Source organism: Kribbella ginsengisoli, assembly GCF_039537185.1.
Taxonomy (GTDB): domain Bacteria; phylum Actinomycetota; class Actinomycetes; order Propionibacteriales; family Kribbellaceae; genus Kribbella; species Kribbella koreensis.
The window spans coordinates 1-57,671 of record NZ_BAABAA010000023.1 but is presented as its reverse complement, the minus strand read 5'-3'; the positions used below and the strand labels follow the sequence as shown (position 1 = coordinate 57,671).

Genomic DNA, 57,671 nt, shown 5'->3' with positions numbered 1-57,671 from the left:
TCGTGCCCGGTGCCCGGTAGAAGGTCGCCAGGTCGGAACCCAGCACCAGCGCGCCGTTGGGCAGCTGCTTGACCGAGCTGGTCGGGATGTCCGGCAGGTTCGCCGAGATGTCCGCCCAGGTCGCGCCGCCGTCCTTGGTCTCGTACAGATGTCCGACCCCGGCCCCCGGCCCCTCGGTGAAGCGGCGGGAGAATCCGTTGACGGCCACGTAGGCGTGCTGACCCGAGGCCGGGTCGATCCCCACGCCGGCCAGGAACCGGTTCGGGAAACTGGCAGGCAGGGTCACCTGGTGCCACGAGCCACCGGCGTTGGTCGCCAGGCCGCGAGTGAAGCCGGCGTTGTTGCAGGGACCACACCAGCTCACCCAGCCAACGCCGTCACGCATCGCCGCGGCGGTGGCGGAGTGGCCCGCGCCCAGGTCGAACGCCTTGGTCCACTCGCTCGCACTGCGCATGCCCCACCCCTTGGTCGAGGTGTAGACGTACTGCCCACCCGTGATGAACCCACTCGAGTTGGCCGAGTCCAGCGCGATCGGGGCGATGAACCGCGGTGACGGGTCGTTCGGGTCGAGACTCCACGACGACGCGTCGGCCTCGCTGAGCGCTCCGGGGTTCAGTGCGCAGTTGTTGGTGATCTTGATGGCCAGCGACGTGTACTCCTGCAGTTGGTTGCAGCCGTTCTGCGGATCGGCCGCACCGTCACCGCCGTCACCGCCGAAGTTCGAGCCCATCTCGGTGTCGCCGTTGCTACCGTCGGGCCGGACCGCGAAGAGGTTCGACACGCCGTTGTCCTGAAGGCCTCCGGACACCACCGTGCCGCCGTTCTTGGTGTCCTTGCCGACCGACACCGAGTAGTACTGCAGCGCGTCCATCGTCCCGTCGTCGGTGAGCGAGGACCAGTCGGTGCCGTTCTTGTTGGCGTTCACCTGCCCGTTCACCGGGCGCCGGTAGACACCGCCGTCGTTGCCGACGAACACGACCGGCTTTCCACCGGCCGTGCCGACCGCGACCGAGTGCTGGTCTGAGTGCGGAGCCATCGGACAGGTGTTCTTCGAGTCCGCGATGTTCCAGCAGGCGAAGCCGAAGTTCCAGTACGGCCCGACGGTGGCCCAGTGCGAGCCGGCGTCGGTGGTCTCGAACACTTCCTCCAGGCCGGCCCAGACATGGTCGGCGTTGGTCGGATCGACGGTGAGGAACTGGTTGTACCAGGCCTGGACGCCGACCGCGTACCCCTTGCGATCCAGCGCGGAACCACTGTTGTGGAGGATCTGCGGGTCCGCGATCTTGTTCCACGGACCGGCCGGGCTGCCGGTCTTCGACACGAAGATCCCGGCCAGGCTGGTACTGCCGTTGATCTTGCTCGGCTGCTGTACCAGCGCGTAGAGCCGGTCACCGGTCTTGCTGAAGGCGAAGGTGGTGTAGCCGACGTCCGTGCTGTTCTTGATGCCGCCCAGGACCACGTCCAGCCGCTTCCAGCTCGCCGGGCCGGCCGTGTAGTCGGACGTCTCGTAGAACCCGTTGTAGGTGTCACCCGACCGCCAGCCGATCGCCGCGATCAGGTGCTTGGGGTTCTTCGGGTCGATCGCGATGTCGTTGACGATGTTCTTGTACGCCGCGTTGGTGGCGCCGCCGGTCTGCGAACCGCCCGGCACCAAGATGTTGCCGGCATCATCCTTGATCTCCGGCATGAAGTCCGGATTCGGGTAGAACGCCACCTTCCAGGCGCCGGCCTTCGTCGACGCGTCGTGGTACCAGACGCCGCGGTTGGTCGCCGCGAACACCTGGCCACCGCCCCACCGCAGGCGGCCGACCGTGGTCGACTCGAGCTCCTTGCCGCCCACCCGGTCGGCCGGCGCGAACACGCCACTGACCGGGTTCGCCAGCCGGTAGACACCCGAGCCCACGTACGACGTACCGCCGGTGTTCGCCTCACCGGTCGCGTACCAGAGCGAGCCGTCGCCGGCCAATTGCAGATCGCCGCCGCTCAGTGAGGGCAACGCGTCGGAAAGCGGTGTCCAGTTCCCGCCACCGGTGCTCGAGCGCCAGACCCCGCCGTTGGCGCCGGCGGCGTACACATGGTTGGCCCCGTCGGCTGCCAGGCCGGTCACCCGGCCCGTCACGTGGCCCGCGCCACCGGACGAGTTCGAGTACCAGTCGCGGTACCGGGTGTCGTCGGCGTTGTAGGGCACCTTGGTGACATCACGCCAGGTGCCGGTGGTGTGCTGCATCGCGGTGAGCTGACTGAAAGCAGCCGAGTAGGCACCGGGTGCAACGATTCCACCAGGAGCGGTCCGGGCCTGCTCGAACTCGTCGGCGATGGTGAAGGCTTCCTTCGACTCGCTCTGCATCTCCGACGGGTTCCCGCCGGCGATCATCAGCGCCTTCTCCATCACGGCCGCGTTGTAGTGCTTGTCGGCCCACTGGTGTTTGAGCCACTCCTCCTTGAGTTCGTACCGGCCGGCATAGCCGCCCACTCCGGCGGCGACCAGGCCGATGCCCAGAACTCCGGAGACGATTTTCCGACTGCGTTTGGTCAGCGAGAAGCGCATGACAGTTCTCCGACAACTTGGCGGGGTGCCGTCGATCGCCGGGCACTCCCGTAGCACAAGGCCGACGAAACCGTACGCCCGGCCTCCCCCGTCAGGAAGCGCCCGGGACCCGCCAGGCCTGGCCCCGGCGGGGTGGGCCGAAGGGTCAAGGGAAATCCTGCACGATCTTCCGCTGGGTGACCGGTCGGTCGCGCGACCCCGCTCAGGCGGCAGATCGTTACCTGTGTGGAACCGGCTGCGCGTGCGGGTCACCCTCCGGTCGCGCTAGGTTGCTCGCCATGAGCGATTCCTCCGCCGTCGGCACCGTGACGACCACAGGTCTTGTCGCCCTGACGAACGTGAACAAGCACTTCGGTGACCTGCACGTGCTGAAGGACATCAACCTGTCCATCAACCGTGGCGAGGTGGTGGTGGTGATCGGCCCGTCCGGGTCGGGCAAGTCCACCCTGTGCCGGGCGATCAACCGGCTGGAGCCGATCGACTCGGGCACCATCACCCTGGACGGCCAGCCGCTGCCCAGCGAGGGCAAGGCGCTGGCCAGGCTGCGCGCCGACGTCGGCATGGTGTTCCAGTCCTTCAACCTGTTCGCCCACAAGACGATCCTGCAGAACGTCACCCTCGGCCCGCTGAAGGTCCGCAAGAACGACCCGAAGGCCGCCGAGAAGCGCGCGATGGAGTTGCTCGAGCGGGTCGGCGTCGCGAACCAGGCGGCGAAGTACCCGGCCCAGCTGTCCGGCGGCCAGCAGCAGCGGGTCGCGATCGCCCGGGCGCTGGCGATGGATCCGAAGGTCATCCTGTTCGACGAGCCGACCTCGGCGCTCGACCCGGAGATGATCCAGGAGGTCCTCGAGGTGATGATCGACCTGGCCAAGCAGTCCATGACGATGGTCGTGGTCACCCACGAGATGGGTTTCGCGCGCAGCGCGGCCAACCGGGTCGTCTTCATGGCCGACGGCGAGATCGTCGAAGAGGCCAGCCCCGAGTCCTTCTTCACCAACCCGACCTCACGCCGTGCCCAGGACTTCCTCGGGAAGATCCTCAAGCACTGACGAGACGCCCGGCGGGCCTTCGGGCCGGCCGCAACTGCAGTAAAAACACACGAAGGGGATCCCATGAGAATGCGCAACGTGGTCGCCACTCTCGGCGTCGCTGCGCTCGCGCTGAGCGTCGGCGCCTGTGGCAAGGACGACACCGCCGCGGGTGGCGGTGGCAGCGCCGCCGCTAGCTGTGGCGAGCCGCACAAGTTCACCGTGGCTCCGGCCGCGGACGTGGCCGGCAGCCCGACCTACGCCAAGATCAAGACCCGCGGGCACGCGGTTGTCGGGGTCAAGGCCGACCAGCCGAACCTCGGCTACAAGGATGCCAGCGGCAAGCGCTGCGGCTTCGACATCGAGATCGCCCAGATGGTGTCGGCCCAGCTCGGCTTCGACCCGGCGCAGATCGAGTACAAGGAGATCCCGTCCGCGAACCGCGAGACGGCGATCGCCGGTGGCGAGATCGACTACTACGTCGGCACCTACTCGATCACCGACAAGCGCAAGAAGCTGGTCGGCTTCGCCGGCCCGTACTTCATCGCCGGCCAGGACCTGCTGGTCCGCAAGTCCGACACCTCGATGGACGGCGGCAAGGACTCGATCAAGGGCAAGAAGGTCTGCTCGGTGACCGGCTCGACGCCGATCCAGAAGGTCAAGGACGAGAACCTGACCGAGGCGAGCAACATCTCGGAGTTCAAGACCTACTCCGAGTGCGTCTCCCAGCTGCTGGACAAGAAGGTCGACGCGGTCACCACCGACGACGCGATCCTCAAGGGCTACGCGGCGAACGCGCCCGACGAGCTGCGGGTGGTCGGCAAGCCGTTCAGCCAGGAGAAGTACGGCATCGGCGTGCCGCTGGCCGACAAGGCGCTGCGCGACAAGATCAACGCGGGTCTCGAGACCGCCGGCACCGACGGCACCTGGAAGTCGATCTACGACGAGACGCTGGGCAAGTCCGGTTCGGCCGGCACCCAGCCCCCGGTCGAGAAGTACTGATCCACCCTCAGCTCAGGGCGACCCCGCGCGTCGCGGGGTCGCCCTGACTGTCTCCAACCCTTGGAAGGTCGCGATGCTCTCGGTCCTCACCGACAACTGGGAACTGTTCAGAGACGGCTTCTGGACCACGATCAAGCTGTTCGTGGTGGCGGGCCTGCTGAGCCTGGTCCTCGGGACCGTGCTGGCCGGGTTCCGGGTCTCCCCGGTACCCGTGCTGCGGGCCATCGGCACCGGCTACGTGAACATCCTGCGGAACACGCCGCTGACCCTGGTCTTCGCCTTCCTCGTCTTCGGCGCGCCGAAGATGGGGATCGAGCTGCCGTCGTACTTCTGGTCGGCGATCGTCGCGCTGACCGTCTACACCTCCGCGTTCGTCTGCGAGGTGGTCCGGTCGGGCATCAACACCGTCTCACCCGGCCAGTCCGAGGCCGCCCGCGCGGTCGGCATGTCCTTCCTGCAGGTGCTCGGCATCGTCGTGCTGCCGCAGGCCTTCCGGGCGATCCAGCCGCCGCTGATGAGCGTGATGATCGCCCTGCTGAAGAACACCACCATCGCGGCCGGATTCTCGGTGCTCGAAGCGGGCGCCATCCCGGCGGCGATCGCCGAACGCGGTGAGAACCAGATGCTGACCCTGGTCTGGATCACCATCGGCTTCCTGATCCTGATCATCCCCCTGGTCTTCCTGCAGCGGTGGGCCGAGCGACGGACGGCGGTGTCGGCATGAGTGCCGTGTTGTACGACGTACCCGGCCCCCGGGCGCGGGCACGGAACATGATCCTCAACGTCGTCGTGGCGCTGGTCGTGCTGGGCGTGATCGCCTGGGTGGTCTACCGGCTCAACGACACCGGTCAGTTCCAGAGCCGGCGCTGGGCGCAGTTCCAGTACAAGTCGATCCAGGAGCAGTTGCTCACCGGCCTGCTGAACACGCTGAAGGCGGCCGGCCTGGCCGCGGTACTGGCCTTCCTGTTCGCCGCGGTCTTCGCGGCCGCCCGGATCAGCGACCACAAGTGGGTCCGGGTCCCGGCGACCTTCGTGGTCGAGCTGTTCCGCGCGATCCCGGTGCTGATCCTGATGTTCTTCTTCTACTACGGCAACCTCGAGTTCCATCTGGGCCTGGGCCCGTTCTGGGCGGTCGTCTTCGGTCTGACGCTGTACAACGGCTCGGTCCTGGCGGAGATCTTCCGGGCCGGCATCAGCGCGGTCCCGAAGGGCCAGCGTGAGGCGGCGTACGCGACCGGCCTGCGCAAGAACCAGGTCGTCCGGCTGATCCTGCTCCCGCAGGCGATCCGGGCGATGCTGCCGGCCATCGTCAGCCAGCTCGTCGTCCTGCTGAAGGACACCGCGCTCGGCTTCATCATCACGTACAACGAACTCCTGTACGTCGCCAAGCAGATGGGCGGCCGGCTCGAGTTCGGCTTCCCGTACATCCCGACGTACATGGTGGTAGCGGTCATCTACATCGGCATCTGCTCCCTCCTCTCGGTCCTCGCCCGCTACCTCGAAGGCCGCACCCGCCGAAACCGCAAGATCGCCACCGGCACCGCACTGCCACCGGCCGCCGGCCCCTCGGACGGCTTCTCCCGCCAAGGCAACCTCTTCCCCTCCGGCGGCACCGGCGAAGCCTGACCCCAGCACTCCCCGAAAGAGCCCTGCACAACGCGTGCAGGGCTCTTTCAGGTTGTGAAGGTGTTCAGGAGTTGGCGGCACTGGTGCGCGCTGCGGGTGTCCTCGACGGACAGCGCCTCGTCGATCGTTGCCAGCAGCAACTCACGGGCGGCTGCGGGCTGTTGCCTGGCCAGCAGGAGTTCGGCCTCGGCGATCCGGACCTCGCACAGCGACGAGACGTCGTCGATCGCCAGGAACTGCTGGGCCGCGCTGTCGAGCAGCCTGCGGGTTCTGTCCCAGTCCTGACGGCGGAGGGCGTGCCGGGCGTCGACGATCTCGACGTACGCACGGCCGAAGCTGTCTCCCAGCTCGGCGAAGATCGCCTCGGCCTCCCGGATCACCGGCTCCGCCTCGGTCAGCCGGCCTCCCTCGACCAGGGCTGTCGCCAGGTCGTACAAGGTCACCGCACGCCAGCGGGTGCGGCCTGGGTCGAGGCTCGCCGCTTCGGCCAGGATGACTGCCGCGCGCTCGAGGTCACCGTTCAGCCGAGCGGCGTCCCCGGCGCCGGACAGCGCCTTGGCCCGGTGGTGGCCGAGGGCGGGATCCTTCTCGATCAGTACGAGCGCCGACTCGTAGGCCATCGCCGCCGCCTCGAAATCGCAGGCCTCGATCATGGAGTAGCCGAACTGCCAGTACGCCGACATCTCCAGCAACGTCGAATCGTCCAGCCGAGCCAGTCGCAACGAGCGGTCGGCCAGCGCGATCAGCTCGCCGACCGGCCGGTGGTGTTGCGCGACGGTGGTGAAGTACGCCTGCAGCAGCCGCCCCTCCAGACCGGGATGGCTGCCGTCGTTCAGCTTCCCGAGCGCTGTTTCGAGGGCTGATCCGGCCTGTTCGCTCTCGTCCTGCAAGGTGAGATAGCCGCGGACCCGCAATGCGAGCAGGGCCGCTTGCTCCGGCGGAGCCTTGGCGATCAGGGTGCAGATGGCGGGCGCTTCGAGTCCGAACCACTCCCCTGGCATCGACCGCGCGGACGCCTCGACGCCAGGCAGGGACGGCGGTTCCGGTGTGGACAGGCCCTCGGTCTGCACGAAGCCGTGGTCGAGTTCCTCATCGGCGATGGTGGCCAGCCGGACCAGCGCGCCCACGTACCGCCGGGTCGCGGCCTCGATCGCACCGGCGTCCGACGATCGTTCGAGCGTATAGGCGCGAACCAGGCCGTGTACGCCGAATCGCCGGGGACTCTCGGTGCGCAGATGGACCAGGCCCAGGTCGTACAGACGCTCGACCTCCCGGTCCGCGACAGACTCGTCGACGTCGAGCAGCGGCGCTGCCACCCAGGCAGAGAACTCGTCGATTCCGAGCTGAACGACTCGCTCTAGCAACGCGCAGGTCAATGGTTCGACCGCAGCGAGCGACAGCTCGAGGCTGGCTCGAACGGCCAGGTCTCCGATCTCGAGGACGTCGAGCCGCTGGGCGGCGTCCTCCAGCGCGGCGACCATGGCCGGGACCGTCTGGCCGGCGACCGGGCTGAGCCGTGATCCGACCACTCGAAGGGCCAGCGGCAGACCCGCGCAACGCTCGACGATCGTGACGAGGTCACCCATCTCTCCACCGTCGAACTCCGCCTGGGCAACATGGCGCAGGAGTTGCAGGCTCGCGTCATCGCCCAGCGGCCGTACCTGGTGGTGCTCGGCGTGTTCCAGCCCGCTCAGCGCTTGGCGTGAGGTGATGATCACGCTGCATCGGGGGCCGAGCCGCAGGAGCGGTGAGACTTGAGCGAGGTCCTGGGCATCGTCCAGGACGAGGAGGAACTCTCGGTCGGCGGCTTTCTCGGTGAGGACGGCGATCCTGGCTTCGAGCGATTCGGGGATCTCGCTCGGCGGAACACCGATCGCACGCAGCAACCGCGCGAGCGCCGTCCTCGACGGGAGCGCCGTACCGTCGGGCTCGAGCAGGCGCAGGAACAGCTGTCCGTCGGTGAAATCGGCGGCGACGCGATGGCCGAGCCTGACTGCTGCTGCCGATTTCCCGACGCCCGCGCCGCCGTGGAGGCAGAAGGCAGCCGGCCTGCGCGTGGTGAGATGCAGCTGTCCATGGGCCAGCAGCAGGTCGCGATCCACCAGGAACCTGACGTCGGCAGGTAGTTGCCGTGGGCCCGTTCGGGCCGGCTCGGGCGGCTGCGGAATCGGAGTGGGTGAGCCGAGTGCGTTCTGCCGGATCGAGTCGGCCAGGGCACGGAGTTCTGGGCCGGGTTCGAGGCCGAGCCGCTCGCGCAACCGAGCGGTCAGCTCTTCGTAGACGGTCAGCGCCTCAGCCGGGCGTGCATCGTGATGGAGCGCTCGCATCAGCGCGGCGACCGGCCGTTCGGCGACGGGGTAGCGCCCGATCAGTACCGGTACTTCGGCGCGCAGGTCGTCGTACAGCCCGGCCTCGAGGGCGGCGTCGATCCGCAGTTCGAGTGCTGTCCGGTAGGCCTCGTCGAACGGGCCGCCGAGCTGGCGTAGTACCGACTGAGATGCGAGGCTTTCGAGCGGCTCACCTCGGTACAGGTCCAGGGCTGAGCGCAGGGCGGCGGCCCGAGCTGCTGGGTCGGCGATCGTTCTCGCCGCGCGGATCTGCTGGGTGAAGCAGTGCACGTCGATGGACTCCGCGGGTGTCCGGACCAGATAGCCGTCGTCCTGGCGGAGGAGCACCGGGCCGTCGTCCTCGCCCGCCTTCGCCAGGACCCGCCGGAGCCGGGAGAAGTACACCTGGATCGCTCGTCGTGGGTTGGCGGGCTGGTCGGCGGGCCAGAGCAGTTCGATCAGGCGATCGACGGAAACGGGGCGATTCGGCTCCAGCAACAAGATCCCGAGCAGCAACCGCTCCTGCCGCCGGCCCAGCGCGAGCGGCTGATCGTGGCTGAGCGCCACCACCTCACCGAGCAGCCTGAATTCCACTCCTCCGAGCTTACGGTAGCGGTTTGGTAGGCAGCGGGTAACGGTGACGCCGGATGATCGGCCCATCGCACACCGACGCTGTCTCCGAAGGAGTGAGAACGATGCGAAAGATGATCCGGGTCAAGTCAGTGCTCGCGGTGATGGCGCTGGCGGCCACCACTGTCCTGATCTCTCCCAGCACGGCCTCGGCGGCGACCTGGGCCGGTGCGGGCGGCTGCATCTCGCGCAACGGGGATGTGGTCCAGAAGGTCTACCTCCACAATCAGTGCGGACGGAAGTACTGGGTCCGGGCAACCTTCACCTGTCCGAGCAGCTGGCTGGAGTACGCCTGGTCGTACAGCGGAGCGTCGAGCACGATCGTCGCCTCGCCGTACGTCAGTTGCTGGTATCTCAAGCTCGAGTGGTGCGCCGCCTGCACAGGCAAGAACGCCGCCGCCGAGATGGCAGACAGCTCCCTGTGGAAGCCCCTCCCCCAGGACCCCGCGGCAACTCTCGCCGGCGCGCGCTAACCCTCCACGAAAGGCGGCAACCTATGCGTAGGCCCCTCACACTTCTCAGTCTTCCTGCCCTTGTCCTGGCAACGATGGTGGTCCCCACCAGTCAGGCATCAGCCACCACAAGCGGCTGGCCCGAGAACTGCAGCTACAGCCGAACCGGCGCTACCACAGCCAGCGCAAGCTGCTGGGCAGGTAGCGGCTTCTACCGAGTAGTCCTCATCTGCCGCTCGATCGGCCAGCCCCCCAAATGGTTCTACGGCAACTGGCAAACCCCTTCCCCCCTCCACAACTCCAAAGGCTCCTGCCAAGGCGGCCGCACAGTCTCCCCCGACGACGTAGGCATAGAAGAAAAAGCCGACTGACCTGACCAGTTGGTTCGCCGCCGTCATACTGGCGATCACCGACCCGGCGAACGCCACAGAACCTGATCACTGCCCACCCCACGAACTAGAGCCCCGGCACAGCACTGAACCACAGCGGCAGCCGGGATCCTCCTTTGCTCTTGCCCCTTGCTTGTCCTTTGCTCTTGCCCTTTGCCCTTTCAGCCCTTTGGGGTGGGCACTCCGCCGCGACACGGGTGCCCGCCCCCGGGAGGGGCGGGGGCGGGCGGGCCAGTTGGAGTAGTTGCATCTAGTAGATGTTGGAGGGGCGGACCATGCCTTCGGCGAGGTCGCCGAAGCCGGGGGCCATGATGGCGCCTGGGTTGCCGAGGACTTCTTCGACGATGGCGGTTTCGGTGGTGATCAGGAGGGCGGCGATGGAGGCGGCGCTCTCCAATGCCGAGCGGGTGATCTTGACGGGGTCCATGACGCCGAAGTCGAACATGTCGCCGTACTGGCCGGTGAGGGCGTTGAAGCCTTGGCCTACGGGGAGTTCGGAGACGGTTTTGACTACCTCGTCGCCGTCGTAGCCGGCGTTGATGGCTATCCAGCGGAGGGGTTCGGCGAGGGACTGGCGGACGATTTCCCGGCCGATGAGGGCGTCGCCGGTCAGTTCCAGGCGGTCCAGGGCGTCTCGGGCTTGGGTCAGGGCTGAGCCGCCGCCGGCGATGACACCTTCCTCCAGGGCGGCTCGGGTTGCTGACAGCGAGTCCTCTACTCGGTGCTGCTTTTCCTTGAGTTCTACGCCGGTTGCGGCGCCTACGTGGATGACGGCGACACGGCCGGCCAGGCGGGCGATGCGGAGTTTGAGGTTGTCTTCGTCGTGGTCGTTGGTGGCACGCTCCAGCTCCTTCTCGAGCTGGTGCAGACGGGCTTCCACCGACGCGGGATCGCCCGCGCCGCCGACCATCGTCGTACCGTTCTCCGTGATCGTGATCCGGTGACACGACCCCAGGTCGTCGGCCGTCAGCGAGTGCAGGTTGACGCCCGAGTCCTCGCTGACCACGCGACCACCCAGTACCGCCGCCAGGTCCTCCAGCTCCGCCACCCGCCGATGCCCGAACCCAGGCGCCCGCACCACGACCGACCTGAACGTGTCGTGCACGTTGTTGCTCACCAGCATCTGCAGCGCCGGACCGTCGACGTTCTCGGCCAGGATCACCAGGGGCCGGCCCGAGCGCGTCACCAGCTCCAAAGTAGGCATCAGCTCCTGTAGCTGGCTGATCTTCTTGTTCGTCAACAAAATGAAGGGATCGTCGAAGACCGTCTCCATCCGGTCCTTGTCGGTCACCATGTACGGCGAGATGAACCCGTGGTCGAACTCGATCCCGTCCACCACGTTCAACGACAGCCCGTACGCCGGTGACTCCTCGACCGTGACGACACCGGTCTTCCCGACCCGCGCCATCGCCTCCGAGATCACCGACCCGATCTCCGGATCGTCATTCGCCGACAACGTCGCCACGAACAGCAGATCCGTCTGCCCACCGACCTCGGCCGTCCGCTCGTGCAGCGTCTTCACGATCACCGCGACCGCTTCCTCGATCCCCCGCCGCAACTGCATCGGGTTCGCGCCTTCATCAACCGCCCGCAACCCCTCCCGCACCAGCGCCTGCGCGAGCACGGTCGCGGTGGTCGTACCGTCACCCGCCACCCCGTTCGTCTTCATCGCGACTTCCTTGACCAGCTGCGCGCCCATGTTGGCGAACGGGTTGCGCAGCTGGATCTCGCGCGCGATCGTGACGCCGTCGTTGGTGATGGTCGGCGGCCCGGTCAGCTTCTCCAGTACCGCGTTGCGCCCCTTGGGTCCCAGCGTCACTTTGACCGCATCAGCGAGCGCGTTCACACCTTGCTCGAGCAGTTGCCGGGCGTCGTTGCTGAAACGAAGATCTTTGGCCATCTGTCTATTCCCTTCGAATCAGAGGATCAGGAGACCTGGACCGGCGCGGAGCCGATCGGCTTGTCGGAGACCTCGCCGGAGATCCGCAGCTCGGCCGGTACGTCGAGGCCGTACAGCTTGGCCGCGTTGAGGCCGAGGATCTTGCGCTTGATGTCCGGCGTCAGTACGCCGTACTCCGACTGCATGTCCTCGGGGATCTGGAAGTCGACGAACTTCTCGACCAGCCACTTCGGCTGCCAGATCGCGTAGTCGCTGGCGAAGGTGATCCGGTCCTCGCCGATCCAGTACAGGAGCTCGCCGATGATCTGGGCGAAGTACCGGGGCCGGCTGTGGATGAACGGCATCGCGACCGCCAACCCGCCGTACACGTTCGGCTCCTGGGTGGCGATCCAGCAGAAGTCCTCCAGCCGCGGCAGCCCGACATGCTCGACGATGAAGTTGAGTTCGGGGAACATCGAGGCCGCGTAGTCGATGTCCTGGACGTCGAAGGCGTCCCGGTTCAGCGGGTAGATCGTGGGGCCCTTGTGCACGTGGATGTTCCTGATGCCGAGCTCGACGCACTTGCGCAGGTACGGCTCGGCCTCCGGGTCGGACAGCTTCCAGCCCTTCGAGTCGCCCTTCCACTCGGCCGTGTAGAGCTTGACGCCCTGCAGGTTCCAGCGCGCGTGCAGCTCCTCGAGCTTGTCCAGACCGGCGGCGCCGTCACGGGGGTCCCAGGCGCCGTTGGTGATGAACTTGCCCGGGTTGTTCTCCATCACGGCGCCGTCGCGCTCGGTGGTGTTGAAGCCGTCGACGTAGAAGTCGGTCAGGTACGTCGGCTGGAAGATCGCCTTGTCGACGTAGCCGATCTCGAACAGGTCGTGCAGCAGGTCGGCCTCGGAGTACGCGCCGAACTTCTCCGGCGTCCAGACGTACTCGGCCGGCGACAGGTTGCGGTGGTAGTCGTAGAAGCAGTTGGTGAAGCCCTCGCCGTACCGGTTCCGGTTGTTCTCCGGCCGGCCGTTCCAGAAGTGCACATGACTGTCGACGATGAAGTACTTCTCGCCGTTGCTCTCGTACATATCGGTTTGCCTCCCTGGCAGGCAGTGCCCGGGGCCGGTCAGGGCCCCGGGCGACGAATTCAGCTCGGGACCTCGACGAGGTCGAAGTCGATGTACTCCGCGGCCTCCTCCGGACTGGAGAAGAGCATCGTCTTGTCGTCGAAATGGACCATCCGCCCGTAGTGGGTGGACATGATCTCCTCGAAGTCGGACTGGTCGAAGTCCGCGCCGAGCGCGTCGGAGATCTCGGCGAAGTCGAAGGTGAGCCTGCCGACCCCGTCGACCCGGATCATCGACGGGTACTCGGTGATCTCCACGTTGTCCTTGGCGCCCATGATCTGGGCCACCACATGACCGTTCTGGTTGTTCATCAACGTCACGCCGCACATGTTCGAGAAGGTGCGGTCGGCCGCGCCGAACTCCTTCGCTTCAGTCACTGGTCCAGCTCCTTCGGTACGTCGAGGTCGAGGTCGGCCAGGGCACTGCGCAGACCGTCCTTGGCGGCGGCCAACGAGTCGGCGAAGGTGACGACCTTCTCGTTCGGCTGCGACCAGATCGGCTGCAGCTCGTGAGCTGCCCGCAGACTGACCGGCACCCAGGTCGCGAGCCACTCACCCAGTACGGCCTTGTTCTCCGTACCGTGCTCGGAGTCCCGGGTGAGCAGCGAGAACAGCGCCCGGGTGTAGCCGAGGTCGCGGCTGTAGTCGTTCTCGCCGGCCCCGACGATGGTCGGGGTGATGTAGTCGCCGTTGCGGGCCGAGACCTGCATCAGCAGATCGGACCGGAACAGCACGCCGACCAGCGACTCGAAGACGATGTTCGTCGCGAACAGCGCCTCGGCCCAGTCGCCGATCGCGGTCAGCCGCTCGACGTTCTCCCGGACGCCCTGCCAGACCGGGTCGGACTGCCAGACCTCCCGGTGCACCTGGCCGTCGAAGTCGATGTCGGACTCGGCCAGGTCGAGGTTGAACAGCGCCAGGTCCTGGGCGAACCGCAGTTTGTGCGCGGCGTTGACGCAGATCGCGTTGTTGATCATGTTCGTCGGCGCCGACCGCTGGGCGGCGGTGAAGACGTGCATGCCCAGCCCGTTCTCGGCATGCATCCAGGCGCCGAGGTTGCGCTGGATGAACTTGGTCCAGGCCGGGTTCCAGTGCGAGTACGCCTTGGCCCGCTTGGCGTTCTCCAGGCTCAGCCCGATCTGCCGGACGACCGCCGCGTTGTTGCGGTAGATCGTCTTCTCCCACTCCTCGTTCGGGTCGCGGAACCGGTGCCAGTCCGACGACACCAGCCGGGTCCAGTCCTTCGGGTAGCCGCCGGGCGAGTTCGCGAACCCGTAGATCCAGCCCTGCGACAGGTGCCGGTCGGGGTCGGGCTGGACGTCGAAGGTGACGTCCTCGTACGTCGTCGCCCGGGCCTTGGCCGGCTTGTAGTAGTTGTAGCTGCGACTCGTGGAGCTCGGGAACGTGAGCGCGCCGGCCTCGGAGTCGGTGAACTCCGGGTGCGGGAAACTCCGTTCTTTCGTGTCTGCCATCTCGATCTCCTATTCCGCCACCGAAGTGGTGAACTTGTCGTAGTGGATGTGCTCACGCGGTACGCCGGCCGTCTCCAGCAGGTCGATCGCCGCGTCGACCATCGGCGGGGGCCCGCACAGGTAGGCGTCGGCCCCGGCCAGTCCTGGCTCCAGCCGTTGCACCACCTCCGTCACGAACCCGGTGTGCTCCCAGTCGTCCGGCCAGCTCTCGGACAGCACGCCGACGAACTTGAAGTCGGGCAGTTCCGCGCCCAGCTCCTCGATCTGGTCGAGGTAGAACAGGTCCTCGTGGGTCCGGGCGCCGTAGTAGAACCGCACCGGCCGGTCGATGCCGTCGGCAACGACATGGCGCAGCAGGCTGAGGATCGGGGCCAGCCCCGCTCCCCCGCCGATGCACAGGATCGGCCGGTCCGACGCCTTCTTCAGCGTGAAGGTGCCGTACGGTCCGTCCAGCTCGAGCTCGTCGCCGACCTCGAGGCCGCCGTCGAGCAGGCCGGAGAAGTGCCCGCCGGGGTACTTCTTGATCAGGAACTCGAGTGGGTCGCCGGGCAGCGTCGCCATCGAGAAGGACCGGTGCGCGTCGTGGCCCGGGATCGCGATGTCGGCGTACTGGCCGGGTTTGAAGGTGAACTTGTCCGGCTCGACCAGGTCCAGCCGCAGCGACACGATGTCGCGGGTGACCGGCTCGATCGCGGCGACCCTGGTCCGCAGGTGCTGCAGCGGGACAGCATTGCGGAGTTCCTCCTCGTCGTAGTTCATCAGCTCGACGGTCAGATCGGAGTACGCGTGCGACTTGCAGAGCAGGATGTAGCCCTCGTCGCTCTCGTACTCGGCCAGCGCGAACGTCGAGTACCGGTCCATCTGCACGTCGCCGTCCAGCAGGAACGACTTGCAGGCGGCGCACTGGCCCTCCTTGCAGCCGTGCATCAGCGCGATGCCCTGCCGGAAGGCGGCGTTCAGCACGGTCTCGTCCTCGTCGACCTCCATCTCGAGATCGACGGGTTCGAACCGCACGACGTGTTTGTCACCCATCAACCTGCTCCTCAAGGGCTGTGTGGTTCTGGCTGGGGAGCGACCGGTGGCGGCGGGGTGTCGCCAGGGTCCGCCGCCACCGATCTGCTTGCTGGGTCAGGCGACGGCCGGCGCCGGCCGGCCACCAGGGCCACCCGCCTTGTACGCCGCGAGGTGCGCCTCGCGGTCGGCGTCGGACATCTCGTTGAGCAGGATGTTCGGGCTGGCGAAGTTGATGCCGCGCACGTCGTCGAGGGTCCAGAGCTTCTTCTGGTCGTCCAGGTCCAGGTGCGGCTGCGGGATCAGCGTCTTGCCGTCGTCACGGACGTAGCCGAGGTCCTTGATGATGTCGGCCAGATCGCGGTTGTGGTGCAGCGTCTCCCACTCGCGATGCCCGGTCAGCCGGCCCATGTTCGGCGTCGGCCGGCCCTCGTACTCGGGCCGGAACGCCTTGATGTCGGTCCAGGCGCAGGTCTCGGAGCAGTACGTACGCCACTGGCCGTCGACCTTCTCGGTGACCATGTCCTCGCGGATCAGGGCCGGCACCATGCAGGTCCAGCAGCGGTGCGGGTACTGGTAGTCGACGTCCTCGAACGCGATCGGCTTGTTCTTGCCCGGGTACCGCAGGCGGTTGTAGTTCTCCCACCACTTGCCGTACTTGTTGTACCAGCCCGGGTACTTGAACTCGAACCACTCGAAGTCCTCGTCCGTCATCGGGTCGATCCGCCAGTAGTTGACCGGCCAGCCGGTGGCGAAGAACTGCGCCACCTCGTGCACGTAGCCCTTGTTGTAGATCCGGTTCCAGGCCTCTTCGACCAGGTCGTGCGGGATCTTCAGGCCGTACTTCTCCAGCGGGATCAGGTAGCTGCGGTAGTAGTCGTCGTAGATCCAGCGGCGCCACATCTCGGCGTACGAGTCGCGGTCCTTGCGGCGGTCTTTCGTCCCGTACTCGATGAACGTGCCGATCGCGGCGTCGACCACGCAGTGGTTGTTCCACCAGGCGTAGCGCAGGTCGCGCTCGAGCAGCTGGCGGTTGTCCTCGTCGGCCAGCGCCATCAGCAGGATGCTGTACCCGTTGCTGATGTGCCGCGACTCGTCGGACTGGACCGAGTGGAACACGGTCGGCAGCAGGTAGTCGCCGTTGGCGGCGGCCTCGTCGGGCATCGCGACGAACAGCGTGTTGGTGAACGCGGTCTCGGCCACCACCGTGAGGTAGATGTTGGCCGCGGTGATCGCGTCGCCGGTGATGAACCCCTCGCCGAACTGCCGGCCGATGGTGCCCGCGTAGTTGTTCGCGAACGCCTTCTCGGTGATGTCGAACCCGGCCGGGTCGATGTAGTGGTTCATGTACAGCTTCTTCAGGTTCATCTGGATCGTCGAGTGCCGGACCTCGTCGATCATCTGTACCGCCAGCCCGTTGTGGATCTCCGGGTTCGGCACCGCGTCGATGGCCATCGGCATCGCCCGGGCGGCGGAGATCTCCGGGAACGGGATGATGGACAGGAACAGCTTCTGCCACTCCATCCAGCGCTGCTGGACCTGGCGGAACATGTTGCCGCGGATCGCGCCGTCCATCGCGCCGAAGACGCGGTTGTCCTTCTCCTCCTCCATCGGGAAGTAGGACCGCATGATCTGCTTCAGCGGGTCCTTCTTCGGGGCCTTGTCGAAGGTGTAGTCGGTTCCGAAGCGTGTCGCGGGAGTCGCGAAGGTCGGCTCCCAGGACAGTTCGGTGATCTTGGCGTGGGCCTTGCTCAGACTCTGCCTGCTCACGGTCTGCCTCCTCGGGGTTTCAAGTGGACCGATCTCACCCCGGCTGGCCCCTTGCGCTTGTCTCAATCTGAGACACAGTGGGAAGGCGGACCCACCTAGAGTGATGGCAGGGAGGCCTCTGTGGAACGAGCGCACTGGATCGAGACACCTCGTACCGGCCGGCTGTTGCAGCAGGCCAGGGACACCTTCCTGACGTCCGGCGACCTCGATCCCGGACTGGTGCGCGAGTCGATCCAGGCGTCGTGGCTACGGTCGTCCCGGCTGCGGGTGGACACCGACAACGTCGATCCCAGCTACCTGGGGCTGGAGGGCCCGACGCCGCTCGCGCTGTCGGCCGCGCCGGTGCTGAGCGCCCTGGCCGACGAGCTGGCGAACGAGTCGGTGAGCATCATCCTGACCGACCAGCACGGCCTGGTCCTGCAGCGGACCTGCCCTGACCCGTCGCTGATCAGGCAGCTCGACAAGGCGTCCCTCTCCCCCGGCTTCAGCTACGCGGAGGAGCAGGTCGGTACGAACGGCATCGGGACCACCTTGGAGGCCGGAGTCCCCACGATGGTCACGGGGAGCGAGCACTTCACCGGGCCGCTCGGTGGCTTCGCCTGCGCGGGTGCGCCGATCCACCATCCGGTGACGGGCTCGCTGCTCGGCGTCCTGGACCTGACCTCGTCGGTGTCTCATTCGAACGCTTTACTGATGTTCTGCGCGCGATCGACGGCGCAGAAGATCGAGCAGCAACTGCTGACGCGGTCGGGGGCCAAGGAGCTGGCGCTCTTCCGCGACTACCTGGCCGCGTGCCAGCACTCCAGCAGTGGGGTGATCGCGCTCAGCGGAGACCTGGTCATGATGAACAGCCAGGCGCAACAGCGGTTCGATCCAGTTGACCAGACTGCGCTCCTGGCACGATCACGCGACGCTGCTGGCTCCTCGGAGCAGGTGACGCTGGTTGCTGATCTACCGAGCGGGCTGGTGGCCCGGTTGGACTATCGGCCGGTGTTCGCTGGTTCGGAGTTCGCTGGTGGGGTGTTGAAGATCCAGGTGCAATCTGGGCTGGACTCGACTACTGGGACGGTGCGCAGCGTAGTACCGGTCATGCCTGGGCTTGCTGGGACCAGCGCTACTTGGCAGCGGGTGTGTCAGGCGGTGGACACCAGCCGGCGCAACGGCTCGTGGATGGTGCTCGAGGGCGAGGCCGGTGTCGGCAAGATCGCGTTGCTGCGGTCGGTGAACCAGCTACGCAACGGCAGCGGGCACTTCCGGATCATGGATGCCTCTGAGTGCGGCCCTGGCTGGCTGGACACGGTTGCTGAGGAGTTGTCGGCCGGGGTCGGATCACTGGTCATCCGCCGGGCGCATCTGCTCGACAGTGATTCGGTGAGTGCACTGTCGGGACTACTGCTCGAGCATGACCAGAGCAGCGGGGTCTGGGTCGCACTGACGATGCGGAGCGAGCCGCGCAACCCCGAGGTGGATGCGCAGCTGCTGCCGCACTTCTCGCACACCGTGGAGGTGCCGCCGCTGCGGCATCACCTGGAGGACATGCACAAGCTGGTACCTCACCTGCTGGGCCGCCTCAACCGGGGCAACAACCTCAGCATCTCCCCCAGCGCACTGGCCCAGCTGATGCGCCTCCCCTGGCTCGGCAATGTCGAGCAGCTCCGCCGCGTCCTCCTGCGCATCGCCCAGCAACGCCGCTCCGGAACCATCGACCTCGACGACCTCCCCGGCGAGTGCCGGGCCACTACCCGGCGGCGACTCACCCAGCTGGAGTCCCTCGAGCGCGACGCAGTCGTCAAGGCGCTGGTCATCCATCGCGGCAACAAGGACAAAGCCGCCAGCGACCTGGGCATGTCCCGGGCGACCATCTACCGCAAGATCCGCGACTACGGCATCAACCTGACGATCTGAAAACGCTTTGCCTCGCATCCCGGCCGCACAGGAGACTTGGCCGGGATGACTGACAACAGCGCTTCAGACGGTCGTGCCGGAATCGACGCAGGCCTGGTCCGGCGGTTGATCAAGGCCCAGTTCCCGCAGTGGAGCGAGCTGCCGATCACGCCGGTGAAGGTCGACGGGTGGGACAACCGGACCTATCGGCTCGGTGATGCCCTGACTGTGCGGCTTCCGACGGCTGCCGGCTATGCGCCGGCCGTCGACAAGGAGGACGAGTGGCTGCCTCGGCTGGCGCCACAGTTGCCGGTGGCGGTGCCGGAGCCTCTGGGCAAGGGTGTGCCGGGTGAAGGGTATGCGTTCAACTGGTCGATCAGGCGGTGGCTAGAAGGCTCTACCGCCTCGGTGGACCGCATCGACGACCTGCCCGGCTTTGCTGTCTCCGTAGCCTCGTTCATCCGCGCGCTGCAGCGGTGTGACGCTACTGGTGGCCCTGCAGGTGGGGCGCACAGCTTCTTCCGGGGTGCGTCGCCGGTGCACTACGACGACGGGACTCGGCAGGCGTTGGTGCGGCTGGCGGATCAGGTGGACGTCGCAGCCTGCACCGAGGTCTGGGAGGCAGCGATCGGCTCGTCCTTCGCGGGGCCGCCGGTCTGGTTCCACGGGGACATCGCGCACGGGAATCTGCTGGTCGTCGATGGGCGGCTGTCGGCGGTCATCGACTTCGGTACGTCGGGAGTCGGCGACCCGGCTTGTGATCTGGTGATCGCGTGGACGATGTTCTCGGGTGAGAGTCGTGAGGCGTTCCGGCGTACGGTCGCGCAGGATGCGGGGACCTGGGCGCGGGCTCGCGGATGGGCCTTGTGGAAGGCCTTGATCACGGACGATCTTCACGTCGTCGAGCAGGTGCTGGCCGACTCAGTCTGAGTTGGCCAGGTCTGCTCGGGAGGCCGCGTTGAGCTTGCGCAGGACCTTGGCGACGTGTTGCTCGACCGTCCGGGGTGAGAGGAACAGGACGTCGGCGATCTCACGGTTGGTGTGGCCGCGGCCGAGCAGGCGAGCCACTTCCTGCTCCCGCGGCGACAGCTCGGCGCCGTAGCCACGGCGGCCTCTGCGGCTCGGAGCAGCGACTCCGTGGTTCCGTAGCTCGTGGCGGCAGCGTGCTGCATCCCTGAGCGCTCCCAGGCGGTCGAAGGTCTCCGCCAGCTTGGCGAAGGCGTCGGCCGGCTGCTTCAGTGCGAGTCCGCACTGCGCTGCGCGCTCCGCGACCAGTGCGGCGAAGTACGGCGCCGGCAGGGCCTCGTACTGGATCTCTACTTCTCTATAGAGCTCCACTGCTCGCTTGTAGTCGCCCTCGTACTCCGCGAGCTGCGCTCGACCACAGCGCAACGCCACCCGTGCCAGCGGCGCCTCCAAGTCGGCCGTACAGTCGTCCAACTCCCCCAGCAGCTTCCGTACTTCGTCATCGCGCCCATCAGCAAGCAGCACGGCGACTGCCGACGGCACCAGCTCCCCCGCCCACGACCAGACCTGCTTGCGACGCAGGAGATCCAACCCACGGTTGACGGTCGTCACTGCGGCCTGGAGCTCATTGCGGGAGAGCTGCATCCACGCGAGCAGACCGAAGCTGCCCAACGCGATCGGCGCGATGGCGTTGGCTGGCTCGTCGATCCCCGTGGCAGCCAGGTAGGCCTCGGCCTCAGCCCACTCACCACGTGCGACGGCCAGCGAGGCCAGTACCAGCGACAGCTCGCTGGTGAGCGGGAACAGGTCGCGGTACTCGTCCAGTAGCTGGCTCGCGCGTTCGTCGAGCCCGGCCCACTCGCCAGTGAACCAGTCGACTCTTGCCTGGGTCGCGCGCGCAGTACTGACGACGAAAGGCGCTCCGCAGTCGGTGGCGAACTGGAGGCCGCTGCGGAGGAAGTCGGTGGCCTTGCCGTAGTAACCGATCGACATGCACGCGTCGGCGAGATTGCAGTGCGCTCTGGCCAGGTGGCGCAGCTCGGCCGCACTGGCTCCGTCGGACGCCAGCTCAGCGACCTCTGACAGGACGAACGGGTCACCCGCGTGCAGTCGCGAGGCCAGGAGGTTCGCGCGCAGTGAGGTGATCAGTACCGGATCGGTGGCCTGGTGAAGACGCTCGTCGGCTCGCTGCGCCCACAGCCCGGTCTCGTCGAGCGTCGCCGCGCCAAGCCAGCATTGGGCCAGGACGGAGATCGCTCGGGCCTCGAGATCTGGTCTGTCCACCAGGTCTCCAAGGGCTCGCTCGATCTCTGCCCGGCCTGCCGCGATGCTGCCTGCCGCACGGATCATCAGCAGGCCCGCGTAGAGGCGTACCTCGCCACGGACTCCAGGTGAGAGCCGGTGGTCGGTCAGCAGCCGCTGGAGCGTGTCCATCGGGTCCCGCTGATCCAGACCCGTGTAGGCCACGGATCCCAGCTTCGACGCGAGCCGGTCCAGTGCCTCGACCGCCTGGTCGGGCTCAGCCAGTAGGCGTTGCAGCAGGCGAGTAGCGGTCGAGGCGTCGCCGATCTCTCCGGCCCTGTCGGCCGCGGCCTCTCCGAACCGCCGCCACTCCTGCGTGCGACCAGCGAGCCGACTGTGCTCGGCCAACTGGAGCAGCGGCTGCGGACTGGTCTCCGCGAGGGTCTCTGCGATCCTCCGGTGCAGTGCTTGCCGCTGCGGACTCGGCAAGCTGTCATAGACCGCTTGCCGCCCCAGCGCATGGCGGAAGTCGTAGCGGCCGTCACCCGAATCCCTGAGGACTCCTGCTGCCAATGCAGAGGTGAGTGCCGCGTCGACCGCGTCTTCAGCCAGACCAGTCACCCGCCCGAGCAACTCACTCGCCGCCGGGATCCCGAGGGCTGCAGTGGCATAGCTAACCTCCCTGGCCTCCTGCTCCAGCCCAGAGAGCCGCTCAGCCATCGCATCCCGCAGCAAAGCCGGTACTTCGACCTGCTCAAGCGCCCGCCGCGCAGTGCTCCCATCGACCGGCAGCGGCAACGTCCGGACCGCCTCCTCGATCACTGCCGGGATGCCGGCCGTCCGGTCATACAACAGCTCGGCCAGGTCGCCCGCGATCGCTTCCACGCCCAGAATCCCGGCGGTCAGCGACCGGACTCCGGCCAGGTCGAGCGGCTGCAAAGCGACTACCGCGCTCGGCAACCAGACCGGCGGCCGGTACTCCGCTCCCAACGGCGGTCCGGTCGTCAGGTCCTCCCGCCGGTAGGTGACCAGGATCGACAGGTTCTCGGGCGGGTCCGTCATCAGGAACCGCAGCAGCTGGCGGGACCCGTCATCCGCCCAGTGCAGGTCCTCCACCACCAGCAGCGCCGGACCAGCTGCCGCCAGCAGTTCGCGGATGGCCCGGAACACCTGGTGCCGCTCAGTCGCCGGGTCTGCAGCTGGCCAGTGCGCGTCAGGGAACCGGTCTGCGAGCTCCGGTAGGAGGGGGCGCAGTACCGAGGTCAACGGGCCTAGCGGAGTACCGGAGTGGCGTGGGTAGCTCCTGAGCGCCTCGACCACAGCGCCGTACGGGAAGGGCTCGCGCAGCGGCTGGCAGAAGCCAATCATCAGGTGTCTGTCGCGTACGTCGGGCTCGCGCAGCAACTCGCTGATCAGGCGGCTCTTACCGATCCCCGCCTCGCCCTCGACCAGCGCAACGCCGGACTGGCTCGCCGTGGCGGCCAGTAGGCGCAACTCATCGGCGCGGCCGACCAGCACTGGCGAACTGGTCCTGGTGATCGGTGCTCCAGCCATCTGCGCTCCCGTGGATGTGGGGCCGAGCCTACGGGGGGAAACCCATTTCTGTGAGGGTCCCGGCACCAATAGTCACGTACCCCTACCTACTGCTGCCCGGATTGTTCCCGTCCGAACCCGCCAGGACAGTGATCGGACCGGCCACCCCACCCCCTCCGCCCTGGGTGGCCGGGGACCGAACGGAGAGCTGATGAAACTCCCACGCTCAGGGGCCTATGGCGCCATCGTGTGTCTGTCACTCGCAGTACTGGCGCCACCGGCGCAGGCTGCCGCCCCACCACCCGCGCCCAGCCCCACCATCCGGGGTGCTGGTGCCCCGGGCACCATTCCAGGCAGCTACATCGTCGTGCTGAAGGACGGTGCTCGCGCAACGGCCTCCACCTTGGCCTCCAAGTACGGCGGCAAGGTCAAGCTGACCTACACGACCGCACTGCGCGGCTTCTCGGCCTCCTTGACCGAGGCCGAGGCACTAAAGCTTGCTGCGGACCCAGAGGTCAAGTACGTCGAGCAGGACGGCAAGGCTCACGCCACTGACCGCCAGGCCAACCCGACCTGGGGTCTCGACCGGATCGACCAGAAGGCGCTGCCGCTCGACCAGGGGTACACGTACCCGACCAAGGCCACCAACGTCACGGCGTACATCGTCGACACCGGCATCTACAAGACGCACAGCGACTTCGGTGGCCGGGCGACCGACGGCTACGACTTCATCGACAACGATGCGATTGCCAACGACTGCAACGGGCACGGCACGCATGTCGCCGGTACGGTCGGCAGTACGACGTACGGGGTCGCGAAGGGCGTCGCGCTGGTCGGCGTACGGGTGCTGGACTGTCAGGGCAACGGCGAGTGGTCCCAGGTGATCGGCGGGATCGACTGGGTCGCCCAGAACGCGAAGAAGCCGGCCGTCGCCAACATGAGCCTGTCGGGCGAGGCGAACTCGTCGGTCGACGACGCCGTCCAGAAGGCGGTCGCCGCCGGCGTCACCTTCTCCATTGCCGGCGGCAACAACAACGGCGCGAACGCCTGCAACTACAGCCCGGCCCGGGCGCCGGAGGCGATCACCGTCGGCGCCACCGACAACCAGGACACCCGGTCCAGCTTCTCCAACATCGGGACCTGCCTGGACATCTTCGCGCCGGGATCGGGGATCACCTCGACCTGGAACAACGGCGGCACCAACAGCATCAGCGGTACGTCGATGGCGGCACCGCACGTCGCGGGTGCCGCGGCGCTCTACCTGGCGGGCAATCCCTCGGCCACGCCTGCTGCGGTCGCCTCGGCGCTGACCAGCAACGCGAGCGCCGGTGTCGTGAAGAACGCGGGCAGCGGTTCGCCGAACAACCTGCTCTACACCGGCTTCATCGGTGGCGGCGACCCCGAGCCACCGACGTGTGCGGGCGGCACCTCGACCGAGGACGCGGCCATCCCTGACGCGGGCGCAGCGGTCTCCACCTCGGCCACCATCACCGGCTGCGACGGCAACGGGACGTCGACGACCAGCGTCAAGGTCGACATCAACCACACCTACACCGGCGACCTCCAGGTCGATCTGGTCGGGCCGTCCGGTGCAGTCATCAACCTGCGCAAGGCCGGCGGCGTCGGCTCCCCCGACGGACTCCACCAGACCTTCACCGCCAACACGTCGGGCGAGACCCGCAACGGCACCTGGAAGCTGCAGGTGAAGGACGTCTACCGCTTCGACAGCGGCACGATCGACGGCTGGTCGCTCAACTTCACCCCGACGGCCGCCAACTACGAGGGCGACACGGTGCCGGTCAAGTCGTCGACACCCGGCGCCAACTTCGCCGATGGGCAGGACGCGACCGTCAGCGAGTTCCCGTCCATCATCGCGGGACTGCGCGAGGGCGGCACCCGGCCGCAGGGCCAGACCTGCACCGGTACGGCGATCGCACCGCGCAAGATCCTGATCGCGGCGCACTGTGCGGACGCGGCCGGCGCCAAGAGCTTCCTGTACGGCCTCAACGATCTGAACGCCAGTGGCGGGACGCGGGTCGGCGTGGTGTCGTACATCAAGCACCCGAAGTACGTGAACTTCGACCAGGGGTACGACGTCGCGGTGGTCACCACGGACGCCGACATCCCGGTGCCGGGTGGCAAGTACGCGTCGTACGCGACCTCTGCCGACGCCGGTCTCGAGAAGCCGGGCGTGACCGCGCAGGGCTTCGGCTATGGCAAGAAGGACTTCGACGACACCGCCCGCGACGTCACGCTGGACAAGGCGTCGCTGCCGATCGTCGACGGCGCGCAGGTCTGCAACGGGGTCGGCGCCGGGTTCAAGCCCGCGACGATGATCTGCGCCGGGTACGCCGACGGCCGGGTGACCATCCTGCCCGGTGACAGCGGCGGCCCGCTGATCGTCCAGGGCAAGGTGATCGGCGTCGCCTCCTGGAGCCGCTCGGACTTCAAGTGGTACAGCGTCTACGGCCGGCTCACCAACGACATGGGCGACTGGGTCAAGACCCAGGTCGGCGACGCGCCTCCGACCGGCGACTTCGGCGTCGGCGTCTCCCCGGCCACGCTGAAGGTTGCCGCCGGCAAGTACATCTCGACCACGGTGACCAGCACGGCCGGCTCCAGCGGGTCCGAAAGCCTCACCCTCACCACCTCCGGCCTGCCGACCGGCGCGAAGGCCACCTTCCAGCCCGAGTCGATCGCCTCAGGCTCCACCGCCAAACTCACCTTCGAAGCCGGCACCAACACCCCGGCCGGCAACCACACCATCACGGTGACCGCTACCAACGCGGCCGGCAAAACCGCCACCGCATCGGTCACCCTCACAGTCGAAGGCGACCAGCCGCCGACAGGGGACGTACAGGTCACCGCCACGCCGTCCAGCGGCTCCGTCACCCAGGGCCAGCTGGCCCAGACGGTGGTCAAGGCCGCCGGCGGCACCGGCAACCTCACCCTCACCGCCACCGGCGTCCCCACCGGCACCCAGACCTTCTTCAACCCGACGACCATCGCCCAGAACGGCACCAGCAACGTCTGGTTCTTCACCAGCTTCCAGACGCCGCGCGGCACCTACGCCATCAAGATCTCGGCGCGGTCGGCCGACGGCAAGACCGGCACCACCACCTACAACCTCACCGTCCGCTAGCCGGCCTGACGGGCTCCCACCTTCGCGGTGGGAGCCCGTCAGGGCAGGAGTTCGAGGACCTTGGCGACGATGCCGAGGGCGGGGGTGGCGATGTCGGCCGCCTTGCTCACGGTGGTCTTGATCCGCTCCAGTTTGGTGCGGGTCTTGTCGACGTCGGGGCCGTTCAGCTCGCCGGCCACCTCGTCGATCAGCTGGGCGACCTGTTCGCGCTGGTCGTCGGTCAGCTGGTCGCTGGTCAGGACCAGCCGCAGCAGCGTGGTGAGGTCGCTGCCGGTTGCGTGGGCGTTCTGGAAGTCGGTGATGACGGTGTCGACCGGGCGGTTGATGAAGGTCGTCTGGCCGTGGAAGTTGAAGTTCTCGGTCATGGCCTGTCCTCCGGTGTGAATGACGACTGTCGCGCCCTTGAACTCATAGCCTCTGGCGGCCGGTACCAGCTCCGCCCGCAACCGCTGCTCGGCCGCGGCCAGCTGCCGCACGATCCCGCCTTCGTCCGGGCCGCTTCCGTCGATGGTTGCCGACAGGTCGCTGAACAGCCGGCGGAAGGTTGCCATCGAGGCGTCCCCGATCGGGAAGACGTACTTGTCCCGCCCGGACGCAAGCAGGACCAGGCACGGCAGCTCGGCCCCCGGTACGCCGAGCTCGCGCGCCACCTCGTACGCCCCGAGCTTTTCGTACGGCGTCCACTTCAGCCATCGCAGCGCGCTCAGCATCCGGTACTGCTCCGGGCTCAACCGGTCCTTCCAGTACCGCCCGGCCGTCCGCCAGCTCTGCGGTCGCTCGAAGACCGAGATCTCGAACAGCTCACCGGACAACGTGTTGAGCTCATCGAAACGAGTCCGTACGAAGGCAGCCAACTCGACGTCCGCGTCGGTGTAGAGCAGCACCCCGCGGATCTTGCGAGCCCGCCGCCTGGCCCGGTCCGAGTACTGCAGCTGCGCGAAGACGTCGGCGGGATCGGCGGCCGGGATGAAGTCGTACATCCCTTTCATCCGGTGCTCGATGTAGAGCACCACCAGATCCCCGTCCAGCAGCCCGGCCGCCTCGACGGTTTCGTCCGCTGCGAACTCTTCGTCGGTGGCCGGATCGGCCAGCCAGGTCCGGAGGCCGTCGACCCTCGAGGCCTGGCCGGCCGCCCGCGCTTCGGTCAGCGCCAGCACAGTCAGCTCGCGGACGGTCGGCGTACCGGCGACCTCGACCGTGCAGGAAACCATCGCCTCGTCGAGCTGTTGCCATCGGTCGCCGGCAGCGCCGAGCTCGCCCAGCGCGTAGGCGACGCCGCTACCGATCAGTCCCGAGATCTCGACGGAATCGCCTTCGCGCACGGCGACGTACAGACGCATTCGCTTCCCCCAGAGGCCGGAGCCGGTCAGCGTAGCGTGTTGAACGAGTCCCGGATGATCTCCAGGGCCTCGGTGGTCTCCTCTTCGGTCAGGGTCATCGGTGGGGCCATCCGCAGGACGTTGCCGTAGAGGCCGCCCTTGCCGAGCAGCAGGCCGCGCTCCATGGCCTCCTGCTGGAGCTTGACCGTGACGGCGGCGTCAGGCTTGCCGTCGGCCGGGTTGATCAGCTCGGTGGCCAGCATCAGGCCCTTGCCGCGGACGTCGCCGAGCTCGGGGAACTCGTCGGAGATGCCGCGCAGGCCGTCCATCAACTGCGCGCCGCGCTTGGCGGCGTTGGCCTGAAGGTCGTTGTCGAGCAGGTACTCGATCGTCGCCTTGGCCGCGCTGGTGGAGATCGGGTTGCCGCCGAAGGTCGACAGGCTGTTCGCGCTGAGGCTGTCCATCAGCTCCGGCCTCGCGACGACCCCGCCGATCGCGAACCCGTTGCCCAGGCCCTTCGCGAACGTCATCGCGTCCGGCACCACGTCGTGCGCCTGGATGCCCCAGAAGTGATCCCCGGTCCGGCCCCAGCCGGTCTGCACCTCGTCGGAGATGAAGAGGATCCCGTACTCGTCGAGCACCTCCTTGAACGCGGCGTACAGGCCGTCGGGCGGGGACGAGAAGCCGCCGACGCCCTGGATCGGCTCGACGATCATGCAGGCGACGTCGCCCGCGGTACCGGTGTTGATCACCTCGCGGAGGTCGTCCACGCAGACCTTGATGTACTCCGCGTCCGGCAGGTCCTTGAACGGGCTGCGATAGCGGTACGCGCCCTGCACGTACTGCACGTTGACCGGCGACAGGCTGCTCGCCGACCAGCCGCGGTTGCCGGTGATGGCGACGGTGCCGAAGCCGCGGCCGTGGTACGAGTTGCGCATCGCCAGCACCTGGTTCGAGCGGCGCTTCTGGGTGGCGAACAGCATCGCCGCCTCATTGGCCTCGGTGCCGGAGTTGGTGAAGAAGACCTTGGCGTCCGGGATGCCGGACAGCTCCGCGATCTTCTCGGCCAGCTCGATCTGCCGCCGGATCAGGTACACCGTCGAGGTGTGCGCGATCCCGGTGGCGAGTTGCTCGCGGACCGCGTCGGAGATCTCCGCGATGTCGTACCCGATCGCGTTGGTCAGGATGCCGGCGAAGAAGTCGAGATACTCCTTGCCCTCGCCGTCAGTGACCCGGCGGCCGGATCCCTTGACGATCTCGATCGGCTGCTCGTAGTACAACGCAAGCCAGTCCGGCATGACGGCCTTGTGACGCTCCCACAGCTCCGCGTGTGTCATGTACTTAGCAATACCTCATCCAAGAGCCAACCGCTATCACGCCCCGGCGGTGGCCTAGGGTGACTCCTCGTGACAATGCCGAGCATCCCTCACCTTGACATCGAATCGCTGCGGCATTTCGACGAGGTGATCGCCGCCGGGGCCACCTCGATGGGCGGGTGGCGGGTGCAGTCGGTGGACCTGACCGGGCGTACGGCGGTACTGCTCAAGTTGTCGCCGATGGGGTCGCTGTTCCTGGGCTGCCCGATGGAGGAGCCCGCGGCCGACTGGGTGCGCGACGGCGGCGGGCTGATCTTCCCCACCATCCCGGAGCTGCCCTTCGACCCGTACCGCGGCCGCCTGTACGACGCCGACGAGCTGTACGCCGGTCTGGCGGACGGGTACGAGGCGACCCCGGACGCGCGGATCTACGCCTGGTCGAGGCAGCACGACGAGCGCGGCGACATCAGTCGCACTCTGGCGGCCGCACTGCACGACCACTCGATCGCCGACTCGCTGCATGAGCTACCCGACGGCAGGCCGTGGATCGGCGTGATGGGCGGGCATGGGATCGCCCGTACCGACCCGACGTACCGGTCAGCCGTCCTGCTCGGCCGCACGCTCGCCCGCTCCGGCCTGACCGTCGCGACCGGGGGTGGGCCCGGCGCGATGGAGGCAGCCAACCTGGGCTCCAGCCTCTCGGGGTATGACGACGCAGCGGTCGCCTCAGCCCTAGCCATGCTCGCCGGTACGCCGTCCTTCCGCCCGTCGATCGCCGACTGGGCCCTGAGTGGCCTGGCAGTCCGCCAGACCTTCCCCGGCGATGGCGGCGTCTCCATCCCCACCTGGTTCTACGGCCACGAGCCCCCGAACGTCTTCGCCAGCTCCATCGCCAAGTACTTCTCCAACGCCCTCCGCGAGGACGTCCTCCTCAGCCGGGCTCGCGGCGGCATCATCTACCTCCCCGGAGCCGCCGGCACCGTCCAGGAGATCTTCCAGGCCGTCACCCCCAACTACTACGGCGACCAGGTCATGCAGACGCCGATGATCCTGGTCGGGGTCGAGCACTGGTCACGAACGGTCCCCGTCTGGGATGTCCTGGACCGCCTGGCCGCTGGCCGACCGATGGCGTCGTCGATCCACCTGGTCGATTCGATCGAGGAAGCGGTCCAGCTGATCTGCGCCGGCTAGCCACTGCTGGGGCTTCGCGCCCTGTGCTACACAGGGACTTGGTGTGGCCGAAGGGAGCCGGCGGTGACCGTCCACGACAGACCTGCGTCGTCACCGGCCGCACGCGCCGAGGCGCTGAACGCGGTGGCCGATGATCTCGCCGGTGAGCTCCAGCTGCAGCCGTTGCTGGAGCGGATCCTGCAGCGCTGCACCGAGCTGATGGGCTGCGACGCGGGCTCGATCTCCAGTGTCGACGAGACGGCGGGCACCTACCGCAAGCAGGCCGACATCGGCGTCCGCTGTCAGTCCGGCCGGGTGTTCCCGCTCGGCGAGGGGATGACCGGCGAGGTGGTCCGCCGCCGCGGCCCGGTCTGGTTCGACCGGTACGACGATGTCGTCGGCGGACACATCAGCGCTGAGGACCGGGCCACCCTCACGAGCGTGATCGGCGTACCGCTGGAGTGGCGCGGCCGGATCATCGGTGCCTGCGTCGTCTTCTCCCGGGATGCAGGCCGCCGGTTCGACCGCGCCGATGCCGATCTGCTCCGGATGTTCGCCAAGCACGCGACCGTCGCACTGGTGAACGCCAACTCCTACGAGGCTGCCGAGGAGCGAGCCCGGCTCCAGGCTGCCTCGGCCGAGCGTGGGCGGCTGCTGGACGAGGTGCACGACCTCCTCGCCCAGGGACTCGTCGGCATGCTGTCCGGGCTCGAGCGGGCGGAGCAACTGGCACCCGTGGAGCTCGCTGGTCAGCTCCGGGAGGCCCAGGAGTCGGCGCGGGACACGGTCGCCTCGATCCGCCGGGCGCTGCTCGGCGCGGGCAGTTCGCCGCTCGAAGGCCACAGCCTCGAGGACGTACTCCGCTCCGAACTCGCCTGGGCATCACGCGCCAGAGCCGTCGACGCCCGCCTGGTAGTCGCCGGTACGCCGGTAGCGCTCGACCGGGCCCTGGCGCAACGGGTGTTGAGCGTTGCCCAGGAGGCGATCACCAACATCGTGCAGCACTCCCGCGCCAAGACAGTCCGGGTCGGGCTGGCGTATGAGTCGGCCTCCCTCTCCCTGCTCGTGCAGGACGACGGACAGGGGTTCGCGGCCGGGCAGGGGCTGCGGGAGCCGGATGAGTTCCGCACTGGCCTCGGGCTGCGACGCATGGTCGAGCTGGCGCAGGGGGCGGGTGGTTCGCTGTCGCTGGACTCCATGCCCGGCTGGGGAACCAGTATCCGGGCAGTGTTCCCGCACCAACGTGCGGTGATGGCTAGCGACGTACGGGTGGACGTACTGGTGGTTGCGGCTCAGCCGATGCTGCGGGCTGGGTTGTCGCGGCTGCTTGCCTGGTCGGAGCCACCATTCTCGGTTGTCGGCGAGGCATCGACGACAGCCGAGGCACTGGAAGCAGTGGGGAGGCTGCGGCCGGCAGTAGCGGTCGTCGCCGTCAACGAGGAGCCACTGGCCGATTCACTGGGGTTGATCCGTGAGCTGGTGAAGGGCGAGCAGGCGCCGGCGGTGATCGCGGTCTGCCGGCCCGGCGATGACCAGGCCGTGGTCGATCTGCTGCTGGCCGGTGCCCATGGGTGTGTGGAGACCACGGCCGATGGTGCCGCGTTGGCGCGAGCAGTTGCCGCGGCGGCCCGCGGTGAGTCGATCGTCCCGCACGGCGAGGTCTGGGAAGGCAGGCTGTCCAGCGAGTCGCATGCGGACGGGTTGACTGCCCGCGAGCGCGAGGTGCGCGCCCTTGTCCAGCAGGGGTTGGGCGATCGAGCGATCGCCGAGCAGCTGGTGATCTCGGTCAAGACGGTCGAGAAGCACGTCAGCGCGGTACTGCGGAAGACCGGCGCGCGCAGCCGCTCGGAGCTGATCGCCGGGTCCCAGGGACGCCTGAACCGCTGACGGTCCCGGTAGGGATATCCCCCAGCAAAGACGGGGGATTCTCCGCACTGACACAGGCGATCGCCTCTTCTAGCGTTACGGCGGAGGAGGTGCCGCGATGGCAGTCGTCGCGCTGAAGGAGATCGTCGATCGAGCCCTGGCCGACCGGTACGGCGTACCGGCGATCAACATCGTCAACGACCTGACCCTCGAGGCCGTGCTCGCGACCGCGGTCGACCGGCGCTCGCCGATGATCGTGCAGACCTCGGTCAAGACCGTCCGGTCGATCGGCGCCGACGTGCTGATGGCGATCTGGCGCGGCATGACGGCGGGGATCGAAGTACCGGTGACGCTGCATCTGGACCACTGCCCCGATCGCGCGGTGATCAGCGACTGCCTGGCCAAAGGCTGGAACTCGGTGCTGTTCGACGCCTCCGTGCTGCCGGTCGAGGAGAACCAGCGGCAGACCGTCGAGGTGGTCCGCGAGGCGCACGCCGTCGGCGCCCACGTCGAGGGCGAGATCGAGTCGATCACCGGGGTCGAGGACGGCATCGGCTCCGATGCGGAGGCCAAGCGGCAGTCGCTGGAGGTGTCGCTCGCCTTCATCAAGGAGACCGGGGTCGACGTCTTCGCGCCCTCGATCGGCAACGCGCACGGCATCTACTCCAGCGCGCCGGAGCTCGACGGGCAGCGCGTCACCGATCTCGTCGAGGCGACCGGGATCCCGATCGCGCTGCACGGCGGCAGCGGGATGACGGACGCGCAGTTCCACGACCTGATCGCCCGCGGCTGCGCGAAGGTCAACATCTCCACGGCGCTCAAGATCGCCTACATGAAGGCGAACCTCGACTTCCTGCGCGACGCCGAGGCGAAGAACTCCTGGGACCCGCCGTCGCTGTTCCGGCACGTGCGCGCCGACGTGGTCACCCTGGTCGACGGCCTCGTCGACCGCTTCGGGAGTGCGGGGAAGGCATGGTGAGCGCCCTCGTCCTCGACGTCGACGGCACGCTGGCCGACACCGAGCGCGACGGCCACCTGCCGGCGTTCAACCAGACCTTCGCCGAGTTCGGGCTGCCGGTGCGCTGGTCCGAGGACGAGTACGCCGACAAGCTCCGGATCGGTGGTGGCAAGGAGCGGATGGCCAGCCTGCTCACCCCGTCGTTCGTGGCCGAGTCCGGTCTGCCCGAGGACTGGGAGGCGCAGGCCAAGGTGGTGGCCCGGTGGCACCGGCGCAAGACCGAGCTCTACACCGCCATGGTTGCCGACGGCGCACTGCCCGCCCGGCCGGGGATCGTGCGGATCGTCGAGGAGGCGTACGCCGCCGGCTGGCGACTCGCCGTCGCCTCGACCTCGGCCGAGGCGTCCGTCCGCGCGGTGCTGGAGCATGTCGTCGGTCGTACCCGGGCAGCTGACTTCACCGTCCTGGCCGGCGACGTCGTACCGCGGAAGAAGCCCGCGCCCGACGTCTACCTGCTGGCTCTCGAACGTCTCGGAGTGCCCGCTCACGACGCGGTCGCGATCGAGGACTCAGCACTCGGGCTCGCGGCGGCCCATGCAGCCGGGATCGCCTGTGTCGTCACCGTCAACGGCTACACCGCCCACGAGGAGTTCGCCGAGGCGGCCTTCGTCGTCGACTCGCTCGGCGACCCGGAGCTCGAGCCGATCACGGTGCTGGCCAACCACAGCGCCGCCTCCCCCGGCGCCTACGTCACCCTCGCCGACCTGGCCGCTGTCCTGCCGGCCGTCACCGCGTCACCCACGTCACCTGCGTCGCCGAACGGAGGCACCGACCATGACTGATTCGCTTCCCGAGGTCGAGCGGGTGGTCCGGACGATCGCCCGGACGGCGGTGGCCAACGAGAAGTACTTCGGCGATCTCGACGCGGTCGTCGGCGACGGCGACTTCGGCTACTCGCTGGCCCGCGGCTTCGAGATCGTGCTGGCCGACTGGGACGGCTTCGACCGGACCGACAGCTCGACCTTCCTCAAGAAGGTCGCCGTCGTCATCACCAGCCGCATCGGTGGTACCTCCGGACCGATCTGGGGCACCGGGTTCCTGCGCGCCGCCACCGCCGCGGCCGGCAAGACCGAGCTGGACGGGCCGACCGTGGTGGCGATGCTGCGTAGCGCGGCCGAGGGAATCATGACCCGCGGCGGCGCGAGCCTCGGCGAGAAGACCCTGCTCGACTCGCTCGTCCCGGCGACCGACGAGATCGAGAGTCAGGTTGCCCAAGGCAACGACACGCTCACCGTACTCCGCGCTGCCGCGGCCGTCGCCCGGACCACGGCCGACGACACCGCGAAGCTGCAGGCCCGTCGCGGGCGGGCCGCCTACACCGGCGAACGCAGCATCGGCAGCGTCGATGCCGGCGCGACCGCGGTCGCCGTCCTGTTCGAGGCATTGGTGCAAGAGTGGCAAGGAGGCCCCTCGTGAAGAAGTTCGTCAACGACCCGAAGAACTTTGTGCCGGAGATGCTCAAAGGCATCGCGCTGGCGAATCCGGACTCGCTGCGGTACGTCCCGGAGTACAACCTGATCATGCGCGCGGACGCGCCGAGCCCGGACAAGGTGTCGATCGTCCAGGGGTCGGGCTCCGGCCACGAACCGGCGCACGTGATGGTCGTCGGCAAAGGCATGCTCGATGCGGCCTGCCCCGGTGACGTGTTCGCCGCGCCGCCGATGGACTACGTGCTCGAGACCAGCAAGCTGCTCGCCTCGCCGAAGGGTGTGCTGCATCTGGTGAACAACTACACCGGCGACCGGATGGCGTTCGACATGGGCCGCGAGATGGCCGAGGCCGACGGCGTGACGATCAAGACGCTGATGGTGGACGACGACGTCGCGGTGGCCGACTCGACGTACACGGTCGGCCGGCGCGGGGTGGCGGGCAACTTCTTCGTGATCAAGGCGGTCGGGGCGGCGTCGGAGTCCGGCGCGGACCTGGACGAGCTGGTCCGGATCGGCGAGAAGGTCAACTCGGTGACCCGGACGATGGGGATGGCGCTGACGTCCTGCACGCCGCCGGCCAAGGGCAGCCCGCTGTTCGAGCTCGGCGACGACGAGATGGAGATCGGCGTCGGCATCCACGGCGAACCCGGCCGCCGCCGCGAGAAGCTGGCCGATGCCGACACGATCATCGACGAACTGCTCGAAGCCGTCGTGACCGACCTGCCCTACGAGCGCGGCGACAACGTGGCGCTGATGATCAACGGGCTGGGCGGCACCCCGATCAGCGAGCTCTACATCCTGTACGGGCGTGCGCACGAGCAACTGGCCGGGCGCGGCATCACCGTCGGCCGCAGCTATGTCGGCGAGTACTGCACCTCCCTCGACATGGCCGGCGCATCGGTCACGCTCGTCAAGCTCGACGACGAGATCACCTCACTCCTCGCAGCCCCCGCGGAGGTCGCAGTCCGCGTCTTCTAACCGTGCTGACCACCAAGCGGGCGTGCAGTCTGCTGACTTGGCTATCCACCGAAGCGGGCGTGCAGCAGATTGGAGATGTCCGGCGGGCAGTCCGCCCGCCGGGCCAGCCTGAGACTGATGACGCCCCGGGTCCCGGCCTCCACCAGCGCGACGCACTCGGCAATCGCGGCCTTGTTGGAGGCTGAGCAGTGCGGCCAGGCGTCCTCGAGTCGCGGCATAGCGAGGGGTTGCGTGGTGACGACCCGGATCAGCATGTCCGCGAGGTTCTTGCGCGGCCGACCGGACTTGTCGGGGCCAGGTCTTTCTCGCCAGACGACGGCCGCCGAGTCGATGGTGGTAAGCACTCGTACCGCGAGGTCGCCCAGCTCTTGAAGGCCGAGGTGAGTCGCGCCGAGCGTGGTGACAGCAGCCAGCAGCCGGGCATAGGCCGCGGACCTGGCCCGGGAGTCTGCTGCGGACGACCGTTCGAGGGCAACCCGGGCGGCCTCGAGATGCGCTTCGATGATCAATAGCGCGTCGGCCGTGCTGATTCCGGTCGCGTGGTCGATCGAGCTGATCAGCCGGATCAGCGCGGTCTGGACCTCTTGGTCCTCGCCGCTGGCGAGCGAGCGCACCAGCCGGTCGACGACGACAGGTCCCCAGGTCTCCGGGAGCTGGAGGCTTGTGGTCTGTTGGTCCACCGCGGCAACCACGGCCCGGACGGAGTGTGGTTGCTCCGAGGCCACCAATCCGAGCAGCCACTCCAGACCCGGCCCCTTGAGCTCTTCTCGATCCCACTCGTTCAACGAGTCGGCCGTAGCCTGGGCGGCGGCCCTCGCAACCTTCGGCCGGGTGCCTTCCAGAAGTTGCTCAGAGACCCATTCGCGAGCGGTGGCCGAGACGGGTGTCAGTCGGCCCTGCAGGCGGGCGATCTGCTCGAGATCGGCCGGATCCCCGGACGTACACAGCGCCCTGAGCTCCGTTTCGAGTTCGCGGACGACGGCCGGCTCGGCCGTGGACACAACGACGGCGAAGGCACGGCGTACCGTCGATCGTCCGTGCATCAGACCGTCGGCGTCCTCGACCGAGAAGCGGGTCAACCGCTCGACGTACTCCCGCAGCCTGCTGGGGTTGTCGCAGGCGAGCTTGAGGACGACCGGCCAGATCACGTGTGGATGATCGCCCAGGTAAGCCTCCATGGAATCGGCGAGCTCCGACTGGGCGTGGGCGTCCACCCGTCCGGCTAGATGGCTCGCCACCGTGGCCAACGTGCCCAGCACGCCGTTCGAGGTCGTCCGCGGTGTCCGGATGACGGCCTGAGCAACCAGGTCAGGCTCGTCGGCAGCCAGATTGAGAACGGCGTTCGTGTACTGCGTCCGCTCGATCGACGTGTCCGGATCGAAGACGGCCGCCAGCAACTCCCGTGCCGTTGCCCGGTCGGCGCACAGGTGGCGCATCAGCCGCAACTGGCAAGCGTTCCAGCGCTCCGGCAAGGCCGCGCCGAGCATCGACCGCCAGTCCGACCAACCTGCCGCCGCGCGAACCTCGGGCTCCTGCCAGACACTGATCAACAACCCGGCGGCGTCCTCCGTCGCTCCGGTCGGGCACTTCAGACCGAATGCCCGCACGATCAGCGCTGTCGTCAGCTGTGGACCGGCAGCCCGATGGCGAGCCACAGCCAGTACCCAGGCCCTGGCCGGCTCGGGTAGTTGGCCGTACCGGTTGACCAGCATCCGGAGGTCGATCCCGGTCGCATCGGCTGTCACCGCGTCTTCGAGCAGCCGCCTGATGACCGGCCCGATGTGCCTCCTCCGGTCGGCGGCCATCCGCTTCAGACAGATATCCAACGCGCGCCCCAAAGGCGCGGCCTGGTCTGCCGGTCGGGCGGCGGGGATCAACGGTCCGACCGTCATGGCGACCGTGGGGAAGCTCGAGGTGTCGGCGTTGCCCAAGCACCACAGGGCGATGTCGAGCGCAGGACCGACACAGTCTCCGGCCGCCGACTCCAGTACGCCGACGCTCGCGATGAGGAGCGCCGGGCGGCGCTCCTTCAGCTCAGCGGCCAGGCGCTCGATCAGCCGGCTGTCGTCGTGCGCCATCGCACTCTGGAAGTGGAGCCGGATCCCCTCGACCGAGTCCCGGGGCACATGTGCGGCCAGCTCCTGCAGCCGGTCCGAAGGGATCTCCAGCATCAGCAGGTGCTTGGCGACCGCCCAGTAGCCGGGTGCTCCGGCGCGCAATCCGGCCTCCAGCCGGTCCAGCTCGGCCGAGGTGGCGCGAATGGCGAGGTGGCGCGCGACGGCGTACTCCGCATAGGTCTGGTGGAAGAAGGCGTACCGCCCGCCGAGCACCTGGACGGTTCCCTCGCTGAGTAGATCGTTGAGGCCGGTAGCGGTCATCGCGTCGTCTGCTGGAACGTACTCGATGAACCGGCTACCGCTGGCCTCCCAGACAGACGCCGCGAGCCCCTCGGCGGCCTGGACCTGATGCGCGGCCCGGTCGGCCCGCCTGCCACGCCGGTCCCTGGCCACGCGGCCTTCCCAGTAGGCCTCATAGAGCCGTGTGATGGTGAGGCCTGCCGGGACAACACCTGCGGCGGCATAGATGTCGCAAGCCATCGCGAGGCGCAGTGGCGAGGAGAAGACATCTCTGACACCTGCTGCGGACAGGCGGTGGCTCAGGCTTGCCGCGAAGGTCTCCCGCCGGTCCTGCGGGAAGGCACTCGCCTGTACGTACGCTGCCGCCCATTCGCTGATCTCATCGGAGGTCAGTGCCGGGACGCGATAGAGCGTCTCCACCAGGTCGCGCTCAGACTCCAGGTAGCTGTGCCACTCCTGGTCCCGGCACGTCATGAACAGCAGGGCCGTGCGTGCGATCTGCCGCAGCACATAGGCGACGTCGTCCGCGTTCTGCTCGGTCAGGATCAGGTCGAGAGTGTCCACGATGACGACGGCCCGCGAGCCGGCCGGCAGGTTCGCCAGGATCGCGGTCAGTGGGCCTGCTTCCCGGTCGCCGGCGGCCGCTTGCCCGAAGGCCAGGTCGACCGCGGCTGAGTCGGTCAGTGCCGCGGAGGCCGGGATCCGGGTGCATGGCACGAAGATGGTCGAGGTATCGGCCTGGAACCGTTCGAAGAGCTGGCCGGCGAGGACGCTTTTGCCGAGCCCTCCCTCACCGATGATCGCCAGCGACTTGGTTAGTCCGCCGACTGCGGTTTCGAGAGCGCCGAGTCGGTCCATTCCTGGCAGGATCTCCGGCTGGGTGCTGCGTCTGGCCTGGGCACCCGCAGCCCGGAGTACGGCCAAGGCATCCCCACTCCAAGCCTTGCCGTCCGTCCTGAGCAGCTCGGCCGTTTCCTGCCGCCAGAGGTCGACGTTCGCCAGCAACTCCGCGATCCCGGCCCGCTCGGCGCGGCCGGCCAGGTCGGTTTCGTGGACCGTACGGGAGATGAACTCGCAGGTGAGATCGAGGAGGCGATCGAAGTACCGCTGCGCGTCGTCCGACAGCAGACCGGCCCGGCGCTCTCGTCCGCCATGGTTGAGCAGGTACGTCCGCAGCGACTCAGCATCGCGCAGCGCCCGGCCGAGGGTCTCGCGTTTCGGTGCGGCCGCGAGGAGTTCCTCAAGGGCTAGCTCTGCTGACCCCAGGTCGCCGTCGGCCGCGTGCCGGAACTCATGACCGGCCCGGTTCAGAACCTTGACGGCCAGCTCGGCCGGCAGCTCGGTGAAGTCGCCGGAGGCCGCCAGGCTGCCATCGCGCAGCTCTCTGGCCGCGTCGGCGAACCGGCTTCCGCCTGCGAGATGAAGGATGGCCAAGACGATGTTCGAGTTGTGCGCCAAGCGCTTCCTCGGCAAGGCCACCTCCTTCCCTGGGTACGAACCTCAGGCGACGCGGGTCGGGGTGAACTGCATCCTCGGATTGGCGTAGGCGTCCTGCGACTCGATCAGCTGCAACTCGCGCTCGCCCGACTCGTGGGTGCGAGTGAGCAGGTCGAAGACGCTCGAGGTGGCGCGGGCGAGCGCGTCGGCGAGGTCGCCGGTACGTCCGTAGTGGGCCGTGAAGAGGGCGGCCGTCACGTCGCCCGAACCGTTCGCCTTCATCGGGATGTACGGCGTCTGGACGAGCCACGCGCCGCTGTCGTCGACCGCCAGCATCTCGATCGTGCCCTCCTCGCGGTCGGGCCGCTCGACGCTCGTCACGAGCACCGTGCGCGGGCCGGTCGCGCGGACCAGCTCCACCGAGGCCAGCGTCGACTCGAGGGTGTCCGGCTCGGTGTTGGTGAGGAAGCCCAGCTCGAACTGGTTCGGCGTGATGATGTCGGCGGCCGGTACGACCCGATCGCGCAGCAGCACCGGGATCGCCGGAGCGACGAAGCAGCCGGACTTCGCGTTGCCCATCACCGGGTCGCAGGAGTAGACCGCCGCTGGGTTGGCCTTCTTCACCCGCTCGACCGTCTCGAGGATGACGTCGGCGATCCCCTCACCGCCCTGGTAGCCCGACAGCACCGCGTCGATCTGCGGGAAGACTCCCCGCTCCTCGATGCCCAGCACGATCTCGCGAACGTCGTCCGGGCTGATCAGCGGACCACGCCATGCGCCATAGCCCGTGTGGTTGGAGAAGTTGACCGTGTAGACCGGCAACACCTCCACGCCGATGCGCTGGAGCGGGAAGACGGCGGCCGAGTTGCCCACGTGGCCGTAGGCGACCGCGGACTGGATCGAGAGGATCTTCACCGCTCGATCATCCCATTTCAGGACTGCCGCCGTTCGTGCCGGTGCGGTTCAGTCCTCGCCGGTGAGCCAGCGTTCGGCCTGATCGAGCCAGTTGTCGACCTCTTCGACGTCGTAGCCTCGGAGAGCCGGACCGGCGTGAACCGCACCTTGCGGAGCTCGCGGACGGTGACAGGGCGCTTGACCGGCTCGCCGTTCACCGTCGCCATCACCCGTTCGACGAACTCGTCGACATCCTCGAACGAATAGCCCTCGCGGATACGGACCGGGGTGAACAGCGGCCCCTCGCGGTGCTGCCCGGTAGGCATCGGGCGGACGGCCGGACGGTCCGGCATCCACTGCTCGGCGTCGGTCAGGAAGTCGTCGACCTCCTGGGCCGAGTAGCCGGGGCCGAGCAGCGGAGTACGGAATGCAGCGCTGCGCAGATCCTCAACGGTCACCGACGGTGTGGTCGTACGGTTCACCGTCGCCAGGAGCTTGTCGATCAGAGCATCGACCTCGGCGCGGTCGTACCGCTCGCCGAAGCGCTTGACCGCGAACTCCGGGCGGAGCACGCGGTCAGTCCTTGTTGGCGGCGGCGAGCTGGCCGCAGGCGCCGTCGATCTCCTGGCCGCGGGTGTCGCGGACCGTGGTCGGAATGCCGCCGGCCTGCAGGCGACGGACGAACTCGCGCTCGTCGGCCGGGTCGGAGGCAGTCCACTTGGATCCGGGCGTCGGGTTCAGCGGGATCAGGTTGACGTGCACCCAGCCCCAGTCGCCGCGGGCGGCCAGCTTCTCGGCGAGCAGGTCGGCCCGCCAGGCGTGGTCGTTGATGTCGCGGATCATCGCGTACTCGATCGAGACCCGGCGCTTGGTCTTCTCGGCGTACCCCCAGGCGGCGTCGAGGACCTCGTCGACCTTCCACCGGTTGTTGATCGGGACCAGCTCATCGCGCAACTCGTCGTCGGGCGCGTGCAGCGACAGCGCCAGGGTGACCGGGATGCCCTCGGTGGAGAGCTGGTTGATCCGCGGCACCAGGCCGACGGTCGACACGGTCACGCCACGCGCCGAGATGCCCAGGCCATCGGGCGAGGGCTCGGTGAACCGGCGTACGGCGCCGATCACGGCCTTGTAGTTGGCCATCGGCTCGCCCATGCCCATGAAGACGATGTTGTTGACCCGGCCGGGGCCGCCGGCGATCTCGCCACGTGACAGTGCGCGGGCGCCGTCCACCACCTGCTCGACGATCTCGGCGGTGCTCATGTTGCGGGTCAGACCGGCTTGGCCCGTCGCGCAGAACGGGCAGGCCATGCCACAGCCGGCCTGCGACGACACGCACATCGTGGTGCGGTCCTTGTACCGCATCAGCACGGACTCGACCAGCGAACCGTCCAGCAGCTTCCAGAGCGACTTGCGCGTCGTGCCGTTGTCGCACTCCAGGTCGCGGACCTTGGTCAGCAGCGGCGGCATCAGCTCGGCGACCAGCTTGTCCCTGGTCGCGGCGGGCAGATCCGTCATGTCGGCCGGGTCGTCGGTCAGCCGGGCGAAGTAGTGGTTCGACAACTGCTTGGCCCGGAACGCGGGCTCGCCGAGCGCCGTCACCGCGGTGCGGCGCTCCTCCCCACTGAGGTCGGCCAGGTGCCGCGGCGGCTTCTTGGCACGGCGCGGCTCATCGAAAACGAGCGGGAGGGAGGTAGTCATCGCAACCCATTGTCGCGCGGGCGGTCGACGATTCACAAATTCACATCCCCGACGTGCCGGGGATCACAACTCGGTCGCGCCGGCCTTACGGTCGGAGTGGCCCAGCTGCCGGTCCGGCGCGATCCGGTCCCGGACCATTTGCTTCAGCAGCGGCAACTCGATGAACCCGCCCTCGGCCTTCCGCGACCAGAGCAGCTCGCCTTGCAGCGAGATGTCGAAGATCCCACCGGTCCCCGGGACCAGCGCCACCTCCCCCAGCTCCTTCGGGAAGGTCGTCAGCAACTCCTGCGCGGTCCACGCCGCCCGCATCAGCCAGCGGCACTGGGTGCAGTAGTGGATCTCCAACCGAGGCTCTGTCGTCACAGCCTCAAACTTATCTTTCCGCTCGATGGGTTGATGTGGCGACCGAGGTCGCCACATCAACCCAGGCTCAGGTCAGGCGGAGTAGCCCTTCGGCGGGATCAGGGTGGCGAGCTGGTTGAAGGTCAGCCAGTACGTCGCCGGGCCGAAGCCGGCCGGGTCGGCGATCAGCACGGTCGAGTCGCTGGTGTCGTAGCCGATCACCGTGAAGTAGTGCCAGATCGTGTAGTTCGGGTAGCCCGGCGGGTGGTTGTTGGCCGGGGCAACGATGTTCGCGACGATCGCGTAGCCGCGGTCGATGTCGTACTGGATGTCGTACCAGAGCAGGTTGCGCTGCGCCTGGGTCGGCGGGTCGTTCGGCATCTCCTTGGTCTCGTAGTACCCGGTGTTGAGCCGGTTGTTGAGGACCCGGGTGACCTGGCCGATCCAGTCGGTGCCGTTGGTCGTGGTGGGCAGCTGGTTGGCCAGCTCCTGCTGGCTCGGCGGCGACGACATCCGCGCCGACAGGGCCATCCGGGTCGCGGCCGGGCCACACCAGTAGCCGGTCTGCTGGTACTGGAACTGGATGCTCAGCGAGCGCAGGGTCTGGGTCGAGTGGCCGAGCGTCGGCACCTTCTTGGCCGCGGCGGCCTGGTTGGCGGCGAGCGTGGCGCTCGACAACCCGGTACTGACCTTGGCTCCTGTCTGGGCAGTGGCCGCCGGTCCGGGCGCCACCGAGGCCGACGCGGCCATCGGAATCGACACGCCGGCGATCAGGGCCAGACCGCATGCCACGGCCTTCAACTTCGTGGTCGTACGCCTCCCGAGCCTCACGGGCGGCTGGAACAGATCACTGTTCATGTGTGAGCTCCTCAAGCCCTCGACGCGGCGGCCTCCGTGGCCGTCGCACATGTCAGTGGATTCCTTCCGGCCGGGCTTGTAAACCCACTCTCCGGGCACGTCCGGGCACGCTCAGCGACTGACATCGGGGTGTTTTCGCAGGTCAGCGCGTTGTCATCAGATTTCCATCGCCCTCTGGGAGCCGTGAAAATATCACCGGCAATTTCGACGCAGATCGAAACCGGCCGCTGTCACCGGGGAATGGGGACCTGGGTGCGCCAGTTGGACTCTTCATGGATTCACTGGCCGGTACTGCGCTCGCGGGGGTCCCGTTGTCGGTCCTGGACCGGTCGCGGACCCGGGCGGGCGAGACAGAGGCGGAGACGCTTCGGGGAACCGTCCAGCTGGCGCGGCAGGTCGAGGAGCTCGGGTACCACCGGTTCTGGGTGTCCGAGCATCACAGCGTGCCGGGGGTGGTCGGGTCGGCTCCTACTGTCCTGGCGGCGGCGGTGGCGGCTTCCACGTCTCGCATCCGCGTTGGCACTGGTGGAGTGATGCTTCCCAATCACCAGCCATTGGTTGTGGCGGAGCAGTTCGGCGTACTGGAGTCGCTGTTCCCGGGGCGGATCGACATGGGGCTCGGGCGATCAGTGGGCTTCACCAACGGGATCAGGCGGGCGCTGGGCGTCGAGAAGGACGCGGCGGAGGACTTCAGCGACCAGGTGCGAGAGCTGCTCGGGTACTTCACCGGTACTCAGCAGAACCATCCGCAGGTCCATGCACGTCCGGGCGAGGGCCTGACCGTGCCGCCGTTCGTGCTGGCGATCGGGGAAGGCGCTGTGCTCGCAGCCTCGCTCGGACTGCCCCTGGTGATCGCTGGGGTCAAAGGCGAGCAGGAGCTGCTGAGCCTCATCGACCGCTACCGCACCGACTTCCAGCCGTCCGCTTGGGCGGGTGCGCCTTATGTCGTGCTGGCTGCCACAGTGGCAGTGGCTGCGACTGGTGAAGCGGCTAGGCGACTACTGCTGCCTGAGGCCTGGTCCAGTGCGTACTCGCGGACCCGTGGCGTCTTCCCGCCGCTGCAGTCGATCGCCACGGTGCTGGAGCTCGACATGACCGAGAAGGAGCGCGGGTTCTTCGAGCAGTCGCTCAGCGGGCAGATCTACGGCACGCCTGCGGAGGTGGATGCCGCGCTGGGCGGGTTGGTGCAGCGGACGGGCGCGGACGAAGTACTGATCACTACGAACACGTACGACCGCGCCGATCTGCTGGAGTCCTACCGGTTGCTCGGCGAGCTGGCTGGACTCAGGAGCCTCACTAGCCGCTGATCCGGTCCTGGAGCTTCTTGCGGACGTCCGGCCACTCGTCGGCCAGGATCGAGAAGACGACGGTGTCACGCCAGGAGCCGTCGGCCAGCTTCATGTGCCGGCGGAGAACGCCCTCACGCGTCGCGCCGAGCTTGGCGATCGCGGCCTGGGAGCGGGTGTTGGCGAGGCCGGTCTGGATCTTCACCCGGCCGAAACCGCAGTCCTCGAAGGCGTGCTGGAGCAGCAGGAGCTTCGCCGCGGGGTTGACCTTCGTGCCCCAGACGGCCGGTGCGTACCCGGTGTAGCCGAGGTGGGTGCGCTCGTTGTGGAGATCGACGTCGGCCAGGCTCGACGTGCCGACGACGGTGCCCTCGGCGCCCAGTTCACTGTCGGCGGCCAGGCGGACGACGTACGCGACGCGGTTGGCAGCCGCGGGGATCCACGTCTCGCGCATGTGGCCGACGCTGGCCGGCATCGCGGCCGGCCCGCCGCCGAATCCGCCGGCATAGACCTGCTCGCTGGCGATCGCGGCGTACAGGGAATCGATGTCCGAGGCAACGAGCCGGTCCAGCCGGACGATGTCACCGTGCAGGGAGCGGCCGTCGGGTGCGATGGTCATACGGCCATCGAACCCGGCGGCGCCGCCTACGTCAAACGAGTAGATGCAGCAACAGCCAGGCCGCGGGAGCCGTTGCCAGCAAGGAATCCAGCCGGTCCATCACGCCGCCGTGACCCGGCAGCAGGTTCGACATGTCCTTGATCCCGAGGTCGCGCTTGATCATCGACTCGGCCAGATCGCCGACCGTCGCGGTCAGCACCGCCACCGCGCCGACGATCGCGCCGACCCACCAGGGGCCGTCGAGCAGCCAGACCACGGAGCCGATGCCGGCGCCGATACAAGCCAGCGTGGAGCCGGTGAACCCTTCCCAGGACTTCTTCGGGCTGATCGTCGGCGCCATCGGGTGCTTGCCGAACAGCACACCGGCCACGTAGCCGCCGACGTCGCTGGCCACGACGACCAGGAAGAAGGTCACCACCCGCTTCGGGCCGTCGTGGTCCGGCTGGACGAGCAGGATCGCGAACCCGGCCAGCAGCGGCACGTACCCGATCAGGAACACGTTGGTGGTGACGTCGCGGACGAAGCCGATCGAACCACCCGGCATCCGCCAGAAGATCGTCGCCAGCACGGTCAGCGCCATCGCGATCAGCAGGGCGAGCGGGCCACCGTAGTACGCGGCGACCAGCATCGCCGTCGTACCGGCGAACAACGGGATCCGGGACAGCTTGGCGCCGCTGGCGTGGAACACGCGGACCAGCTCGTCGACGGCCGCGATGACCGCGGCCAGCACGACGAGCACGAACAGAGCCTTGTACCAGAAGAGCGAACCGATGATGACCGCACCGAGACCGACCCCGACACCGATCGCCGCGGGCAGGTTGCGCCCGGCGCGGCTCGGCGCGGGCGTGCTCTGGTCGACGCCCATCACACCTCGAGCAGTTCGGCTTCCTTGTGCTTGAGCAGCTGGTCGATCGAGTCGACGTACTTCTTCGTCATCCCGTCCAGCCGCTTCTCAGCACTCTTGCCCTCGTCCTCGCCCGCCTCGCCGTCCTTGACCGACTTGCCGATCGAGTCCATCGCGTGCCGGCGGATGCTACGGACCGAGATCTTGGCGTCCTCGCCCTTGGTCTTGGCGACCTTGATGTACTCCTTGCGGCGGTCCTCGGTGAGCTGCGGCATGGTCACCCGGATCACCGAGCCGTCGTTGCCCGGGTTGACGCCCAGGTCGGAGTCGCGGATGGCCTTCTCGATCGCCGCCATCGCGCCCTTGTCGTACGGCGAGATCAGGACGGTCCGCGGGTCCGGCACCTGGAATCCGGCCAGCTGCTGCAGCGGCGTCGGCGAGCCGTAGTAGTCCGCCACGATGTTCGAGAACATCGACGGGTGCGCGCGGCCGGTGCGGATCGCGGCGAAATCGTCCTTGGCGACCTCCACGGCCTTCGCCATCTTCTGCTCGGCTTCGCGGAGTGCTTCGTCGATCACGACATTCCTCGCTTCCTCGGGGCCGCGTCGGTGCGGCCTGATCCAACCCTACGAACGCTGGTTTACACCACGACGGACCTGGGCCCGTGTGTTGGCCGTGATCTTAGTGCGTGTGACTACTGCCCCGGCGAGACGACCGTCCCGATCTTCTCACCCCGGACGACGCGGGCGATGTTGCCCTCCTCGAGTCCGAAGATCACGATCGGCAACGCGTTGTCGCGGGCCAGGCTGATCGCGGTGGCGTCGGCCACCCGCAGCCCCCGGGACAGGAAGTCGTCGTACGACAATTGGTCGAACTTGACCGCGTCGGGGTTCTTCTTGGGGTCGGAGTCGTAGACCCCGTCGACGCCCTGCTTGCCCATCAGCAGCGTCTCGGCGCCGATCTCCAGCGCGCGCTGGGCGGCGACCGTGTCGGTGGAGAAGTACGGCATGCCGGAACCGGCGCCGAAGATCACCACACGGCCCTTGGACAGGTGCCGGTCGGCCTTGCGCGGGATGTACGGCTCGGCGACCTGGCCCATCGTGATGGCGGTCTGGACCCGGGTCTCGACACCCAGCTTCTCCAGGAAGTCCTGCAGCGCCAGGCAGTTCATCACCGTGCCGAGCATGCCCATGTAGTCGGCGCGGTTGCGCTCCATCCCGCGCTGCTGCAACTCGGCGCCGCGGAAGAAGTTGCCGCCACCGACGACCACCGCGACCTGTACGCCGGAGCGCACCACCTCGGCGATCTGCTTGGCGATCGAGTTCACCACGTCGGGGTCGACGCCGAGCTTGCCGCCGCCGAACACCTCACCCGACAACTTCAGCAGCACCCGGCGATAGGCCGGATCGAACGGCTCGGAGGCCGGATTCGTCTCGGTACCCAGGGTTTCCGTCACGACTCCGGCCTCCTCGTCGACTGCGTTGACTAGCTGTTCGGTCGGTGAACCGTCAGGCTCCGACCTCGAAGCGAGCGAACCGCTTGACGGTCACGCCGGCCTCGTCGAGGACCGCCTTCACGGTCTTCTTGTTCTCCTGGACCGAGGACTGCTCGAGCAGCACGACCTCCTTGAAGAAGCCGTTCACCCGGCCCTCGATGATCTTCGGCAGCGCCTGCTCGGGCTTGCCTTCCTCGCGGGCGGTCGCCTCGGCGATCCGCTTCTCGCTCTCGACCGTCTCGGCCGGGACCTCTTCGCGGGTGGTGAAGAGCGGACGCATCGCGGCGGCCTGCATGGCGGCGCCCCGGGCGGCCTCGGCGTTGTCGCCCTCGAACTCGACGAGCACGCCCACCTGGGCCGGGAGGTCGGCCGCACGCTTGTGCATGTACGCCGCGACCTTGCCGTCGAAGACGGCGACCTTGCCGAGCTCGAGCTTCTCACCGATCACCGCGGCCAGCGCCTCGATGTTCTCCGCGACGGTCTTGCCGTCGGCCAGCTTCTCGCTGAGCAGACCCTCGACGTCGCCGACCTTGCTGGCGGCGGCGTGCGCGACGATGTCGGCCGCGAGCTGCTGGAACTGCTCGTTCTTGGCGACGAAGTCGGTCTCGCAGTTGAGCTGGACCATCGCGGTCTCCGCGGCGGCGACCAGGCCGTTGGTGGCGGAGCGCTCGGCGCCACGCTTGGCAGCCTTGGCGGCGCCGTGGATGCGCAGCTCCTCGATCGCCTTGTCGAAGTCACCGTCGGTGGTCTCGAGTGCCTTCTTCGCGTCCATCATGCCCGCGCCGGTGGCGTCGCGGAGCCGCTTCACGTCAGCGGCGGTGTAGTTCGCCATTCCTCGATCTCTCAGTCTTGTGTGGTGCGTCAGCTGATGGGATTCGCCGCACGGGCCGGGCCGGCGGCTTTGTCACCGCCGGGCGCCGGGCTGCCGTAGTACGGCGGCTCCGGCTCCCTGCGGTGACAGACCGGTCAGGCCTCGGTCTTCGGCGCCTCGTCGGCAGCCGGCGCCTCGGTCGCCTCAGCGGCGGGGGCCTCTTCGGCAACCGGAGCCTCGGCGGCGGGGGCCTCGACAGCGGCCTCGGCGGCCGGGGTCTCGACTGCGGTGGCCTCAGCGGCGGGGGCCTCGGCGGCCTTCGCCTCCGTGGTGGCGCCGTTCTGGCTCTCCAGCAGCTCGCGCTCCCAAGCAGCCAGCGGCTCCTCGGCACCCAGCTCCTCGCCGGCCGCGGCCGCGCCCTGGCCACCGCGCGACATCAGACCGTCGGCGACAGCGTCGGCGACCACGCGGGTCAGCAGGCCGACCGAACGGATCGCGTCGTCGTTGCCCGGGATCGGGAAGTCGACCTCGTCCGGGTCGCAGTTGGTGTCCAGGATGCCGATGATCGGCAGCTTGAGCTTGCGCGCCTCGTCGACGGCGAGGTGCTCCTTCTTGGTGTCGACGATCCAGACAGCGGCCGGAACGCGGCCCATGTCGCGGATGCCGCCGAGGGTCTTGAGCAGCTTGTCGTGCTCGCGACGCTTCTGCAGCAGCTCCTTCTTCGTCACACCGGAGGCGGCGACGTCGTCGAAGTCCAGCAGCTCGAGCTCCTTGAGGCGCTGGAGCCGCTTGTTGACGGTCTGGAAGTTGGTGAGCATGCCGCCCAGCCAGCGCTGGTTCACGTAGGGCATGCCGACCCGGGTCGCCTGCTCGGCGATCGCTTCCTGGGCCTGCTTCTTGGTGCCGACGAACAGGATCGCGCCGCCGGAGGCGACGGTGCTCCGGACGAACTCGTAGGCGCGGTCGATGTACGACAGCGACTGCTGCAGGTCGATGATGTAGATGCCGTTGCGCTCGGTGAAGATGAATCGCTTCATCTTCGGGTTCCAGCGACGGGTCTGGTGCCCGAAGTGGACGCCGCTCTCGAGCAGCTGCTTCATGGTCACGACGGCCATGAGGTGTTCCTCCTGTCGTGCCGGCCCGGCGTTGCACACTCGGACGGCACAGTCTCGGTTGTCCCGCAGCGGACCGGGTTTGGTCCGTTGCGCCTGACACCCGCGCGCACCGACCCCGAAGATCCGGGACCGAGTGGTGCGCCCCCACCGCCACCAGGGTTGCTGGAGTCAGTCTCGGGGCATGCGGGCGTGCGAAGTCGCCCCACTCACGTGGGACGCCACCAAAAGTCTACGGGAAACCCGCCACCCAAACCTAACCGGCCCCACTTGTCCACACCCCCACAGATTCCCAGTCCCCATCCCCCACCTCCAACGGCACATTCCCTGTATGACCTTCACCCTCCTCGCCACCGTCGCCCTCCTAGCCCCGACCACCCCCACCAACCCCGCCCCAGCCACCGCCCTGACAGCCGCCATTACCGCCTTGGCCACCCCGGCAACCCTCCCGGCCTGGGCCACCCCGGCAACCCTCCCCGCCTGGGCCACCCCGGCGACCCTCCCCGCCTGGGCCACCCCGGCGACCCTCCCCGCCTGGGCCACCCCCGCGCCTGCCCCTCCGACCGCCGCTCCGGCGCAGCCGGCTGCGGTCTGGCCACTCTCTCCTCGCCCCGAGGTCGTGCGCGGCTTCGCGCCCCCGCCCAAGCCCTGGCTCCCCGGCCACCGCGGCCTCGACCTCCGCGGTTCTCCCGGCCAGCAGGTCCGCTCCGCCACCTCCGGCACAGTCACGTACGCCGGTCCCCTCGCCGGCCGCGGCGTCATCGTCATCGCCACCGGCCCGCTCCGCACCACCTACGAACCGGTCATCCCCACAGTCCGCAAAGGCACCCAAGTCACCCCGGGCACCCCACTAGGCCACCTCTCAGCAGCCGCCTCCCACTGCGCCCCAGCAACCTGCCTCCACTGGGGCCTACTCGAGTCCACCACCTACCTGAACCCGCTTTCCCTACTCCCCCACCACCCAGTCCGCCTACTGCCAACAAGCCCAGCCGACCCCAACGCCCCAGTGCCAGGCCCACCCGCACCCCGCCACGACAGCGCGCCCATCCAAGCCACCCCGCCAACAGCCATGCCTGCGGAGCTCCCTCCGCCACGCCCAACTACCCCGCCAACAGCCCCACAGCCGGCCGACTCACGCATCCCACGCCGACAGGCCTCTCCGCCGGCCGTTGAGGCCTCACCTCGCGGCGGTTTCGCCTCCAGCGTGGTCGTCGGTCTGGCCGCCGCAGGCACGCTCATCGGCAGCCTCCTGATCCGGCGGCACTGATGCCCCGCCGAACCGACCCCGGATCAGCTCCCCGGGACCCGCGCCTGCCAGGCGTCTTCGTCCTTCGAGCGACGCTCGACACCAGCCGGCAGCTTGCCCTTGGCCAGGTCGGTCAGCGTCGTGTGCTCCAGCACGTCCCGCAGGCTCGCCCGCGCGGCGATCCACACCCGCTGCAGCACGACCGCCCGCTCGTTGTACGCGACGCTCTCGGGCCGCACTCCGGAGATGCTCACGATCGGCCCGTCCACCGCCCGCATGACGTCGGCCACGGACACCTCGTTCGGGTCGACGGCGAGCTTCCACCCGCCCGACTGACCACGCTGGCTCGACAGCACACCCGCCCGCCGCAGGTCGGCGAGGATCCCCTGCAGGAACCCGTGCGGAATCCCCTGCGCACGACTGAGCTCCTCGGCAGACACCACCGAGGGATCGTTCGCCACCCATCGCTGGGTGATCTCGATCAGCGCCCGCAACGCATAGTCAGACTTCGCCGAAACCCGCATACTCCGCAGTCTGCCGTATCGAGGCCCCAGGTCAGGCGCGTGGATGCGCTTGTTCGTAGGCGCGTCGCAGCCGATCCCCCGACACGTGCGTGTAGATCTGGGTGGTCGCCAACGAAGCGTGACCGAGCAACTCCTGCACGCTGCGCAGATCCGCGCCGCCTTCGAGCAGGTGGGTCGCGGCCGTGTGCCGCATCCCGTGCGGCGACAGGTCCGGCGCGTCGACCGCCGCCATCCGGGCGTGCACGAGCCGCCGTACGGTCCGCTGATCGATCCGTGCCCCCCGGGCTCCGAGGAACAACGCCGGCCCGCTCCCGGGCCGGAACAACTTCGGCCGCGCCCCGTCCAGCCACCCATCCAGAGCAACCCCTGCCGGTACGCCGTACGGCACCGACCGTTCCTTGCGGCCCTTGCCGAAGACGCGGATCACCCGCCGGCCCGCGTCGACGTCGTCGACATCGATGGCGCAGAGCTCGCCGACCCGGATACCCGTTGCGTAGAGCAACTCCATGATCGCCAGATCGCGGAGCCCGACCGGGCTGCCGTCGTCCGCGGCAACCGCCGCGGCGTCGAGCACCGCCCGCGTGTCGGCCTGCCCCAGCACGCCCGGCAGCGACTTGTGCGGCTTCGGGCTGGCCAGCAACGCGCCTGGATCGGTCTCGATCCGCCCGGTCCGCTGCGCCCAGGCGGTGAAGACCCGGGCGGCGGTCGCGCGCCGCGCGATCGTGGTGCGCGACTTGCCGAGACTCTGCTGCTTGGCCAGCCAGGACCGCAGACCACGAATATCGAGACCGCTCAGATCATCGTGACCAAGCCGAGTCAAATGATCGATTAAATCCATCACATCGCCCATGTAGGCTCGGACGGAATGTTTGCTGAGGTCTCTTTCCGCCGTCAGATGCCGTTCGTAGTCAGCCAGTAACACAGCGAAATCTTCCGCCCTGGAAGGCGTTGCGCTGACCTCGTCGGGCACCATGTCCTGACCATGCGGGAGTGGCAGCGGCATCGCAAGCCACCGCGCGGCAGATACCTGAGGAGGTCTGGCCCGAATCCCCACTGGTCGACTACTGTTCGGCCCGATTGCCCTAGTAGCAACGGAGGCACCCCTGACCATGGCCCCCTCAGCGAACGGACAGACCGTAGGCCGGCGCCTGCCGGTCGAGTCGGCGTTCACTCGAGTCGAGGATGCGCGGCACCGTCTGCCGCGCCTGTTCGGTCGTCGCGACCTAGTCGTTCTCGGACTAGGTGTGATGATCGGGTCCGGCATTTTCAGTCTCAGCGGAAAGCAGGCGGCCAACGTCGCCGGCCCCGCGGTGATTGTGTCGTTCCTGATCGCGGCGGTGGTTTGCGTACTGGCTGCGGCCTGTTACGCCGAACTGTCGTCGACGATCCCCGTCTCAGGTAGCGCGTACACCTTCAGCTATGTGACCTTCGGCGAGATGTGGGCCTGGCTGGTCGGATGGGCGCTGGTGCTCGAGCTCGTGACCGCGGCGGCCATCGTGGCGCGCGTCTGGTCGGCGTACTTCCTCGCGACCCTGGACGGATTCGGCGTCACCCTGCCCGCCGGCGTGGCCCAGTTCTTCGGCCCCGACGCCAAGCTGAACCTGGTCGCGCCGCTGTTGCTGCTGGTGCTGACCGCGCTGATCGTCACCGGCACCAAGCTGTCGTCCCGCGTGCTCACCGTCGTGGTGCTGGCGAAGGTGGCGGTGATCCTGCTGGTCGTCGTCGTCGGCGCCACGCACATCAACTTCGACAACTACAAGCCGTTCGTCCCCGACGCACGGCCGGCCCCGGCGACGGCCAGTCCGACCCTGCTCAGCTGGATCCTGGACTCCTCGTTCGGCTCGTTCGGCCTGATGGGCATCTTCACCGCGGCCAGCTCGATCGTCTTCGCCTTCATCGGCTTCGACCTGATCGCGACCGCGTCCGAGGACGCCCGCAGCCCGCGCAAGACCGTCCCGCAGGGCATGCTGCTCGGCGTCGGCGCAGTCACGATCCTGTACGTCGCGATGGCGGTCGTCCTGGTCGGGATGCGCCCGTCCAGCCAGCTGGGCGGCGCCGCACCGGTGTCGGAGGCGATGTCGGCCGTCGGCGAGGGCTGGGCGGCCAACGTGGTCAATCTCGGGGCCTTGCTCGCCTTGATGACGGTGATCATGGTCGTGTTGATCGCACAGAGCCGGGTGCTCTTCAACATGGGCCGTGACGGCCTCCTGCCGAAGAGCCTGGGCCGGGTCAGCCGGGTCTACTCCTCGCCCGCCCGTGCTGCCACCGCGGCCGGTGCGGCGGCGATCGCACTGACGCTGTACCCGAAGGTCCTCGACCTCGAGGAGCTGCTCGTCATCGGCGCGCTGTTCTGCTTCGCGTTCTGTGCGGTCGGAGTGCTGACACTGCGGCGTACCGAGCCGAACCTGGAGCGGGGCTTCCGGGTCCCGATGGTGCCGCTGATCCCGCTGCTGTCGCTGGCCGCGACGCTGTGGCTGATGCTCAACCTGCGGACCAGCACCTGGACGAAGTTCGCGATCTGGATGGCGGTCGGCCTGGCCATCTACGGCCTCTACGGCCGCTGGCACAGCCGGCTGGCCAACGAGGACAGCTGGGACTTCGACATCGGCGACACCGACCCGGGCACGGGCGGCCTGCAGGCGATCCGGAGCGAGCACGACTCCGGCGAGCTTCGGGCGGTCCGGACGCCACCACCGTCGAAGCAGTCGACGCGCGGCAAGCACATGCGTAACTGACGACTTCGGGGCCTGTTTTCCACAGGCCCCGAAGTCGTTTTCGTAGTCGGCGAAACCTCGGCATGTTCTTCAGCCGGAGGTGGTCATCGATGCGAACCACGGAAGCGGTCGGGAAGTACGGCGAAGATCTCGCCGCCAGGTACCTCGTGGCGAACGGCTTCACGATCCTGGAGCGCAACTGGCGGTGCGGCCAGGGCGAGATCGACATCGTCGCCCGGGAGAACCGGACCCTCGTCGTCTGCGAGGTGAAGACCCGGCGCGGACTGGGCTACGGCAGCCCGCTCGAGTCGATCACGTACCGCAAGCTCACCAAGCTGCGCCAACTGGTCGGCCACTGGCTGCGGGAGCACGAGGTGCGCCCTGGCGAGGTCCGGATCGACATCGTCGCAGTGCTCCTGCCGTACCGCGGCGCGCCGAGCGTCGACCATGTCAGGGGCGTGGCCTGATGCCGCTCGCCCAGGCCTGGTCCGTCGCACTCGTCGGCCTGGAGGGCCACCTCGTCGAGATCGAGGCCGATATCGCCCAGGGTCTGCCGAAGACCACGCTGATCGGTCTGCCCGACACCTCGCTGTCCGAGGCCCGCGACCGGGTCCGGGCCGCCGTCGTCAACAGCGGCGAGAAGTTCCCCGACCGCAAGGTGACCATCGGCCTGTCCCCCGCGACCCTGCCGAAGACAGGCTCGCATTACGACGTCAGCATTGCCTGCGCGCTCCTCGCGGCCGCCGGCGTGGTCGACAACGCACGCCTGCGCCACGTGGCGATCATCGGCGAGCTCGGCCTGGACGGGCGGATGCGAGAGGTTCGCGGCGCGCTCGCGATGACGCTGGCCGCCTCCCGATCGGGCTTCGAACGCGTCATCGTCCCCGAGCTGAACGCGGGCGAGGCACGGCTGGTGCCCGGGATCGAGGTCTACGGGATGCGGTCACTGCGCCAGGTGCTCGCGCTGCTCCGCCAGACCGAGATGCCCGACGAGGACCCGCCACGGGCGGAGCCCCGGCTCATCTCCGAGTCGCTCACCCGGGTGCCGGAGGTCGATCTGCACGACGTCCTCGGCCAGCGCGAAGGACGCAAGGCGATCGAGGCGAGCGCCGCTGGCGGCCATCACATCTTCCTGCACGGCCCACCAGGCTCGGGCAAGACGATGCTCGCCGAGCGTCTGGCGGGCCTGTTGCCCGACCTCAGCACCGACGACTCCCTCGAGGTGTCCGCAGTCCACTCGCTGGCCGGCCTGCTCACCAACGACGCCGAACTGGTGGTGCGACCGCCCTTCATCGCCCCGCACCACACCGCGTCCCTGCCCAGCCTCATCGGTGGCGGCTCCGGCATGCCCCGCCCCGGCGCGATCAGCTGTGCGCATCGAGGCATTTTGTTCATAGACGAAGCTCCCGAAATGCACCCTCTGACCCTCGACACGCTGCGCCAGCCGCTCGAGTCGGGCTTCATCGAGGTTCACCGGGCAGCGGCGGTCGCGAAGTTCCCAGCCCGATTCCTGCTGGTCCTCGCCGCCAACCCCTGCCCCTGCGGACTGGCCGGCACTCCGAACAACGTCTGCAACTGCACCCCGCAAAATCTCAACCGCTACCGCCAGCGCATCAGCGGCCCGATCAAGGATCGGATCGACATCCAGCGCCAGATCCTCCCCGCCGCCCGCGGCGAAGGCGAAGCCGACCGCCCAGAATCCACCGCCGAGGTCGCCGCCCGAGTCCGCCTGGCCCGCGAACGCCAGGCCCACCGCTACCAAGACACCGGCTGGACCCTCAACAGCGAGATCCCCGGCCCGATCCTGCGCCGCGAATACCCCATCGACGATTCCAGTCAACGCCTTCTGGAAGACCTCTACGCCGCCGGCCGCCTCACCGCCCGAGGCTTCGACCGAGTCTCCCGCGTCGCCTGGACCCTCGCCGACCTAGCCGGCGCCCCCATCCCCACAGTCCCCCTGACCCACACAGCCTTCCAACTCCGTACTGGCGTCCCCCTGACCCCACTAACCAACGACCGCCCCCTCAGAAAGCTCACCTCATGACCACACCACCCCCGTCCCCGACCACTCCACCCACCACCAACACACCCACCGAAGCCACGCCCCTCCCAACCACCACCCCCGCCCCGGACGAGCACGCTCTCCGCCAGCCAGCCGCCACCTACGAACACAACCGTTCCTGCGAGCCCGCCTTCATGCGCGACCGCCCTCCTCCGCACGAGCCAGCCTCCGCACCCAAGCGCACACCGAAGGACGACCACCCACGCCCGGACAAGCCGACCCACATCGACGAGCGCGTACCTCCGCGCGAGCCGACCTACATCGATGAGCGCACGCCTCTGAGTGAGCCGCTCTTCGTCAGCGAGCGCTCGTCTTCCCACCGGGCACCGGACCTGGGCGACCGCACGCCTCCGCACCGGACGGGGCCGGCGGATGGATGTACGTCTGTCGCCTCGGGTGGTGATGGGACGGATGAAGTTGATGCGGAGCGGCTGGCTCGGGCCGGGTTGGTTCGGGTGGTGGAGCCGGGGGATCCGGCAGCGATCACAGCATTTGAAGGGATGGAGGTGTTGGAGCTGTGGGAGGCGCTGCATGAGAAGCGGCCGATGTTCGAGCGGTGGTCTTCGCGGGTGGCGGAGGCGCGGCCGGAGATTGATCTGGAGCGCGCGGCGGCGGCTGGCGCACGATTCGTCATCCCAGGTGATGACGAGTGGCCCGAGCAGGTGGAGGTGCTCGCCGACGCCGGGCTCCAGAGTCGTCGGGGCGGCGTGCCGTTCGGGCTTTGGGTTCGCGGTCCGGCGCAACTGCGGGAGACGTTGGCCAAGTCTGTTGCCGTGGTGGGTGCGCGTGCCTGTTCGGCGTACGGCGAAAACGCGGCCGGCGAACTGGCTGCGGGGCTTGCCGATGAGGGGGTGACAGTCGTCTCCGGCGGCGCCTATGGCATCGATGCCGCCGCCCACCGCGGAGCCCTCGCATGCGGCGGTCCGACCGTTGCTGTACTCGCGTGTGGAGTCGATGTCAGCTACCCGAAGAGCAACACCGCTCTCTTCGACCGAATCGCCGAAACAGGCTTGCTGATCAGCGAACTCCCACCCCGCTGCTCCCCCACAAAGCTGCGTTTCCTGGCCCGCAACCGACTCATCGCTGCAACAACCCTCGGCACCGTAGTAGTCGAAGCCGCCATCCGCAGCGGCGCCCTCAACAGCGCCGGCTGGGCCGAACAATGCGGCCGCCAAGTCCTGGCTGTCCCCGGCCCCATCACCTCCCGAATGTCCGAAGGCGTCCACCTCCTGATCCGCGAACGCAACGCCGCCCTAGCCACCAACGTCGCCGACATCCTGGAGGCAATCTCCCCGATCGGCACCCACACCACCCCCTACCCCCACGCCCCCACCACGATCACCGACCACCTGGACCACGACCTGAGCCGCACCCTAGACGCCGTCCCCGTACTCCGCCCCGCCCCCGCCACCCGCATAGCCACCACCGCCGGCCTAGACCTCGACACCACCCAAGAGTGCCTAGAAACCCTCGCCGACTCCCACCTAATCGAATACACCCCCACCGGCTGGCGCCTCTCCCCCACCCACCGCCAATCCCTCTAACCACCCCCTCGTCTTTCCTCCCACACCCATCGCCAGCACCCCGCACCCTGTACCCCCCCCACCACCCGGCAGCCAACACACGCGGAAGTCCCAGGCTTGGCTCGGGGGACGGAATCGTCGACCCGAGGGTCGAAGCCCGGACCAACCGCCGATCGATCGCGCGACAGAAGCCCCCCCCACTCGCCACCGACCTGCCCCGAGCCCGCCTCCGCCCGCCCGACGCCTTGGACACAGGTCAGCCGCCACGAGTTGAGGCCCTCGGGTTGCGGGCCCAGGGCCGGGCGGTGGCCGGTGCCGGGCGCGGGCTCGGGTCGGGCTCAGGGTCGGGGTCGGGCTCGGGCTCGGGCCAGACCTGAGCCGGGGCTAGGGCCAGAGCGGGGCCGGGGCGGGGCCGGGCGGCGATGGCGTCGAGTGGCGACGGAGTCGAGTGGTGTGCGTACCGGGTGCAGGTACTGGGTGCTGGGCAGCGGTAGGTACCGGGCGGCGGGTGGCAGGCGGCAGTACCGGCTGCTAGGCGGTGGGAGGCAGGTGCCTGGCCGCGGAGGCCGGGCGGCAGGCAAGTGGTGCCGGAGGCGACAGGTGGCAGGAGTTGAGTCCAGCAGAGTGGTGTACGGCGAGATCCTGGTGATGCGCGGGGCGGAGACGTGAGCGCGGTCATCGGGTGATCCTTCGAGTGATCTCTCACAACCGACTCGAAGAAGGAAACCGCG

The 57,671-nt window shown here is 68.2% G+C and carries 45 protein-coding genes (1 of these 45 running past the window's edge); 20 read left to right on the top strand and 25 right to left on the bottom strand.

What is annotated here, in order from left to right:
- Window positions 1-2,548: the 5' portion of a hypothetical protein gene (locus ABD768_RS41500; protein ID WP_344850281.1), read on the bottom strand. 128 nt of this gene lie to the left of the window's left edge; 2,548 of the gene's 2,676 nt are visible here — the first part of the coding sequence; it begins with the start codon at window positions 2,546-2,548; its stop codon lies off the left edge, out of view.
- 278 nt (window positions 2,549-2,826) lie between these two features.
- Here ABD768_RS41500 and ABD768_RS41495 point away from each other — a divergent pair, with 278 nt between their 5' ends.
- The 4 genes from ABD768_RS41495 (at window position 2,827) to ABD768_RS41480 (ending at window position 6,204) form a co-directional block, all read left to right on the top strand.
- Complete coding sequence (locus tag ABD768_RS41495) at window positions 2,827-3,597, top strand: amino acid ABC transporter ATP-binding protein (protein ID WP_343977360.1); 771 nt, start codon at window positions 2,827-2,829, stop codon at window positions 3,595-3,597.
- Window positions 3,598-3,660: 63 nt separating this feature from the next.
- On the top strand, window positions 3,661-4,578 hold the full coding sequence (locus tag ABD768_RS41490) for a glutamate ABC transporter substrate-binding protein (protein ID WP_343977363.1): 918 nt from the start codon (window positions 3,661-3,663) through the stop codon (window positions 4,576-4,578).
- Between the two features lie 73 nt (window positions 4,579-4,651).
- A complete protein-coding gene (locus ABD768_RS41485) occupies window positions 4,652-5,302 on the top strand; it encodes an amino acid ABC transporter permease (RefSeq protein ID WP_343977366.1) in 651 nt (216 codons plus the stop codon).
- The gene (locus ABD768_RS41480) at window positions 5,299-6,204 is read left to right on the top strand and encodes an amino acid ABC transporter permease (protein ID WP_343977369.1); all 906 of its coding nucleotides are present in this window, start codon (window positions 5,299-5,301) and stop codon (window positions 6,202-6,204) included. The genes ABD768_RS41485 and ABD768_RS41480 overlap by 4 nt, the downstream gene beginning before the upstream one ends.
- A 47-nt stretch (window positions 6,205-6,251) precedes the next feature.
- On the opposite strand, the gene ABD768_RS41475 is transcribed toward ABD768_RS41480, so the two are convergent.
- Window positions 6,252-9,125 carry an AfsR/SARP family transcriptional regulator gene (locus tag ABD768_RS41475; RefSeq protein ID WP_344850278.1) on the bottom strand — a complete coding sequence of 958 codons (2,874 nt, stop codon included), beginning with the start codon at window positions 9,123-9,125 and terminating at the stop codon, window positions 6,252-6,254.
- Between the two features lie 101 nt (window positions 9,126-9,226).
- Between ABD768_RS41475 and ABD768_RS41470 the strand changes: the two genes are divergently transcribed.
- Window positions 9,227-9,634 carry a hypothetical protein gene (locus tag ABD768_RS41470; protein ID WP_344850276.1) on the top strand — a complete coding sequence of 136 codons (408 nt, stop codon included), beginning with the start codon at window positions 9,227-9,229 and terminating at the stop codon, window positions 9,632-9,634.
- Between the two features lie 618 nt (window positions 9,635-10,252).
- Here the strand turns inward: ABD768_RS41470 and groL are convergent.
- From groL to ABD768_RS41440, 6 genes are all read right to left on the bottom strand, one after another.
- Window positions 10,253-11,902, bottom strand: coding sequence for a chaperonin GroEL (gene groL / locus ABD768_RS41465; RefSeq protein ID WP_344850274.1), 1,650 nt, complete (start codon window positions 11,900-11,902; stop codon window positions 10,253-10,255).
- A 26-nt stretch (window positions 11,903-11,928) separates the two neighbouring features.
- Window positions 11,929-12,963, bottom strand: coding sequence for an amidohydrolase family protein (locus ABD768_RS41460; protein WP_344850271.1), 1,035 nt, complete (start codon window positions 12,961-12,963; stop codon window positions 11,929-11,931).
- 59 nt (window positions 12,964-13,022) lie between these two features.
- Window positions 13,023-13,379: a propane 2-monooxygenase effector subunit MimD gene (gene mimD, locus ABD768_RS41455; RefSeq protein ID WP_343977384.1), complete on the bottom strand. Its 357-nt coding sequence runs from the start codon at window positions 13,377-13,379 to the stop codon at window positions 13,023-13,025.
- Window positions 13,376-14,473 (bottom strand): aromatic/alkene monooxygenase hydroxylase subunit beta, encoded by a 1,098-nt coding sequence (locus ABD768_RS41450; RefSeq protein ID WP_343977386.1) that lies wholly within the window; start codon window positions 14,471-14,473, stop codon window positions 13,376-13,378. Before ABD768_RS41450 ends, mimD begins: the two co-directional genes overlap by 4 nt.
- A 9-nt stretch (window positions 14,474-14,482) precedes the next feature.
- Complete coding sequence (locus ABD768_RS41445) at window positions 14,483-15,505, bottom strand: 2Fe-2S iron-sulfur cluster-binding protein (RefSeq protein ID WP_344850268.1); 1,023 nt, start codon at window positions 15,503-15,505, stop codon at window positions 14,483-14,485.
- Window positions 15,506-15,601: 96 nt separating this feature from the next.
- Window positions 15,602-17,254 (bottom strand): ferritin family protein, encoded by a 1,653-nt coding sequence (locus tag ABD768_RS41440; RefSeq protein WP_343977393.1) that lies wholly within the window; start codon window positions 17,252-17,254, stop codon window positions 15,602-15,604.
- A gap of 120 nt (window positions 17,255-17,374) precedes the next feature.
- Here ABD768_RS41440 and ABD768_RS41435 point away from each other — a divergent pair, with 120 nt between their 5' ends.
- Both ABD768_RS41435 and ABD768_RS41430 read left to right on the top strand, forming a co-directional pair.
- The gene (locus ABD768_RS41435; RefSeq protein ID WP_343977396.1) at window positions 17,375-19,159 is read left to right on the top strand and encodes a sigma-54-dependent Fis family transcriptional regulator; all 1,785 of its coding nucleotides are present in this window, start codon (window positions 17,375-17,377) and stop codon (window positions 19,157-19,159) included.
- Window positions 19,160-19,204: 45 nt separating this feature from the next.
- Window positions 19,205-20,068: an aminoglycoside phosphotransferase family protein gene (locus ABD768_RS41430; protein WP_344850265.1), complete on the top strand. Its 864-nt coding sequence runs from the start codon at window positions 19,205-19,207 to the stop codon at window positions 20,066-20,068.
- Here ABD768_RS41430 and ABD768_RS41425 read toward each other — a convergent pair.
- Window positions 20,060-22,900 (bottom strand): helix-turn-helix transcriptional regulator, encoded by a 2,841-nt coding sequence (locus ABD768_RS41425; protein ID WP_344850263.1) that lies wholly within the window; start codon window positions 22,898-22,900, stop codon window positions 20,060-20,062. The two genes, ABD768_RS41430 and ABD768_RS41425, sit on opposite strands and share 9 nt — an antisense overlap.
- A gap of 190 nt (window positions 22,901-23,090) precedes the next feature.
- Here ABD768_RS41425 and ABD768_RS41420 point away from each other — a divergent pair, with 190 nt between their 5' ends.
- Window positions 23,091-26,021 carry a S8 family serine peptidase gene (locus ABD768_RS41420; RefSeq protein WP_344850261.1) on the top strand — a complete coding sequence of 977 codons (2,931 nt, stop codon included), beginning with the start codon at window positions 23,091-23,093 and terminating at the stop codon, window positions 26,019-26,021.
- A 38-nt stretch (window positions 26,022-26,059) separates the two neighbouring features.
- On the opposite strand, the gene ABD768_RS41415 is transcribed toward ABD768_RS41420, so the two are convergent.
- On the bottom strand, window positions 26,060-27,361 hold the full coding sequence (locus ABD768_RS41415; RefSeq protein ID WP_344850258.1) for a hypothetical protein: 1,302 nt from the start codon (window positions 27,359-27,361) through the stop codon (window positions 26,060-26,062).
- A 26-nt stretch (window positions 27,362-27,387) separates the two neighbouring features.
- A complete protein-coding gene (locus ABD768_RS41410; RefSeq protein WP_343977414.1) occupies window positions 27,388-28,677 on the bottom strand; it encodes an aspartate aminotransferase family protein in 1,290 nt (429 codons plus the stop codon).
- A gap of 75 nt (window positions 28,678-28,752) precedes the next feature.
- Here ABD768_RS41410 and ABD768_RS41405 point away from each other — a divergent pair, with 75 nt between their 5' ends.
- From ABD768_RS41405 to dhaK, 6 genes are all read left to right on the top strand, one after another.
- The gene (locus ABD768_RS41405) at window positions 28,753-29,847 is read left to right on the top strand and encodes an LOG family protein (protein ID WP_344850256.1); all 1,095 of its coding nucleotides are present in this window, start codon (window positions 28,753-28,755) and stop codon (window positions 29,845-29,847) included.
- A gap of 63 nt (window positions 29,848-29,910) precedes the next feature.
- The gene (locus tag ABD768_RS41400) at window positions 29,911-31,713 is read left to right on the top strand and encodes a hybrid sensor histidine kinase/response regulator (RefSeq protein WP_344850254.1); all 1,803 of its coding nucleotides are present in this window, start codon (window positions 29,911-29,913) and stop codon (window positions 31,711-31,713) included.
- A 97-nt stretch (window positions 31,714-31,810) separates the two neighbouring features.
- Window positions 31,811-32,671, top strand: a complete 861-nt coding sequence (locus ABD768_RS41395; RefSeq protein WP_344850252.1) for a class II fructose-bisphosphate aldolase — start codon at window positions 31,811-31,813, stop codon at window positions 32,669-32,671.
- The gene (locus tag ABD768_RS41390) at window positions 32,668-33,492 is read left to right on the top strand and encodes an HAD-IA family hydrolase (protein ID WP_344850250.1); all 825 of its coding nucleotides are present in this window, start codon (window positions 32,668-32,670) and stop codon (window positions 33,490-33,492) included. The genes ABD768_RS41395 and ABD768_RS41390 overlap by 4 nt, the downstream gene beginning before the upstream one ends.
- Window positions 33,485-34,126 carry a dihydroxyacetone kinase subunit DhaL gene (gene dhaL, locus ABD768_RS41385; protein ID WP_343977429.1) on the top strand — a complete coding sequence of 214 codons (642 nt, stop codon included), beginning with the start codon at window positions 33,485-33,487 and terminating at the stop codon, window positions 34,124-34,126. The genes ABD768_RS41390 and dhaL overlap by 8 nt, the downstream gene beginning before the upstream one ends.
- The gene (gene dhaK / locus ABD768_RS41380) at window positions 34,123-35,118 is read left to right on the top strand and encodes a dihydroxyacetone kinase subunit DhaK (protein ID WP_344850247.1); all 996 of its coding nucleotides are present in this window, start codon (window positions 34,123-34,125) and stop codon (window positions 35,116-35,118) included. Before dhaL ends, dhaK begins: the two co-directional genes overlap by 4 nt.
- Window positions 35,119-35,159: 41 nt before the next feature.
- Here the strand turns inward: dhaK and ABD768_RS41375 are convergent, their stop codons facing one another.
- The 6 genes from ABD768_RS41375 to ABD768_RS41350 form a co-directional block, all read right to left on the bottom strand.
- Window positions 35,160-38,948, bottom strand: coding sequence for an NACHT domain-containing protein (locus ABD768_RS41375; RefSeq protein WP_344850245.1), 3,789 nt, complete (start codon window positions 38,946-38,948; stop codon window positions 35,160-35,162).
- Between the two features lie 27 nt (window positions 38,949-38,975).
- A complete protein-coding gene (gene pdxY / locus ABD768_RS41370; protein WP_344850243.1) occupies window positions 38,976-39,827 on the bottom strand; it encodes a pyridoxal kinase PdxY in 852 nt (283 codons plus the stop codon).
- Between the two features lie 17 nt (window positions 39,828-39,844).
- Window positions 39,845-40,378 carry a DivIVA domain-containing protein gene (locus tag ABD768_RS41365; RefSeq protein ID WP_344850241.1) on the bottom strand — a complete coding sequence of 178 codons (534 nt, stop codon included), beginning with the start codon at window positions 40,376-40,378 and terminating at the stop codon, window positions 39,845-39,847.
- 4 nt (window positions 40,379-40,382) lie between these two features.
- On the bottom strand, window positions 40,383-41,504 hold the full coding sequence (gene rlmN, locus ABD768_RS41360) for a dual-specificity RNA methyltransferase RlmN (RefSeq protein WP_343977443.1): 1,122 nt from the start codon (window positions 41,502-41,504) through the stop codon (window positions 40,383-40,385).
- Between the two features lie 63 nt (window positions 41,505-41,567).
- Complete coding sequence (locus tag ABD768_RS41355) at window positions 41,568-41,867, bottom strand: Rdx family protein (protein ID WP_344850239.1); 300 nt, start codon at window positions 41,865-41,867, stop codon at window positions 41,568-41,570.
- A gap of 72 nt (window positions 41,868-41,939) precedes the next feature.
- Window positions 41,940-42,704, bottom strand: coding sequence for a C39 family peptidase (locus ABD768_RS41350; protein WP_343977447.1), 765 nt, complete (start codon window positions 42,702-42,704; stop codon window positions 41,940-41,942).
- A 272-nt stretch (window positions 42,705-42,976) separates the two neighbouring features.
- Between ABD768_RS41350 and ABD768_RS41345 the strand changes: the two genes are divergently transcribed.
- Entirely contained in the window at window positions 42,977-44,011 is a 1,035-nt protein-coding gene (locus ABD768_RS41345) for an LLM class flavin-dependent oxidoreductase (protein ID WP_343977450.1), read from the top strand.
- On the opposite strand, the gene ABD768_RS41340 is transcribed toward ABD768_RS41345, so the two are convergent.
- The 6 genes from ABD768_RS41340 to rpsB all read right to left on the bottom strand — a co-directional run bounded on the left by ABD768_RS41340 (window position 44,001) and on the right by rpsB (window position 48,874).
- Window positions 44,001-44,609 carry a GNAT family N-acetyltransferase gene (locus tag ABD768_RS41340; RefSeq protein WP_343977453.1) on the bottom strand — a complete coding sequence of 203 codons (609 nt, stop codon included), beginning with the start codon at window positions 44,607-44,609 and terminating at the stop codon, window positions 44,001-44,003. The genes ABD768_RS41345 and ABD768_RS41340 overlap by 11 nt on opposite strands.
- 31 nt (window positions 44,610-44,640) lie before the next feature.
- On the bottom strand, window positions 44,641-45,474 hold the full coding sequence (locus ABD768_RS41335) for a phosphatidate cytidylyltransferase (RefSeq protein ID WP_343977456.1): 834 nt from the start codon (window positions 45,472-45,474) through the stop codon (window positions 44,641-44,643).
- Window positions 45,474-46,028, bottom strand: a complete 555-nt coding sequence (frr, locus tag ABD768_RS41330; RefSeq protein WP_425552180.1) for a ribosome recycling factor — start codon at window positions 46,026-46,028, stop codon at window positions 45,474-45,476. The genes ABD768_RS41335 and frr overlap by 1 nt, the downstream gene beginning before the upstream one ends.
- Before the next feature lie 119 nt (window positions 46,029-46,147).
- Window positions 46,148-46,909, bottom strand: coding sequence for a UMP kinase (gene pyrH / locus ABD768_RS41325; RefSeq protein ID WP_425552178.1), 762 nt, complete (start codon window positions 46,907-46,909; stop codon window positions 46,148-46,150).
- A gap of 52 nt (window positions 46,910-46,961) precedes the next feature.
- The gene (gene tsf / locus ABD768_RS41320; protein WP_343977458.1) at window positions 46,962-47,780 is read right to left on the bottom strand and encodes a translation elongation factor Ts; all 819 of its coding nucleotides are present in this window, start codon (window positions 47,778-47,780) and stop codon (window positions 46,962-46,964) included.
- Between the two features lie 134 nt (window positions 47,781-47,914).
- The gene (rpsB, locus tag ABD768_RS41315; protein ID WP_343977460.1) at window positions 47,915-48,874 is read right to left on the bottom strand and encodes a 30S ribosomal protein S2; all 960 of its coding nucleotides are present in this window, start codon (window positions 48,872-48,874) and stop codon (window positions 47,915-47,917) included.
- A gap of 328 nt (window positions 48,875-49,202) precedes the next feature.
- Between rpsB and ABD768_RS41310 the strand changes: the two genes are divergently transcribed.
- Window positions 49,203-50,138, top strand: a complete 936-nt coding sequence (locus tag ABD768_RS41310) for a peptidoglycan DD-metalloendopeptidase family protein (RefSeq protein WP_344850234.1) — start codon at window positions 49,203-49,205, stop codon at window positions 50,136-50,138.
- Window positions 50,139-50,161: 23 nt separating this feature from the next.
- Here ABD768_RS41310 and ABD768_RS41305 read toward each other — a convergent pair whose 3' ends face one another.
- Together ABD768_RS41305 and ABD768_RS41300 are read right to left on the bottom strand one after the other, a co-directional pair.
- Window positions 50,162-50,641, bottom strand: a complete 480-nt coding sequence (locus ABD768_RS41305; RefSeq protein ID WP_343977465.1) for an RrF2 family transcriptional regulator — start codon at window positions 50,639-50,641, stop codon at window positions 50,162-50,164.
- A 31-nt stretch (window positions 50,642-50,672) separates the two neighbouring features.
- The gene (locus ABD768_RS41300) at window positions 50,673-51,614 is read right to left on the bottom strand and encodes a tyrosine recombinase XerC (protein ID WP_343977468.1); all 942 of its coding nucleotides are present in this window, start codon (window positions 51,612-51,614) and stop codon (window positions 50,673-50,675) included.
- 136 nt (window positions 51,615-51,750) lie between these two features.
- Here ABD768_RS41300 and ABD768_RS41295 point away from each other — a divergent pair, with 136 nt between their 5' ends.
- The 4 genes from ABD768_RS41295 (at window position 51,751) to dprA (ending at window position 56,961) form a co-directional block, all read left to right on the top strand.
- Window positions 51,751-53,376 (top strand): APC family permease, encoded by a 1,626-nt coding sequence (locus tag ABD768_RS41295; RefSeq protein ID WP_343977471.1) that lies wholly within the window; start codon window positions 51,751-51,753, stop codon window positions 53,374-53,376.
- Between the two features lie 89 nt (window positions 53,377-53,465).
- On the top strand, window positions 53,466-53,822 hold the full coding sequence (locus ABD768_RS41290) for a YraN family protein (protein ID WP_344850231.1): 357 nt from the start codon (window positions 53,466-53,468) through the stop codon (window positions 53,820-53,822).
- Window positions 53,822-55,399 (top strand): YifB family Mg chelatase-like AAA ATPase, encoded by a 1,578-nt coding sequence (locus ABD768_RS41285; protein ID WP_344850229.1) that lies wholly within the window; start codon window positions 53,822-53,824, stop codon window positions 55,397-55,399. The genes ABD768_RS41290 and ABD768_RS41285 overlap by 1 nt, the downstream gene beginning before the upstream one ends.
- The gene (gene dprA, locus ABD768_RS41280) at window positions 55,396-56,961 is read left to right on the top strand and encodes a DNA-processing protein DprA (RefSeq protein ID WP_344850227.1); all 1,566 of its coding nucleotides are present in this window, start codon (window positions 55,396-55,398) and stop codon (window positions 56,959-56,961) included. The genes ABD768_RS41285 and dprA overlap by 4 nt, the downstream gene beginning before the upstream one ends.
- Window positions 56,962-57,671 lie beyond the last annotated feature (710 nt).

Coding starts and splice junctions, on each gene's coding strand:
- ABD768_RS41430 (WP_344850265.1), top strand. CDS start 19,205: ATGACTGACAACAGCGCTTCAGACGGTCGTGCCGGAATCGACGCAGGC.
- ABD768_RS41480 (WP_343977369.1), top strand. CDS start 5,299: ATGAGTGCCGTGTTGTACGACGTACCCGGCCCCCGGGCGCGGGCACGG.
- ABD768_RS41485 (WP_343977366.1), top strand. CDS start 4,652: ATGCTCTCGGTCCTCACCGACAACTGGGAACTGTTCAGAGACGGCTTC.
- ABD768_RS41420 (WP_344850261.1), top strand. CDS start 23,091: ATGAAACTCCCACGCTCAGGGGCCTATGGCGCCATCGTGTGTCTGTCA.
- ABD768_RS41295 (WP_343977471.1), top strand. CDS start 51,751: ATGGCCCCCTCAGCGAACGGACAGACCGTAGGCCGGCGCCTGCCGGTC.
- tsf (WP_343977458.1), bottom strand. CDS start 47,780: ATGGCGAACTACACCGCCGCTGACGTGAAGCGGCTCCGCGACGCCACC.
- rlmN (WP_343977443.1), bottom strand. CDS start 41,504: ATGACTACCTCCCTCCCGCTCGTTTTCGATGAGCCGCGCCGTGCCAAG.
- ABD768_RS41425 (WP_344850263.1), bottom strand. CDS start 22,900: ATGGCTGGAGCACCGATCACCAGGACCAGTTCGCCAGTGCTGGTCGGC.
- ABD768_RS41490 (WP_343977363.1), top strand. CDS start 3,661: ATGAGAATGCGCAACGTGGTCGCCACTCTCGGCGTCGCTGCGCTCGCG.
- ABD768_RS41450 (WP_343977386.1), bottom strand. CDS start 14,473: ATGGCAGACACGAAAGAACGGAGTTTCCCGCACCCGGAGTTCACCGAC.
- dprA (WP_344850227.1), top strand. CDS start 55,396: ATGACCACACCACCCCCGTCCCCGACCACTCCACCCACCACCAACACA.
- ABD768_RS41415 (WP_344850258.1), bottom strand. CDS start 27,361: ATGCGTCTGTACGTCGCCGTGCGCGAAGGCGATTCCGTCGAGATCTCG.
- dhaL (WP_343977429.1), top strand. CDS start 33,485: ATGACTGATTCGCTTCCCGAGGTCGAGCGGGTGGTCCGGACGATCGCC.
- ABD768_RS41290 (WP_344850231.1), top strand. CDS start 53,466: ATGCGAACCACGGAAGCGGTCGGGAAGTACGGCGAAGATCTCGCCGCC.
- rpsB (WP_343977460.1), bottom strand. CDS start 48,874: ATGGCCGTCGTGACCATGAAGCAGCTGCTCGAGAGCGGCGTCCACTTC.
- groL (WP_344850274.1), bottom strand. CDS start 11,902: ATGGCCAAAGATCTTCGTTTCAGCAACGACGCCCGGCAACTGCTCGAG.
- ABD768_RS41470 (WP_344850276.1), top strand. CDS start 9,227: ATGCGAAAGATGATCCGGGTCAAGTCAGTGCTCGCGGTGATGGCGCTG.
- ABD768_RS41285 (WP_344850229.1), top strand. CDS start 53,822: ATGCCGCTCGCCCAGGCCTGGTCCGTCGCACTCGTCGGCCTGGAGGGC.
- ABD768_RS41445 (WP_344850268.1), bottom strand. CDS start 15,505: ATGGGTGACAAACACGTCGTGCGGTTCGAACCCGTCGATCTCGAGATG.
- ABD768_RS41405 (WP_344850256.1), top strand. CDS start 28,753: ATGCCGAGCATCCCTCACCTTGACATCGAATCGCTGCGGCATTTCGAC.
- ABD768_RS41345 (WP_343977450.1), top strand. CDS start 42,977: ATGGATTCACTGGCCGGTACTGCGCTCGCGGGGGTCCCGTTGTCGGTC.
- ABD768_RS41340 (WP_343977453.1), bottom strand. CDS start 44,609: ATGACCATCGCACCCGACGGCCGCTCCCTGCACGGTGACATCGTCCGG.
- ABD768_RS41335 (WP_343977456.1), bottom strand. CDS start 45,474: ATGGGCGTCGACCAGAGCACGCCCGCGCCGAGCCGCGCCGGGCGCAAC.
- ABD768_RS41460 (WP_344850271.1), bottom strand. CDS start 12,963: ATGTACGAGAGCAACGGCGAGAAGTACTTCATCGTCGACAGTCATGTG.
- ABD768_RS41310 (WP_344850234.1), top strand. CDS start 49,203: ATGACCTTCACCCTCCTCGCCACCGTCGCCCTCCTAGCCCCGACCACC.
- ABD768_RS41350 (WP_343977447.1), bottom strand. CDS start 42,704: ATGAACAGTGATCTGTTCCAGCCGCCCGTGAGGCTCGGGAGGCGTACG.
- ABD768_RS41410 (WP_343977414.1), bottom strand. CDS start 28,677: ATGACACACGCGGAGCTGTGGGAGCGTCACAAGGCCGTCATGCCGGAC.
- ABD768_RS41300 (WP_343977468.1), bottom strand. CDS start 51,614: ATGGTGCCCGACGAGGTCAGCGCAACGCCTTCCAGGGCGGAAGATTTC.
- ABD768_RS41495 (WP_343977360.1), top strand. CDS start 2,827: ATGAGCGATTCCTCCGCCGTCGGCACCGTGACGACCACAGGTCTTGTC.
- ABD768_RS41305 (WP_343977465.1), bottom strand. CDS start 50,641: ATGCGGGTTTCGGCGAAGTCTGACTATGCGTTGCGGGCGCTGATCGAG.
- ABD768_RS41395 (WP_344850252.1), top strand. CDS start 31,811: ATGGCAGTCGTCGCGCTGAAGGAGATCGTCGATCGAGCCCTGGCCGAC.